The following is a 56,256-nucleotide window of genomic DNA, read 5'->3' on the forward strand; positions in this document are numbered from 1 at the left end:
TCTACGTACGGGCATGACCCTTTTCCTGATCGCAATGAGTTCATTGAATGGTGCTGATTGTAGTGGTCAACTAAATCCGATCACTCAGTTGTCAGCGACGGAACCACCTTAGAGACGCTGGCTCAAGCGCACAAACCAGCGGATCCTGATGCAACTGCAGGCAACTGAGCAAGGCAAAGGCTTCTTTAGGACGTGTACTCGTTCCGCAATACGATCCTGTTTTTTACTTCGTCCGGCTTGGTATTGCCCGACATCACCCCATAACTATCCCTGTCTCCATGAACCGCAAGGACAGACCATGACCAACCCAACCGAAACCGCCATCCTTGCCGGCGGCTGCTTCTGGGGCATGCAAGATTTGTTGCGACGCTACCCCGGCGTGCTGCATACGCGAGTCGGCTACACCGGTGGCGAAGTACCGAACGCCACCTACCGCAATCACGGCAACCATGCCGAAGCGATTGAGATCGTGTTTGACCCGGCGGTGATCAGCTACCGGCAGATTCTTGAGTTCTTTTTCCAGATCCATGACCCGAGCACGCCTAACCGGCAGGGCAATGATCTTGGGCCGAGCTATCGTTCGGCGATTTACTACCTGAGCGAACAGCAACGGGATATTGCCGAAGATACCGCGGCTGACGTGGACGCCTCCAAGCTATGGCCGGGGCGTGTGGTGACGCAAATCGAGCCCGCCAGCGAGTTCTGGGAAGCGGAGCCGGAGCATCAGGATTATCTGGAGCGGATACCGAACGGGTATACCTGCCACTTCATCCGGCCGAACTGGAAGTTGCCCAAGCGGGCTTGAACCTGAATCTCACCGGGAAGGCCGCGATAGGGGGGAGCGCAAAAGCTGACCTGTATCTGAGATATACCATCCTGAAACGCGAAAGCCGCGCAATGCGCGGCTTTGAGTATGGTGGGCCCACACGGACTCGAACCGTGGACCAAAGGATTATGAGTCCTCTGCTCTAACCAACTGAGCTATGGGCCCTCAGTAGGCCGCGGATTATAACGGCGGTTTCGCGGCTGTGCTATCCGAAACGTCCGAAAGATTCATAAGAAGAAATCTCTCGCTGAATTCTTCGGGTTGAAGGGGCAGGCTGATGATGTAGCCCTGGATCTGTTCACAGCCCTCTCGGGTCAGGAATTGCTGCTGTTCGCTGTTCTCTACGCCTTCGGCTATCACGGTAAGTTGCATGCTGCGCCCAAGGGCGATGATGGCGCGGACGATGGCGGCGTCGTGGGTGTCTTCGGGCAGGCCGCGAACGAAGGACTGGTCGATCTTGAGGATATCCAGCGGCAGGCGTTTGAGGTAGCTCAGTGAGGAATAGCCGGTGCCGAAGTCGTCGATGGCCAGCTGCACGCCAAGTTTCTTCAGTTTGTGCAGCACTGCCAGCGCCTCTTGGGTCTGGCTCATGATGAAGTGTTCGGTGATTTCCAGTTGCAGGCAGCCTGGCTCCAGGCCATTGTCGGCCAGCAGTTGTTCGATGTGTTCGACAAGGTTCGTCTGGCGCAGTTGCGCGCCTGCCAGGTTGACTGACACTGGGCCGAACGGCTGACAGGTTTTGTGCCATTTGCCCATCTGCTGGCAGGCCTGCTCCAGCACCCATTCGCCGATTTGCAGGATCATGCCGTTTTCTTCGGCCAACGGTATGAAGTGTTCGGGCGGCACGTCGCCGAAGGTTGGGTGGTTCCAGCGGATCAGCGCTTCTGCGCCTATCAGCGTGTGGGTCAGAAGGCTGATTTTGGGCTGGTAGGCCAGGGACAGCTGATTGCGGTCCAGCGCTCTCCTCAATTCCTGCTCAAGGGCGATACGTTCGCTGGCCTGTATGGTGAGGTCGCTGGTATAGCTTTCGACCCGGTTGCGGCCCTTGGCCTTGGAGCGGTACATCGCGGCGTCGGCGTTTTTGACCAGCGTTGCTACGTCGGTCCCGTCAGTCGGGAAAACGCAGCTACCGATGCTCGGGCTGATGTAGAGCTCATGTTCGCCAGCTTCAAAAGGGGTGTTGAAGCAGGCTAGCAGTTTGTTGGCAATGGCTTGTGCGTCGCTGGGCTGCAGCAGACCAGGCAACAGAACGATGAACTCGTCACCACCAAGGCGCGCGACGGTGTCGACATCGCGCAGGGTCTCCTTGAGCCGGTGTGCGATGCCCTTGAGCAGCAGATCGCCGACCGGGTGGCCCAGGCTGTCGTTGATGTGTTTGAAGCGGTCCAGATCGAGGAACAGTACTGCGCCAAGGCTGCCGGATTCTTCGCTGTGCAGTAATGCTGATTGAAGGCGGCTCTCGAACAGGGTTCGGTTGGGCAGGCCGGTGAGCGGGTCGTGGTGGGCTTGGTAGTCGAGGCGCGCCTGGGCGTGCTTGAGGCTGGAGATGTCAGCGAATACGGCGACGAAGTGGGTGGTGAGGTTGGCTTTGTTGCGCACTGCATTGATCGTCAGCCAGCTTGGGTAGAGCTCGCCGCTCTTGCGCCGGTTGCTGATCTCGCCCTGCCAGTGGCCCTCGGCTGCAAGTTGATGCCACATTGAGGCGTAGAACGCGCTGTCATGCTGGCCTGAGGCGAGCAGGCGAGGTGTCTGGCCGATGGCTTCGCTCTCGCTGTAGCCGGTAATCTCAGTGAAGGCACGGTTGACGGCATTGATGCGCTGGTTGGTGTCGGTAATGAGCACGCCCTCGGCGGTGCTCTCGAACACCGTTGCAGCGAGGTGCAGTTTTTCCTGCATTTGCCTGCTTTCGGTTATATCCCGTGCAATCGTCAGCAGGCAGTCGTCGCCTGCGATGACGAGTGGGTGCGAGGACAGTTCGCACAGTTTGATACTGCCATCAACATTACGAAGCCGGGCCCTGAAGTCCCGTACGGAGCCGTGCCGATTCAGCTGCTCAATGAGCCTGTAGCGGTCGCCCAGATCCACCCAGATGCCGAGGTCGAATGTCGAGTGCTCAAGGCAGTACGCTTCGCTATACCCCGTGATGCGGCAGAAACCTCCATTCACCTCCAAAAGCATCCCGTCCTGCTGGCGGGTGATAGCCAGCCCGTCAGGCGAGGCATGAAAAGCCTTGGCGAATTTTTCTTCGGAAAGTTGAAGTTGCTGCTGGGCCTGCTTGCGCTGGGTGATGTCACGCACTATGACCAGCACAGCTGGCGTCGAGCTCTGGTCGAAAGGCTGGGCGGACATAAGCCCGGAAAAGGTTTCGCCGTTCTTGCGCCGAAAGGGTATCTCCAGATTGTGGATGTTACCTGTCTGCAGTTGCTGCAAAACTTTTGGGCCTATACCTGGCACTGCCCACAGGTCTAGTTCGGTGGGCGTTTTTCCGATCACTTCGTCAAGGGCGAGGCCGGTCCGTTCAACGAATGCCGCATTGGCATCCATGATATGCCCGTCGGCAAGGCTTGCGATGATCATGGCATCCGGGCACTGAGCGAAGACCGAGGCGAATTTTCCCTCGGACAGGCACGACGCTTCCCGGTCATTGGTGTCGATTATTACTTCACGCATATGCGGCTTACGTCCGTGTCTGACTATCGCTGATATTGTTGTAGCGTGAGTTTGTAACAATCACTGGCCAAGGCTGGACTGAGAGCGCTTGTGTCCTGTGTGATACATAGTTGTAGGTCAATTCGTCAGGGCCTGCAATTAGACCGACGTCTGACATCTGTTTGATTTGATCAATTGACGACTGGACCTGCAAATCTGGATTTCTTTTTCCCGGAAACGCAAAACCCCCGGCAGGCCGGGGGTTTTGTTTGACTCAAAGATGCGATTACTCGTCGAGGAACGAGCGCAGATGCTCGCTTCTTGTCGGATGACGCAGCTTGCGCAGTGCTTTGGCTTCTATCTGACGAATCCGCTCGCGGGTAACGTCAAACTGCTTACCGACCTCTTCAAGCGTGTGATCGGTATTCATGTCGATGCCGAAACGCATACGCAGAACCTTGGCTTCACGGGCGGTAAGGCCCGACAGCACTTCGCGTGTCGCTTCTTTCAGGCTTTCAACAGTGGCGACATCGATTGGCGACTGCATGGTCGAGTCTTCGATGAAGTCACCCAGATGCGAATCTTCGTCGTCGCCGATCGGGGTTTCCATGGAGATCGGCTCTTTCGCGATCTTCAATACCTTGCGGATTTTGTCCTCAGGCATTTCCATGCGTTCACCCAGCTCTTCCGGAGTCGGTTCGCGACCCATCTCCTGCAACATCTGTCGGGAAATACGGTTGAGCTTGTTGATCGTCTCGATCATGTGCACCGGAATACGGATGGTGCGGGCCTGGTCGGCAATCGAGCGAGTGATCGCCTGACGAATCCACCAGGTGGCATAGGTCGAGAACTTGTAGCCACGACGGTATTCGAACTTGTCCACAGCCTTCATCAAGCCGATGTTGCCTTCCTGGATCAGATCGAGGAATTGCAGGCCACGGTTGGTGTACTTCTTGGCGATGGAGATAACCAGACGCAAGTTCGCTTCAACCATCTCTTTCTTCGCGCGGCGGGCCTTGGCCTCACCGATCGACATGCGACGGTTGATGTCCTTGATCTCGGCTATTTTCAGGCCGGTCTCTTCTTCCAGTGCCGACAGCTTCTGCTGGCAACGCTGGATGTCAGGCTGCAGACGACCAATGGCTTCGGCGTATTTGCTCTTGCCCTTGGCCAGTGCGTCAGTCCAGCTTTCGTCAACTTCGTTGCCCGGGAACTGGCGAAGGAAGTCGGCGCGCGGCATACGTGCATCACGTACACACAGCTGCATGATGGCGCGTTCCTGGGCACGAAGACGCTCGAGGGCACCGCGTACACGTTCTACCAGACCTTCAAACTGTTTCGGGACCAGTTTGATCGGCATGAACAGTTCGGCCAGTGCAACCATTTCGGCAATGGCGTGCTTGTCGTCGCGACCGAATTTCTTCAGCGCCTTGCGGGTGATTTCCATTTGATCGGAAACCGCACCGAAGCGCTGCTGGGCGATGACCGGATCAGGACCGCTCTCGACTTCGTCTTCTTCGTCGCTGGCGTCTGCCGACTCTTCCTCGTCGTCATCGGCACCTTCGGCCTTGACGGCTTTGGGGTCGACAGGCGGCGGGACTTCGGCAGGCGGCGCAATGCCGTCGTCCGGGTCGATGTAGCCGCTCAGAACATCGGAGAGGCGACCGCCTTCACTGGTGACACGTGTGTATTCGGAAAGAATATGGTCAACCGTGCCAGGGAAGTGCGCAATTGCGCCCATCACTTCACGGATGCCTTCTTCGATACGTTTGGCGATTTCGATTTCGCCTTCACGGGTCAGAAGTTCAACGGTGCCCATTTCACGCATGTACATACGAACGGGATCGGTGGTACGACCGATGTCGGTCTCGACCGCTGCCAACGCTGCAGCCGCTTCTTCTGCGGCTGCCTCGTCGGTATCGGCGTCGGCCAGCATCAAGGCGTCCGCATCCGGAGCACTCTCGTGTACCGGGATCCCCATGTCGTTGATCATGCGGATGATGTCTTCCACCTGCTCGGGATCTGAAATATCCTCGGGCAAGTGATCGTTGACCTCTGCGTAAGTCAGATACTTCTGCTCACGACCCAGGGTGATCAACTCTTTGATACGAGATTGCTGTTGCGCTTTTCCGGACATAACACCCTATCCACTGAAGGTCTTGGCGGGCAAAAAACAAGCCGAGGATTATACCCGAGCTATGACCTCACGCGCCAGTTGAGGTCGGGGTTTGTGCGGGAACATTGCGATTTAGCAGTTCCCTAAGCTGAATTTTCTCTTCTGCGCTCAACTCGGTTTGACGAGCCTTGCTGATCAGATGTTCCAGACTGCGCTCGCGTTGGCGAGCGGATAAGCTAGTTATAGTGTCGAAAAACTGTTGTTCAAGGTTGTCGGCCTCAATCAGCCATTCCTTTTCTGCCAGGGCGCGTAGCAAACGGCCCTGTTCAGTCCCGTGCCATCGCGCTATCAACTGTAACGACCGCAGGTTCGGATTCTTTTGCCTGGCTTCGATAAGGGCGACCAGCAGTTGCGCGTTAGATTGGTCTTCTGCAGCGAAATGGCTGGCATTTTCGACCTTTTCGGCCAGTTCAGGGTGGTGCAGCAATGTTCTCAGTGCGGCCTGCATGGGCGGCTCGACAGCGGTCGGTACGCGCGGCGTTCGAGGTTCGAAGTCCTGGCGCTTGCCTTTTTTGCCCCAGGATTTGTTGTCCCATTTTTTTTGATTCTGACCGCCGGTTTTCTTTGGCGTCCATTCCTGCTGTGGCTCATAACCGCCTTGAGGCTGGTAATCGGCAAAGTCAGGCATGGCGTCGTAATCGACGTAGGGGTCGTAGCTCGGCGGTGCATCCGCCGGCGCGCTCTGTACCAGTTGACTGACGGCCTCGCCGGTAAGCCCGGTAATTTCGGTCAGGCGTTGGCGCATCAGAATGCGCAGGTTCGCCCCAGGCACTTTATCGATGAGTGGCGCCGCGAGGGTGGCCATGTGTGCCTTGCCTTCCAGCGAGCGCGGGTCAGACTCTTTGGTCAGTTGCTCGAAAAAATAATCGGCAAGCGGCTGCGCGTGCTGATTGATGCGTGCCTTGAACGCGTCGGTGCCTTCGGAGCGCACCAGCGTGTCCGGGTCTTCGCCTTCGGGAAGAAACAGAAAGCGCGCCCGCCGTCCGTCCTGCAGGTTCGACAGGGTCGCTTCCAGCGCACGCCATGCAGCGTTGCGTCCGGCCTGATCGCCGTCGAAGCAGAACAGCACGTTGGGCACGACCCGGAACAGGCGTTTCAAATGCTCTTCGCTGGTCGCGGTACCCAGCGTGGCCACGGCATTGCGCAAACCTTGCTGGGCCAGGGCGATGACGTCCATGTAGCCTTCAACGACGATGATTTCATCAAGGTTGCGATTGAATTTGCGGGCTTCGAACAGCCCGTACAGCTCCTGGCCCTTGTGGAAAACCGGTGTTTCCGGCGAGTTCAGGTATTTGGGCTTGTCATCGCCCAGTACGCGACCGCCAAAGGCAATGACGCGTCCGCGTGAATCACGGATTGGAAACATCACCCGGTCACGGAAGCGATCATAGCGTTTCCCGGTTTCAGCATTTTCGATCAGCAGGCCGGCATCGATCATCACCTTTTGCTGCAATGAGTCGCTGCTCAGGTGCTTGTACAGGTTGTCCCAGCCGGGAGGGGCGAAGCCCAGGCCAAAGTCCCTGGCGATTTCACCGGACAGCCCGCGGCCTTTGAGGTAATCCACTGCTGCCTTGCGCGATGGATGGCTTTTCAAGGCCTGGCGATAGAACTCGGCGGCTGCGGTCAGCAGCGGGTAGAGCGGGGAATCGGTTGGCTGGCGGGGCTTCTGGCCTTTTACGCCCTGTTCGCGAGGCACTTCCATACCGGCGGCCTTGGCGAGGTCCTCAACAGCCTGGGGGAAATCCAGATTGTCGTGGTCCATAATGAAGCCAAGCGCGTTGCCGCCAGCGCCGCAACCGAAGCAGTAATAGAACTGTTTGTCCGGGCTGACGCTGAAAGAGGGTGTTTTCTCTTTGTGGAAAGGGCAACAGGCGGTGTAATTCTTCCCGGCTTTCTTGAGCTGCACGCGCGAACTGACTACATCGACAATGTCGGTGCGGTTCAGAAGGTCGTCGATAAAGCTCTGGGGAATCAGCCCGGCCATGGCGTTCTCATCATTCAAGCGTGGTGCAAAAGTATCGGGAGACTCTACGAGCGTTCCGTCAGCCTGTCAGCCGTCTTTTTTGAAGACGTGAGCAATCAACGGGCACGTCTTTGCATCCGATGGGCGGTGTAGGTCTGAAAGGAAATAAACTTGAGCCTGCGGACAGGTCAGAAGGCTTCACGCTGGGTGTCCACCTGAGTGTGACAAAACCCGGATACATAAGCCTGGGTGCACGGAAGACGCTGCCTTGGCTGAGCTTCTTGCGAAGTCATCAAGGCATACTCGTCTTGTCATCGGCCGTCTGCTGCCCGAGTGGGCATGACCAATGTAGCCTGTGAACAGGCTGGACGTGCTTGATTGAATGTCTGAGTCGCATCGGCGGCCTGAACGAGATCAATCAATCTAGCTAACGCGCAATCCAGTTAACGCAAAAAAAGCGAAGCTGGAACTGCCGACAGCCCGGCTGGTTGGCCGGGCAAGGCAGAAGCTTGCGACGAAGGTCTGTAAATTAATACAGACGAACGGCGCGGCGCTGTTCGCGCTGGACTTTCTTGGCGTGGCGTTTGACAGCAGCTGCTGCCTTGCGCTTACGCTCCGAAGTCGGCTTCTCGTAAAATTCGCGGCTACGAACTTCAGCCAGAACACCGGCTTTTTCGCAGGAGCGCTTGAAACGACGCAGAGCTACGTCGAAGGGTTCGTTCTCTTTAACTTTGACGGCTGGCATCCAGAGCTACCTTCATTCATTACCGGGGTCAACGCTTAGTGCAAACACTGCACAAAAGTACGTCGGTTTTTAAGGGTTGCGGATGTTAACCCCTCATCGAGAGGAATGCAAAGCCTCTGATCGAAAACCGCTGGTCGGCACCTCGGTCGACGACTATTATGCGCGCCTTCAAATCTGCCCCCTACAAGGCGCAACCCCATGCTAGTACTGGGATTAGAAACCTCCTGCGACGAAACCGGTGTCGCGTTGTACGACAGCGAACGCGGTTTGCTCGCGGACGCATTATTCAGCCAGATCGACCTGCATCGTGCCTACGGCGGTGTGGTGCCGGAGCTGGCTTCGCGCGATCACGTCAAGCGCATGCTGCCGCTGATTCGCCAGACACTGGCGCAGGCTGACTGTGTGGCCACTGACATCGACGCCATTGCCTACACGGCCGGACCGGGTCTGGTGGGTGCATTGCTGGTCGGTGCCTCATGCGCTCAGGCGCTGGCATTCGCCTGGGATATCCCGGCGTTGGGCGTTCACCACATGGAAGGCCATCTGTTGGCCCCGATGCTGGAAGAAAACCCGCCACAGTTCCCGTTCGTCGCGTTGCTGGTGTCCGGTGGTCATACGCAATTGGTACGCGTCGATGGTATCGGTCAGTACGAACTGCTGGGCGAGACGCTGGATGATGCAGCAGGCGAGGCGTTCGACAAGACCGCCAAGATGATGGGCATGCAGTATCCAGGCGGCCCGGAGATTTCCAAGGCTGCGATGCAGGGCGTGGCGGGGCGTTTTGTCTTTCCCAGGCCAATGACCGATCGTCCCGGGCTGGAATTCAGTTTCAGCGGTTTGAAAACTTCTGCGCTCAATACCTGGCAGCAATGTCAGGGCGCTGGAGACGACAGCGAGCAAACCCGCTGCGACATCGCTCTGGCGTTCCAGCAGGCGGTAGTGGAGACTTTGACCATCAAGTGCAAGCGTGCGCTCAAACAGACCGGCCTCAAAAGCCTGGTTATTGCGGGCGGCGTCAGTGCCAACAAGGCACTGCGGGCTTCGCTGGAAAGCATGCTCGGCGACCTGCGCGGCAATGTTTACTACGCACGGCCCGAGTTCTGTACCGATAATGGCGCAATGATCGCCTTTGCCGGCTGTCAGCGTTTGCAGGCAGGGCAGAAGGAAGATTTGAGCATCAGCGTGCAGGCGCGTTGGCCCATGGAGCAGTTACCAGGGCTGTGAAGGCGGACGAGGGTGAAATGATTTCAGGTTGCCCTTCAGAAATGTCGTTCGCGCCCGGCGAGCAGGTCGCGTAGATTGCCGCGATGGCGCCAGACGATGAGCAGTGTCAGCACGCTCATCGGTAACAGCGCATGAGGTTCTTGCCATGCCAGTAATGGCAGGGTCAGCGGTGTGGCAATCAGGGCGGCAAGCGAGCTGGTACGCGTCAGGTAGAGCGTCAGCAGCCAGGCCGCTATCGCCAGGGCGGCTGCCGGCGGGTACAGCCCCAGCAGCACGCCGGCGGCTGTTGCGACCCCTTTGCCACCACGGAAGCGAAAGTACACTGGGAACAGGTGGCCCAGCACTGCACAGACGCCGATCCAGCCTTGTTGCGCGATGTTCAGGTTCCAGGCGCTGGCGATCAGGATCGGCAGCAGGCCTTTGCAGAGGTCGCCTAGCAGGGTCAGGATGGCCAGTTTTTTTCCGGCCAGACGCAGCATGTTGGTAGCACCGGCATTGCCCGAGCCACTGGCGCGCGGGTCTGGCCTGCCGCTCAGGCGGCTGAGCAGAATGGCGAAGGACAGCGAGCCAAGCAGGTAGGCGAAGGTGGCCAGTAACCAAAACATGCTAACCATTCCGGGCGAGGATGCCCTGATTCTAACGGCGCATCGCGCCCTTGTCGTGCAGTGGAGAGTAGTGCTTGGACAGAGTTTTCATCGAGGGCCTTGAGGTTGATACGGTCATCGGCGCCTATGACTGGGAGCGCGGCATTCGCCAGTGCCTGCGTCTGGACCTCAGCTTCGCCTGGGACAATCGCCCTGCAGCGGCAGGCGACGACCTGAGCAAGGCCCTCGACTACGCCAGTGTCTCGACGCGTATTCAGGCGTTCGCCGAGCAGGCGCAGTTCCAGCTGGTAGAGACCTTCGCCGAGCGACTGGCTGAAGTGCTGATGAGCGAATTCAATATTCCCTGGCTGCGTCTGAAGCTGACCAAGCCGGGTGCCGTAGCGGCCGCTGCCGGTGTGGGCGTGGAGATCGAGCGCGGATGTCGCTGACGCGGATTTTCCTCGGCCTGGGGAGCAATATCGAGCGCGAGCGTCATCTGCATGCCGGGCTGGATGCGCTGGATGGCTTTTTGACTGACCTCAGTTGCTCGCCGGTTTTTGAAAGCCATGCGGTGGGCATCAAGAGCGGGCCATTCTTCAATCTGGTGGTGTCGGCGCTGACCGACCTGCCGTTGATGGAGCTGGATCGCCGCCTGAAACTCATCGAAGCGGACAATGGCCGTTATGCCCCGGATCGCAAAGGGTTGCCGCTGGATATCGATGTGCTGTTGTATGGTGAGCAGGTCGGCAATTTCGACGGTTTGATTTTGCCGAGAGCGGAGATTCTGAAGAATGCGTTCGTGCTGTGCCCATTGGCATTGATTGCCCCTGAACGCCTGCATCCGGGTGTGGGTATTGCCTTCAGCAAGCTTTGGGCTGACGCGCAGATCGATCAGCAGCTCTGGCCGGTAGCGTTTGAGTGGCGCGGCGTGGGTCTTACGCCTGAGAGTCTGCTGCGTAGCTGAGTGGGTTCGTGATTCTCGGGTGCTGAAGATCGGACGCAGAGCGTCCAGGGCTGCGCTCCCACGCTGGAGCGTGGGAGCGATAATAGTCAGTTAGAGTCAGGCGACATGCTCCGCCTTGTAGATTTTCAGCGCCTTGAGGCGTTCGTTCTTTAGCGCGTCGCCCAGCTCCTTGCCCTTGAAGCCCTTCTCCAGCAGCGGCTGTACTGACACCGTTCGAGCGGTCTGTGCTGCACCGCGCAGGTAATCAGCCTGTGGATAACTGCGTTGTTCGAAGCCGTGACGTCCTCGAGCGTCCATCTCGCACGCCGCAATGAACTCTTCAAAACGCTGCGGGCGGCGGTAGACGTCGAAACTTTGCAGCATCTCCAGCAAGGTCGAGGGTTTCAGTTCCAGCGCCCGATGGCCGTGGGTGTGGTATTGGCCGACCAGCAGTGCCAGTTCCTGGCATTCCCTGGGCACCCGAAAACGCTCGTTGACCGCTTTAATCAGGCGTAGGCCGGTATGTTCATGGGCAATGTGCCTGGGCCATTCGGCTTCCGGCGTCAGCCCCTTGCCCAGATCGTGCAGCAGACAGGCCCAGCGTACGGTCAGCGGGTGTTTGTGAATCGCAGATTGCTCAAGCACGCTGAGGACATGTACGCCGGTGTCTATTTCCGGGTGATGTGCAGCGGGCTGCGGTACACCAAACAGCGCTTCGACCTCGGGCATCAGTTCCTTGAGTGCGCCGCAATCGTGCAGTACCTGGATGAACACCTGAGGCTGTTCCTCCATCAGGGCGCGTGAGATTTCTTTCCAGCTTCGTTCGGCGGTCAGCGCCTTGAGTTCGCCGGATTCACTGAGCTGGCGCATCAGCCCCAAGGTCTCGGGTGCGATGGTGAAACCGTAACTTGCGTAGCGCGCTGCGAACCGGGCCACACGCAGGACCCTGAGTGGATCTTCGGCGAACGCGGGGGAAACGTGGCGCAATACTCGCGCTTCAAGGTCTTTCTGGCCGTTATATGGATCGGTCAGGTTACCGTCCTTGTCTTCGGCCATGGCATTGATCGTCAGGTCGCGCCGAATCAAGTCCTGCTCAAGCGTTACCTCGGGGCTTGCATGAAAAACAAAGCCTCCATAGCCCACGCCGCTTTTGCGCTCGGTGCGCGCCAGCGCGTATTCCTCGTTGGTCAGCGGGTGCAGAAACACCGGGAAGTCTGTGCCGACCGGGCGATAGCCCTTGACCAGCATGTCCTCAGTGCTCGCGCCGACCACGACCCAATCGATATCAGTGACAGGTTGACCCAGGAGGCGGTCGCGTACAGCACCGCCCACTTTATAAATCTGCATAAAAAGCCTCCGTAAGCGCGACAGGATAAACCTTGTGCCGTGCTTGCGGAGGCTAAAGCTGCATGAGCAGCCGTTTAAGCAGCCTTTTCCCTAGCGCCTAAAGGTGAACGACCGCCATATCAAGCCGGGGATACTCACTGTCGGCATGCTCGCCTTTTGGAGGTACGTGATGAGTCTTGACCACCTGATCGCCCTGCAGGGTTTCCAGATGGATATCAAAGCCCCACAGCCGGTGCAGGTGCTTGAGCACCTCGTCTGTCGAATCGCCCAGCGGTTTTCGATTGTGCTGTTGGTGGCGCAGGGTCAGCGAGCGGTCGCCTCGGCGGTCGATGCTGTAGATCTGCACGTTGGGCTCCCGGTTGCCCAGGTTGTATTGCGCAGCGAGGATCTCGCGAATAGTCCGATAACCGTTTTCATCATGGATAGCCGGCACCAGCAGGTCTTCCTGCTGGTCGTCGTCCATGATGCTGAACAGCTTGAGGTCGCGAATCACCTTGGGTGACAGGTACTGCAGGATGAAACTTTCATCCTTGAAGCTGCTCATCGCAAACTTGATCGCGGTTAACCAGTCGGTCCCGGCGATTTCCGGAAACCACTGTCGGTCTTCATCCGTTGGGTGCTCGCACATCCTTCTGATGTCCTGATACATCGCAAACCCGAGGGTGTAAGGGTTGATGCCGCTGTAGTAGGGGCTATCGAAACCGGGCTGATAGACAACGCTGGTATGCGATTGCAGGAATTCCATCATGAAGCCGTCGGTGACCAGGCCTTCGTCGTACAGGTCGTTCATCAGCGTGTAATGCCAGAACGTTGCCCAGCCTTCGTTCATCACCTGGGTCTGGCGCTGTGGATAAAAGTACTGCGCGATCTTGCGCACGATACGCACCACTTCGCGCTGCCAGGGCTCCAGCAGCGGTGCGTGTTTCTCGATGAAATAGAGGATGTTTTCCTGCGGCTCGGCAGGAAAGCGTGCGTTGTCCTCCTTGCTGCCTTTTTCGGCGTTCTTCGGAATAGTGCGCCAAAGATCGTTGATCTGCCGCTGAAGATGTTCTTCCCGATCCTTCTGACGCCGCCGTTCCTCTTCGGCGGAAATCGGATACGGACGCTTGTAGCGGTCCACGCCGTAGTTCATCAGCGCGTGGCACGAGTCGAGCAAATCTTCCACGGCGTCGATGCCATGCCGTTCCTCGCATTGCATGATGTACTGCTTTGCGAACACCAGATAATCAATGATCGAGCTGGCATCGGTCCAGGTGCGGAACAGGTAATTGCCCTTGAAGAAGCTGTTGTGGCCATAGCAGGCGTGCGCAACGACTAGCGCCTGCATGCAGATGGTGTTTTCTTCCATCAGGTAGGCAATGCAAGGGTCCGAGTTGATCACTATCTCGTATGCCAGCCCCATCTGGCCACGCGAATAGGATTTTTCAGTGCTGAGGAAGTGCTTGCCGTATGACCAGTGATGGTAGCCCAAGGGCATGCCCACCGATGCATAGGCATCCATCATCTGTTCGGCAGTAATCACCTCAATCTGGTTGGGATAGGTGTCCAGAGCATACCGCTCGGCAATTCTGCCGATCTCACGGTCGTAGGCCCGGATCAGTTCAAATGTCCACTCTGACCCCGTGGAAAGGGGTTGACGCTTCTGCTCTCTGGCGGTCATGACACTAACCTTCGCTGGAAGAGTTCGCGGAATACCGGATAGATATCACCGGCAGAGACTAGCTGCTGCTGGGCGAACGTGTCGGCGTAGTCTTCACCGATACGCTCGTATTCGTACCACAAGGCCTGGTGCTCACGCGGCGTGATTTCCACGTACGTGTAGTACTGCACGAAGGGCATGATCTGTTTGGTCAGGATTTCCCGGCAAATGGGCGAATCGTCGTTCCAGTTGTCTCCGTCCGAAGCCTGTGCTGCGTAAATATTCCAGTCGCTGCTTGGGTAGCGTTCGGCCATGATCTCCTGCATCAGTTTCAATGCGCTGGAAACGATGGTGCCGCCGGTTTCCCGAGAATAGAAAAACTCTTCTTCGTCTACTTCACGGGCGCTGGTGTGGTGGCGAATGAACACAACGTCGATCTTGTCGTAATTACGCTTGAGAAACAGGTACAGCAGTATGAAGAAGCGTTTGGCGATGTCTTTGGTCGCCTGAGTCATGGAGCCGGAGACGTCCATCAGACAAAACATGACCGCTTTGGAGCTTGGGTTGGGTTGTTTGACCAGCAGGTTGTACTTGAGGTCGAACGTGTCGAGGTACGGTACGCGACGAATACGTGCTTTCAGTCGATCGATTTCTACTTCCAGTTCCTGAATATCGCCGAAGTTGTCGGGCTCTTCGCGCTTCATACGCTCAAGCTCGACAGTTGCCTCTTTGAGTTTTGCCCGGCTGCTGCCGGACAGCGCAATGCGTCGCGCATGCGCCGAGCGCAGGGTGCGGATGATGTTGATGCGTGAAGGGTTGCCTTCGTTGCTGATCCCTGCGCGCACGGTCTTGAAGGTATCGGTACCGGTCAGGTTGCGCTTGACCAGGTTCGGCAGCTCCAGGTCTTCGAACATGAACTCGAGAAACTCTTCCTGAGTAATCTGAAACGAGAACTCATCCATGCCTTCGCCGGAGTTGCCTGCCTTGCCAGGCCCTTTGCCGCCACCGCCGCCTTGAGGGCGGGCAATGTGCTCGCCGGTGGTGAACTCCTTGTTGCCTGGATGAACAACGGTCTGTTTGCCGCCACGACCGTGATGCAACACCGGCTCGTCAATATCGCGTCCGGGAATACTGATCTGCTCGCCGTGTTCCATGTCAGTAATGGAGCGCCGGCTGACCGCTTCCTCCACTGCCTTTTTAATGTGGTCACGGTAACGCCGCAGAAATCGCTGACGGTTTACCGTGCTCTTGTTCTTGCCGTTGAGACGTCGGTCGATCACATAGCTCATAGGCTCCTCCGGGGAGCTTCAAGTTGTAAGCTTCAAGCTGCAAGCGAGCGCGCCATCGATCCCGGAGCCGGGCCTCGATCGCTTTTCGCCTGCAGCTGATAGCTTGAAGCTTGCAGCTGCTTTATTGCGATTTCCGCACGCGCAGATACCATTCGGACAGCAGACGTACCTGCTTGTCCGTGTAGCCCCTCTCGACCATTCGTGTGACGAAGTCGTTGTGCTTCTGCTGATCCTCCTTGCTGGCCTTGGCATTGAAGCTGATGACGGGCAGGAGGTCCTCGGTGTTGGAGAACATTTTCTTCTCGATCACCACGCGCAGCTTCTCGTAGCTGAGCCAGGTCGGGTTCTTGCCGTTGTTGTTGGCGCGGGCACGCAGCACGAAGTTGACGATTTCGTTGCGGAAATCTTTCGGGTTGCTGATGCCGGCCGGTTTTTCGATCTTTTCCAGTTCCTCGTTCAAGGCTACGCGGTTGAGAATCTCGCCGGTTTCCGGGTCGCGGTATTCCTGATCCTGAATCCAGAAGTCTGCATACAGCACGTAGCGGTCGAAAATGTTCTGACCGTACTCGCTGTAGGATTCCAGGTACGCCGTCTGGATCTCCTTGCCGATGAACTCGATGTAGCGGGGTGCCAGGTATTCCTTGATGAAGCGCAGGTAGCGTTCACGCGTCTCTGCCGGGAATTGCTCCTGTTCGATTTGCTGTTCCAGTACGTACAGCAGGTGCACCGGGTTGGCAGCAATTTCGTGTGGATCGAAATTGAAGACTTTGGACAGAATCTTGAACGCGAAGCGGGTAGAGAGACCGTTCATGCCTTCATCGACGCCCGCACTGTCGCGGTATTCCTGGATCGACTTGGCTTTGGGGTCGGTATCTTTCAGGTTTTCGCCGTCATACACGCGCATCTTGGAGTAGATGTTGGAGTTGTCAGGCTCTTTGAGGCGCGACAGCGTGGTGAACTGCGCGAGCATCTTCAAGGTGTCAGGCGCGCAATGCGCTTTGGACAGCGAGCTGTTGAACAGCAGCTTGTCGTAAATCTTGATCTCGTCGCTGACACGCAGGCAGTACGGCACCTTCACGATGTAGATACGGTCGATGAAGGCTTCGTTGTTCTTGTTGTTGCGGAAGCTGTGCCATTCCGATTCGTTGGAGTGCGCCAGCAGAATCCCTGTGAACGGGATGGCTCCCAGCCCCTCGGTGCTGTTGTAGTTACCTTCCTGGGTCGCGGTCAGTAACGGGTGAAGGACCTTGATCGGTGCCTTGAACATCTCGACGAATTCCATCAGGCCCTGGTTGGCCCGGCACAGTGCGCCCGAGTAGCTGTAGGCGTCGGCGTCGTTCTGTGGGAATTCTTCCAGTTTACGGATATCGACCTTGCCGACCAGCGCGGAAATATCCTGATTGTTTTCGTCGCCGGGCTCGGTTTTCGCTACGGCGATCTGGTTGAGAATCGAAGGATAGAGCTTCACAACCTTGAACTGGCTGATGTCGCCACCGAACTCGGCCAGGCGTTTGGTCGCCCACGGCGACATGATGGTGCTCAGGTAGCGTCGCGGAATTCCGAAGTCTTCTTCCAGAATCGCGCCGTCCTCAGTGGCGTTGAACAGGCCCAGAGGCGACTCGAAGACTGGCGAGCCCTTGATGGCGTAGAACGGGACTCTTTCGATCAGTTGCTTGAGCTTTTCAGCCAGGGACGATTTACCACCGCCCACCGGGCCGAGCAGGTAAAGGATTTGCTTCTTCTCTTCCAGGCCTTGGGCGGCATGGCGGAAATACGAAACGATCTGGTCGATGCATTCTTCCATTCCGTGGAAGTCGGCAAAGGCAGGATAGCGGCGTATCACCTTGTTGGAGAATATTCGCGAGAGCCTGGAGTTGGTGGAGGTATCCACCAGTTCGGGTTCGCCAATGGCCAGCAGAAGACGTTCTGCTGCAGAGGCGTAGGCGCTGCGATCCTGTTTGCAGAGCTCCAGATACTCCTGTAGCGAGAGCTCTTCTTGCCGTGTGCTTTCGAAGCGTTGTTGGAAGTGGCTGAATATACTCATGACGTCACCTCGCTCGATACGTGGAGCCGGCGGCGGATCGTCAGTCGATGCTGGCAGCAACCACAATGCGGCTGCTGTTTCCCCCCAGAACACCCTAAAAGTAACTACCGATGACCCACGCGCCGGTGTACCGGCTCTCCCCTGAATACGGATGGCCTAGGCTAAGGATAGTTCGGATTCGGAAAGATAAAGAAGGGATGCGCGAGAAGACGGGGTGACCGTTCGTCAGATGGCTCGCGAGCCCGCGTAGAACGCGGGATCAGCTGTCATAAAAATATTTTCTATCAGCCTTGCACGGTTTCTTGCGGGTAAGTGGCGCGCCACAGCTCGAAACCACCGTCAACGCTGTACACATCGGAGAAACCTTGGCCGACCAGATAAGCTGCAGCGCTCTGGCTGGAGTTGCCGTGGTAGCAGACAACGACCAGCGGCTTGTCCAGATCGGCCTTGGCGATGAAGTCGGCAATCGAGTGATTGTCCAGATGCACGGAGTCAGGAATGTGATTGCTTTGAAAAGTCTGCGCATCACGAACATCGACCAGCACGGCGCCTTGCTCGCGCAGCGCCTGTGCCTGTTCAGGTGGGATACGTTTGAATTCGGTCATTGCCTGGGCTCCTGAGCCTGGGGGTTAGTGGCGGTGCCGGCCTGTGCGCTTGTAACAAGCCCGTTGGCGGCGTGGCCGACAGCATCGCAATTGCATTGGTGACGTTCAAGGGTATCAACGTTAAGCAATGTCATCGAACCGCCCCAGACACATCCGCTGTCGAGGGCAAAGACGCCCGGCTCGTTGCAACGACCCTCAAGCGCCGCCCAGTGGCCAAAAATGATTTTCAGCTCACGGGTCTTGCGTTTCTGGTGGCTGAACCAGGGCGCATAGCCAGGTATCGCGGTTTCAACGCCTTCCTTGCTCTTCAGGTCGAGCTTGCCGTCGCTGGTGCAGAAGCGCATACGGGTGAAGTAGTTGGTAATCACCCGCAAGCGCGTGACGCCTTGCAGGTCGTTGTCCCACTTGGCCGGCTCGTTGCCGTACATGCCGTCGAGAAAAGCGCCATACAGCTGGTCGTCCTGAAGTGCATGCTCGACTTCGGCTGCGTGCTTCAAGGCCTTTTTCAGCGACCACTGCGGCGCGATACCCGCATGCACCATGGCTACGTTGCGTTCTGCATCGTAGTGCATCAGCTTTTGCCGACGCACCCAGCCGAGCAATTCGTCACGGTCCGGCGCTTCAAGGATTTCGCGCAGCGTATCGCCTTTTTTGAGCAGTTCGTGTTTACGGGCGACGGCAAGCAGGTGCAGGTCATGATTGCCCAGCACGCACACCAGCGATTCACGGAGGCCGTACAGGTAGCGAAGTGTTTCCAGCGATTGCGGACCACGGTTGACCAGGTCGCCCACCAGCCAAAGCCGATCATGCTCGGGGTTGAAGTGGACGTGCTCAAGCAGGCATTGCAGAGGTTCAAGGCAACCTTGCAGGTCACCAACGGCGTACACCGCCATCAGTGCAGCGAACCCGGGACGGCCAGACGAAAGGGCTCTATGACCGCCTCAAAGCGTTTACCGTCTTCAGCCAGCATCTGATAAGAGCCCTGCATGTTGCCCACTCGGGTGGTCATTACCGTACCGCTGCTGTAGGTATGGCTTTGGCCGACCTTGATCAACGGTTGCTGACCGACCACGCCCTCGCCGCGCACTTCTTCGACATGGCCGTCGCCGTCGGTGATGACCCAGTGACGCGACAGCAGCCTGGCAGGCAATTCACCGTTATTGTGCACGGTGATGGTGTAGGCGAAAGCGAAGCGGTTCTGCTCGGGTTGCGACTGTTCCGAGAGAAAGCGTGTGACGACGCTGACGTCGACCTTGTAACGAGAATCGGGCATGCAATAGGCCTTGAAATCCATAACGAAAAAAGGGCGTGTGCGGCAGGTAGATCAGTCTAGGACAAGTAAGCGGAAAATGACGACTGAGCCTGCCGTTTACTTGTCCCCAGGGTTCACTCTGTCACAGCTTTTTCGCTGAGAGTGTCCGCCAGACGAACGAATGCAGCCAGGTCGAGCTGCTCGGGGCGCAAGCTGCCGTCTACTCCGGAAGCGGTGATCTCATCGCTGGTCAACAGCAGCTTGAGCGTGTTGCGCAAGGTCTTGCGACGCTGGTTGAACGCTTCACGCACGATGCGCTCCAGCACGCGGTGATCCTTGGCAGGGTGCGGCAATGTTTCGTAAGGGACGAGGCGCACAATGGCCGAGTCCACTTTCGGCGGCGGGTTGAACGCCCCTGGTCCGACGTTGAACAGATGTTCCACGCGGCAATGGTACTGGACCATTATCGACAGGCGACCCCAGTCTCCGCCGCCGGGACCTGCAGCCATGCGCTCGACCACTTCCTTCTGCAACATGAAGTGCATATCGCGGATCAGGCTGGCGTTCTGCAATAGATGAAAAATCAACGGCGTCGAGATGTTGTACGGCAGGTTACCCACCACACGCAGGCTGCGCTGTTCTGCGCCCAGGCTGTTGAAGTCGAACTTCAGTGCATCACCCTGATGCAGGTTGAAATTCGGCTTGTTGCCGAACTGGCTGGTAAGGATCGGGATCAGGTCCTTGTCCAGCTCGACCACATCCAGCCGTGCGCCGCTGTTGAGCAGTCCTTCGGTGAGTGCGCCCTGGCCCGGTCCGATTTCCAGCAGCCGGTCTTCAGGTTTGGCACGGATGGCGCGCAGGATTTTGTCGATAACGCCTGCGTCGTGCAGGAAGTTCTGCCCGAAACGCTTGCGCGCCCGGTGTTGGTATTGCTCGGTCATGAATGGGTCTCGGCCATCTGGTAGGCGGTTTGCAGTGCAACGTGCAGGCTGCCGGTATCAATGTTCGCGCTGCCAGCCAGATCCAGCGCCGTGCCGTGATCGACAGAAGTGCGGATGATTGGCAGGCCGAGCGTCACATTGACTGCTGCGCCGAAACCTTTGTATTTCAGCACGGGCAAGCCTTGGTCGTGGTACATCGCCAGCACTGCGTCGCAGTGCTCCAGATATTTGGGGGTAAACAGAGTGTCGGCAGGCAGTGGGCCGCGTAAGTCCAGGCCCTCGCTGCGCAGGCGCTCCAGAGTCGGTTCGATGATGTCGATTTCCTCACGGCCCAGATGCCCGCTTTCGCCGGCATGAGGGTTGAGGCCGCAGACCAGAATACGCGGGTGGGCAATGCCGAACTTGTTCACCAGATCGGCATACAGGATGCGTGTCACGCGCTCCAGTCGGTCTGAGGTTATGGCATCAGCCACTTCGCGCAACGGCAGGTGCGTGGTCACCAGTGCCACGCGCAGGTCGCCGGTCGCCAGCATCATCACCACCTGTTCGGTGTGGGTCAGTTCGGCAAGAAATTCGGTGTGTCCGGAAAAAGCGATACCGCCGTCGTTGATGACGCCTTTGTGCACCGGGGCAGTAATCATCCCGCTGAACAGCCCGTCGAGACAGCCTTGGCCAGCGCGAGTCAGTGTTTGCAGCACGAACGCTGCGTTGGCCTTGTTCAGCACACCGGTTTCTACCGCAGCTGCCAGGGGTGTATCCCAGACGTACAGGCTGCCGGCAGGCGCAGGCAGGTCGGGAAGCGAATCAGGGGTGACATCAAGCAGACTGACCGCCACACCCAGTTGCGCGGCCCGCTCAAGGAGCAGGTCACGGCTGGTGATGGCGATCAGAGGGTATGGCTGAGGCTGCGTGGCGAGCAGCAGGCAAAGGTCAGGACCAATGCCGGCCGGCTCGCCGGGTGTCAGGGCGAAACGCTTGGGTTTCACTGTGCAGCCTGGGTCGCGCCAGGGAGTTTGATTTCAACGTAGGCTTCGTCACGGATCTGACGCAGCCAGGTTTGCAGCTCTTCGTCGTACTTGCGGTTACGCAGTACGTTCAACGCCTGCTGTTCACGAGCCTGATCGGTAGCGTCCGTAGAGCGGCGACCGAGGACTTCCAGAACGTGCCAGCCGTAAGCGGTCTTGAACGGTTTGGACAATTCGCCTTGTTGCGTTTCGCTCATGACCTGGCGGAACTCCGGAACCAGAGAGTTTGGATCAACCCAGTTCAGATCGCCGCCATTGAGTGCCGAACCCGGATCTTCCGAAAAGCTTTTCGCCAGTTCGGCGAAGTCTTCGCCATTCTGGATGCGGTCGTAGATTTTTTCGGCAAGACGCTTGGTCTCTTCTTCGTTACGGATTTCGCTTGGTTTGATCAGGATATGACGCACATGCACTTCATCACGCATTTGTGCCTGCCCCTGGCCGCCACGTTTTTCCAGTAACTTGAGAATAATGAAACCGCCCGGCGTGCGCGCTGGAGGCGTCACGTCGCCGACAGGCATCGCGCTGAGCATGTCACCGAACGGCGGTGGCAGTTGCGCAGCTTTGCGCCAGCCCATGTCGCCGCCTTCCAGTGCATTTTCGCTGGAGGAGGTGGTGGCTGCGAGTCGGGTGAAGTCAGCACCTTTCTTCAGCTGGTCATAAATGCCCTTGGCTTTGACCGCAGCGGCCTGGATTGCATCCGAAGAGGCGCTGTCAGGCGTTGCGATCAGAATGTTGGCCAGGTGGAACTCTTCAGACAACTGAGCCTTGCCCTGATCGGAGGCGAGGAAGTTTTTCACTTCCTGCTGGGATACCTGGATACGTTCGGCCACCCGGCGCTGACGCACACGGCTGATGATCATTTCCCGGCGCACCTGCTCGCGTGCATCGTTATAGGACAAGCCGTCATGAGCCAGTGCGGCGCGGAACTGCTCCACGCTCATGTTGTTGCGCTGGGCAATGGTGCCAATGGCCTGATTCAGCTCGTCATCGGAGACACGAATACCTGACCGTTCGCCCATCTGCAGCTGCAGGTTTTCCAGAATCAGACGATCCAGAACCTGCGATTGCAGAGCTTCCGCAGGAGGTACGCCAGAGCCGCGCTTGGCAATGGTTTGCTGAACCTCACGTACACGCTGGTCCATCTGGCTTTTCATGATCACGTCGTTGTCGACGATGGCCACGACACTGTCCAGAGGTTGAACCGCTGCATGCACTGCACCGCTCAGGAGTAGCGCGCCCAGCATTAGCGGGCGCAGACAATCAGAAAGCTTGGTCTTCACGTTCACGATAACCTTGGATGCCTTTGTCGAGGAAGCTGTCTACCTTGGCGCCAGTTACACCGCCGAGCCCCTTCAACACGATTTGTAGGAATATGCCGCGGTCGCCTTTCTCGTTCTGAGGCGCTGCCTGGCTGAACTCGTCGTAATCGACCCAGTAGCGGTTGACCAGACGCATTTTCCAGCAGCAGTTGTCGTACTCGAACCCGCCGAAAGCTTCGATGGTGCGCGCACGGTTGTAGTCATACTGCCAGCGGCTGATCAGGCTCCACTGCGGCACGATTGGCCAGATGACCGAGAAATCGTGCTGCTGGATCTTGTAGTAGTCCTTCACGTAGTTGGCATCGCCCGGACGTCCGTAGTCGCCACCGCCCACGATCCAGCGGCCAGTGCTTTCGTCGTAACGAATCTGGTCGTTGCGATAGCGATAGCCGAGGTTGACGATCTTGTTCGGGTTGTCTTCAGGCTGGTAATGGAACATTGCGCTGCCCGAACGGGTGCTCTTGCTGTCCGGATCCCAGTTGAAATCGGAGTTGAAGCGCCAGTCGCGGTTGAAGCGGTATTCGTATTCCAGCGCATAAGGCGAAACGTTGGCGCGCGCATCATCACGATCGGCAAACACCACGCCAGGCAATTGCACCTTGCGATCTTCGAAATACAGTGCCTGACCGATGCTGAAGCGTTGACGTTCAAAGCCGTTGCTTTCAATCCAGCGGTTGGTGATACCCAGCGACAGCTTGTTCTCGTCGCCGATGCGGTCGGAACCAGTGAAGCGGTTGTCACGGAATAGCGAGGCATAATTGAATGTGCTTTCGCTGGTGTCGAATACCGGGATGTCGGTCTGGTCTTTCTCGGGTACATAGAGATAGAACAGGCGCGGTTCCAGGGTTTGACGGTAATCCTTGCCGAACCAGTTGGTATTTCGGTCGAAGTACAGGCCGCTGTCGACGCTGAAGATCGGCACGCTGCGGCTTTGACTGCTGCTGTATTCCTCGCCAGCCAGAAGCGAGCTTTTGCCCTGACTGTCCAGGTCCAATGCGTACTGGGTGTAGACGTACTTGAGTTTCGGTGTCAGGAAACCATAGGTCCAGTTCATTGGCAGGCTGACGGACGGCGCCAGATTCAGGCGGTCACCGTTTGCCCGGGCAAGGCCGGAGATGTTGTTGTCCAGGCGTGTCTCTGAATTGCCATCTTCATCGATGAACGCGCCGCTGCGCAGATCACGTTCGAAGCGGACGGCTTCTGTCTGATAATCGAACTTCAGACCGCCCGGGTTGTAAGGCAACGTACCGTTGAGCGTCAACTGCGGGAGGCGGTTGTAAGGCGTAACGTTCGCAACCGTAGCCAGCTTGTAAGCCTGGGCGTTGAGCACTGCCGAGTAGCTGTCGCCACGGTAGGTCAGGGAGCCCTGCTGGTTGAGGAAGTCCGTCCTTTTAACGCCGATCTGATCGGTTTCCAGATCCTGGAAGTAATACGGGTCGCTGATGTCGGTGTAATCGACCTGAGTAAGCCAGCGCGTATCAAGCCCGCCCTTGTGCTGCCAGTTGATCATCCAGCGAGTCTTGTCGTAGTCCGACTGCAGCTTGCGGTCGTCGTTCTCGTCGTTCAGGTACGCGCCGCCAAACTGGCCTTCGCTGCCTTTGGTCAGGTAGCGGAACTCGCCTTCCATCAGCAGGCCGCGGTCGGCCATGTAACGCGGGTACAACGTGGCGTCGTAGTTCGGTGCCAGGTTGAAGTAGTACGGAGTAACGAGTGTGAAACCGTTATCGCCGCCTGCCGCAATGGTCGGCGGCAAGAAGCCGGACTGACGACGGTCGTCGATCGGGAAGTAGATATACGGCGTGTACAGAACCGGTATGTCCTTGACCCGCAGGGTAACGTTGGTCGCTGTACCGAAGCCGGTGGCCGGGTTCAACGTGATGTTGTTGCCTTTGAGCGTCCAGGCGTTGCTGTTCGGCTCGCACGAGGTGTAGGTGCCGTCCTTGAGCCGGATGATCGCGTTCTCTGCACGCTTGGCGTACAGGGCGTTACCGCGAATGTTCGACTTGTGCAGGACGTACTCGGCATTGTCGACACGGGCTTCGCCGGTATCGAGTTGCAACTCGGCCTTGTCACCGACGATCAGCGCGCCGTTGTCTCGCAGACGGACATCGCCGTTCAGCTCGCCACGGTTCTCGGCCTGATGGAGTGCGGCTTCTTGAGCCTGTACCTGCATGCTGCCCTGGCGCAACACGACATCACCTGCCAGCGTCGCGACCTGCGCTTCCTGTTCGTAACGCGAAGCCTTTGCACCTACGAACATAGGCGCGTCTTTCATCGGCGTCTTGTCGTCCATGCCTGGGCGTATCGGCTCGACGTAGGCACCCGAGCAATACGGGCCGGTTTCGGCCAGTTGTGCTGCGGTCAGCTTTTCGCGAGGAACCCAATCAAGGTGGCTGTAGTCAGCACTACGCGACCGCAGACCTTTGCCCTTGGCTTCGGTAACCAGTTGCGTACCTGCAACCTGCTCACCCGAAGAGGTGCTTTGCGAGGTGACTGTGCCGTTGGAACTGACCGACGTCGTGTCATGCACGGGGCGCGGAGGCAGATCCACTGCGGCAGCATTGGATTTCGGCGCACAGTTCCAGGCACCCGAAGCAGAGACTGAGCAGTCATACTGTTCCGCGGCGACCACGAACTGAGTGGCCAGAGGTTGCATCGCCAGCAGACTGCCGGTTACGAGCAACGGAAATTTTTTACGAAACGCGGGGGATTTCAATGCCATCTTATTAGTCCGGGCTTCCTGCGCGCCATCTGCCCGCGGGGGGGCCGCACGCCTCTCGATGGGCTGAAAAAGATTCCGGATAATAAAGCATGACCCGCTTGACGGCTAGCGCCGTCGGAGACCCTTGTAATGTCAGATCAAGATATACGCCTGCAATCCCTGAAAGTTTGGCTCGATGAGCAGTTGCCAGCGCTGTTTGCGGCACAAAATTGGGGCGCTGTACCCCCGGCCACATTGACTGCGGCCAGTAGTGACGCAAGTTTTCGCCGTTATTTTCGCTGGGAGGGCGCTGGCCGAACTTTTATTGTGATGGACGCGCCACCACCGCAGGAAAACTGCAAACCGTTTGTGGATATCGCTCATTTACTGAAAAAGTCGGGCATTAATGTTCCAGAAATTTATGCCGAAGACATGACGCAAGGCTTTTTGCTGCTCAATGATCTTGGCCGCCAGACCTATCTTGATGTGATTGACGCTGACAATGCCGATGCCTTGTTCGCCGATGCAATCCAGGCGCTGCTGGCCTATCAGCAACTGCCGATGGACGCGTCGCTGCCCAGCTACGACGTCGCGTTGCTGCGTCGTGAGCTGGAGCTTTTCCCCGAGTGGTACGTCAAGCGCCACCTGGGTGTCGAGATGGACGAGGCGCAACTGACCGATTGGCAGCAGGCCAGCGAGTTGTTGATCAACAGCGCTCTGGCGCAGCCCAAAGTGCTGGTGCATCGCGACTACATGCCGCGAAACCTGATGATCAGCGAGCCCAATCCAGGCGTGCTGGATTTTCAGGACGCTGTCTACGGCCCGGTCACCTATGACGTGACCTGCCTGTTCAAGGACGCGTTCCTGAGCTGGCCACAAGAACGCGTCAGCGACTGGCTCAGGACCTACTGGGATCAGGCTCGCGCCGTCGGTATCCCGGTGCAGGAAGATTTTGCAGCCTTCGAGCGCGCTAGTGATCTGATGGGTGTTCAGCGCCATCTGAAGGTGATCGGTATTTTTGCCCGCATCTGCCACCGCGATGGAAAACCGCGCTATCTGCAAGACGTTCCGCGCTTTTTCGCTTATATAGAGGCAGTTTTGTCGCGTCGCCCCGAGCTGGCTCAGCTCGGGCAGTTGCTCACCAGTCTGCAGCAACCTGTAGAGAGCGCTGTCTGATACGGCAGAGACGGCCTGAAAAACGGCCATTTTTTGAAAGAAACCTGATTGTGTTGAAGAGGACTGCATGAAAGCGATGATTCTCGCCGCCGGTAAAGGCGAGCGAATGCGCCCGTTGACCCTGCACACGCCCAAACCGTTGGTGCGTGCCGGGGGGATGCCGTTAATCGAGTACCACCTTAACGCCTTGCGCGCAGCCGGGTTTCACCAGTTGGTCATCAACCATGCCTGGTTGGGGCAGCAGATCGAGGATTATCTGGGCGACGGTCAGCGTTTCGACCTGAGCATCCGTTATTCCCCCGAAGGCCAGCCGCTGGAGACAGGGGGCGGGATTCATCGGGCCTTGCCACTGCTGGGCGTTGAGCCGTTTTTGGTGATCAACGGGGACATCTGGACGGACTATGACTTCAGCGCATTGCGCGTGCCGCTTCCCGGCCTCGCGCATCTGGTACTGGTCGATAACCCGGCACATCATCCCGCTGGCGATTTCTCGTTGGTCGACGGTCAGGTGCGCGATGACGATTCGGCAGGCCAGCGGCTGACCTACAGCGGTATCGCCATCCTGCATCCACAGTTGTTTGCCAACTGCGAGCCCGGTGCGTTCAAACTCGCGCCGTTGTTGCGTGAGGCCATGCATCAAGGCCTGGTAACGGGTGAGCACCACAGAGGGCGTTGGGTCGATGTCGGTACTCACGAGCGTCTGGCAGAAGTCGAGCAGTTGCTCGAGGAGACTCGCTGAATGCTTTGGTTTGGCACATTGATCGGCGCGGGTGTTGGCTATGCAATTGCCAGCATCCCGGGTGCGATGCTGGGTGCTTTATTGGGGCAGGCGCTGGATCGTCGCCTGAAGCTACAGAGCTGGGCGCACCTGCGTGAGCGTCTGGGCGGGCGCGCGGCGATACCCGCGGATGGCCTGCTGTTTGTATTGCTGGGCCGTCTGGCCAAGAGTGACGGACGTGTCCTGGCCAGTCATATCCATCAGGCCCGTACTGAAATGCGCCGTCTGAACCTGAACGAAGCGGATCAGTTGCGCGCCATCAACGCCTTCAAGCGTGGTCGTGATGGTGCCGACGGCCTGCGCAGTTATTTGCGCGGCCTGCACGGGCAGCCGGACACCGCCGAGGAGTTGTTGCGTGCCTGCTGGCGCATGGCCTGGGCGGATGGCAAGGCTTCCCGGATCGAGCGTGAGCTGATCGGGGTATGGGGCATGTGGCTGGGTTGGACAGGGCCACAAGTCGAGGCGCTGGCTGCCGATCACGACCCTATGAAGCGTTCGCCGGTCAGCAGCGGGGATGACTACAAAAGTGCGATGACGCTTCTGGGAATAAAACCGGATACCGACCCGTCGAGCATCAAGCGCGCCTACCGCCGGCTGCTCAGTCGGCATCACCCTGACAAGGTTGCCGGTTCGGGTGCCAACCCTCAGCAAGTGCGGGTGGCGACCGACAAGACCAGCCAGTTGCATAACGCCTATCGGGTGGTGAAGGCCCGACGCGGGTTCAACTGAGCCTGCTCGTGCGTCGGGCGCTCGGCGTGAAGCTTATTTTTCTTCCTTGGCGTCTATCCAGCCACGAACCCTGCGGAACAGTTGTTCTTGCTCGGTATCTTCATTGCCTACGATATTGATCAGACCTATCTGCGCAAAACCGGGGCCTTTGGCGCGTTTGCTGGCCTGCAGACGTGCTTTGGCGGCTTGGTCCGGCGAGTTTTTGTAGATGAAGTCGGCGGTCTTTATTTTCAGCTGAGGCACCATGTCCAGCAGCGAAGGCGCAGCATTGACCGGCTCGCGCGCGGCAAGCATCACCAGCTTCTGCACGGCAGGCGATGTGCGTTCATTGAGGAATCTGGCTGCCCAATACGCGCCGCTGCTATGGCCGATCAATACGATGCTGCGGGCCTTGTTCTGCTGCGCAAAGCTGATCGCGCTTTCGATTCGCGCGAAGATGCGCTCGGCCTGAGCCTTGTTGAGTTCCTCGTCGGCAGCTGCCTTTGCGGTTGCGGCAGCAGCCAGCGCCTCTGCTTCAACGGCCGGGTCCTGCGCTTTCGCGGTGGCGTCCTTGGGTGATTCCTTGGGTTTTGCAGCGTTCGCGTCGGTCGGGGCTGCGTCGGGCTCGCGGGGCACCAGGCTGTTGTCCATCGCATCCGGCAGGGTGATGCTCAGGCTTGACCAGCCGACATCCGGAAACTTGCGTCGCAGCGGGCCGACGGCATCCGGCCAGTCCGGTGACTCGGCGTCGCCAGGCACAATGATCACCGCGCCTTGGGGCTCGTCACTGTTCGCGGGCTTCCAGAGGGCGAGAAAGCTTTCGCCACCCGCCTGAAGCTGCTGCTGATCCTCGCGAGGCAATTGACGCTCCAGCGCTATCGCGTCTTCCTGCGAGCGGCTGAGCAGCGGTGCCCGCTCTACCGACGCTTCGGCAGCAGCGTCCTTGGAAGGGGCCGGGTCGGCTGCGAGTACAGGCAGTGCGCAAGGCAGGACCAATGACAGAAACAATGCAGGAAACGTTGCGCGAAAGGTGTAGGACATCGGATATTCCAAGCCAGAAACTATCCCGGCAGCCTAATGGGTTGATCGGCTTTTGTCAGGCCTGAGCCTGCGCGGCATATGGCCGTCATACGAACACACGAGAGCGACACATTGATGATTGGTCTTCTGCGCACCGGCTTTATCGGCTGCCTGGCTTTGCTCTTGATGGTTCAGATGGCCAGTACGCAGGCTGACGAGCCACAAATGCCTGCACCTGCGCAGTTGAGTTCAGTACAGCGTAGCTGGCTCGGCCAGCACGGTCCGCTGCGGGTGGGGCTGGTATTGCGTGCGCCTTATGCTCAGTTCGATCAGCGCTTGCAGCAGTTGTCCGGAGCCAATGTCGACCTGATGAATGCGCTGGCCTCGACGCTACCGGTCGAGTTGCTGTGGCGAAACTTTCCTGATCAGGCGGCGCTTGAGAAGGCCCTGGCCAATGGCGAAATCGATGTTGCGCCTGGCTTGATGCAGACCCCGGCAGGCCTGCGTCTGTGGTTGTTTTCCGATCCGTATCTGCGTGTTTCGCAACTGTTGATCGGCGAACGTGATGGCAGCACTACCGTGGACCTCGAGAAACTCGACAGCCTTTCGCGGGTTGCGGTACGCATGCCAGGCCCTGCCGCCGATTACCTGCGCAGCAATTTTCCGCACCTGAACCTGCAAGGCGTGCCGCTGGAGCGTCAGGCGCTGCAATTGCTGCTCAGTCAGCAGGCACGCTATGCCGTGGTGGACGAAGCGCAGCTCAGCCGCCTGCTCCGCGAGCCGGAATTTGCCGGGCTGGCGGTAGTGGGGGATATCGGGCTGCCGCAATTGTTGCGCGTGGCTTCGCGCCGTGACATGCCGGAGCTGGCCGCCATCGTCAGCGAAGCGTTGCGCGCGATTCCTGCCAAAGAGCTGGAGCAACTGCACGCGCGCTGGATGCCACTTACCCCATCGCATTTCATCGAGTCGACCAAACTCTGGAAAAACCTGTGCATTCTGCTGCTGGTGATGCTGCTGGCCTGTTTTGCGATCGTGGTCTGGCAGCGTCGCCAGCAGCAGGCGCAGGAGCAGGAGTTGCTGTGTGCGCGAGAAGAACTCGCCCGTCGCGTCGAGGGTGAGGAGGCGCTGCGTCTGGCGCAATTCTCCATCGACCAGAGCACCGTCGGTATCCTTTGGGTTAACTGGGACAGTCGTGTGCGTTACGCCAACCGGGCGGCGGAATCCATGCTCGGCTACGCGCCGGGCCAGGTGGTTGAGCGCCCGCTGATTGATTTCGAGCCCGGTCTGCATATGGACCGCTGGCTCAATCTGTGGAAGAACGCGCGCTCCCTTGAAGACAGCCCGCAGGTGTTCGAGACCCATTGTCTGCGTGCTGATGGCAGCCTTTTGCCTACCGATGTCTCGTTGAGCTTCCTGCGCTTTCGTGAGGCGGAATACCTGGTGGTGTTTCTCAGTGATGTCAGCGAACGACGCCGCGCGCATGATCAGCTACGTGAATTGTCGGCGCACCTGGAAAGCGTGCGTGAAGAAGAGAAGGCGCGTATTGCCCGCGAGGTGCATGACGAGCTGGGGCAGATGCTGACGGTGCTGAAGCTGGAAACGTCGATGTGCGAGCTGGCCTATGGTGATCTGGATCCTGGCCTTGGTGAGCGACTGGACAGCATGAAGCGCCTTATCGCTCAATTGTTTCAACTGGTGCGTGATGTTGCCACGGCATTGCGGCCACCTATTCTCGACGCTGGCATTGCGTCGGCCATCGAGTGGCAGGCACGCCGTTTCGAGGCGCGCACGCAAATCCCTTGTCTGGTTCAGGTGCCTGAGAATCTCCCCGCACTCAGCGATGCGAGGGCCACAGGCATGTTCCGGATTCTTCAGGAAGCCCTGACCAATGTAATGCGCCATGCACAGGCGGACACGGTAGAGATCAGCCTGACGTTGCAGGATGGCATGATGTGCATGAGTATCGCCGATGACGGGCAGGGGTTTGTCACCGAGTCGGGCAGGGTAGTTTCATTCGGTCTGGTCGGCATGCGCGAGCGGGTGCTGATGCTCGGCGGCAGACTGGAACTGGACAGCGAGGCCGGTGAGGGCACAACCTTGCGCGCCTACATCCCGTTGGACCCCGTCGCACAGGAGCGAAGCCAGTGATTCGTGTTTTGGTAGCCGAAGACCACACCATCGTGCGTGAAGGGATCAAGCAGTTGATTGGTCTGGCCAGAGACCTGCAAGTGGTCGGTGAGGCCAGCAACGGCGAGCAGTTGCTCGAAACCTTGCGTCATGTGACTTGCGAAGTGGTTTTGCTGGATATTTCCATGCCCGGCGTCAACGGTCTTGAGGCGATTCCGAGGATTCGCGCACTGGCCAGTCCGCCCGCCATTCTTGTGCTGTCGATGCACAATGAAGCGCAGATGGCGGCACGTGCGCTGAAAGTCGGCGCCGCAGGTTATGCCACCAAGGACAGCGACCCGGCGCTGCTGCTGACGGCAATTCGTCGGGTGGCGGCAGGCGGGCGCTATATCGACCCGGACCTGGCCGACCGCATGGTCTTTGAAGTGGGCCTGACCGATAGCCGACCTTTGCACTCATTGTTGTCGGAGCGCGAGTTCTCGGTATTCGAGCGTCTGGCCCACGGTGCCAACGTCAACGACATCGCTCAGCAACTGGCACTGAGCAGCAAGACCATCAGCACCCACAAGGCGCGGCTGATGCAGAAAATGAAACTCAACTCACTGGCCGATCTCGTCAAATATGCGATGGAGCACAAACTGCTCTGAGTCTGAAAACGACACTCCCGTTGAGTGTCGGGTCGGTGCTCTACTCACAACTATCGTGCGACGCTTCGCGTCGGCATGCCGTTCCGGACGCTCCGCGTCCTCTTTTGTGACGCAGAGCGTCACGCACTGCATTCCCACGCTGGAGCGTGCGGAACGACCAGGCTGGCCGACATGCCCAATCGCGCCATCTCTGTAGGGCAATCCCTACAACTGACCTTCCAGACTGCTTAGGCGAATCTCTCCCGGCTGCCGATTTGCGGGGCATTCAGGCTGCTCTAGGCTTGAGCCCACGCAGACAAAACAAAGGTGTGGGTAATGAGCGACGTCGATACAAGCGCTGGAGCAAATGATGTTCTGGTCAGCTTTCGTGGTGTGCAGAAGAGCTACGACGGCGAAGCACTGATCGTCAAAGACCTCAACCTGGACATTCGCAAAGGTGAGTTCCTGACCCTGCTCGGGCCTTCCGGCTCCGGCAAGACCACCAGCCTGATGATGCTGGCCGGTTTCGAAACCCCGACTGCCGGTGAAATCCTCCTCGGTGGGCGCGCCATCAACAATGTGCCGCCGCATAAACGCGACATCGGCATGGTGTTTCAGAACTACGCATTGTTTCCACACATGACCGTGGCCGAGAACCTGGCGTTCCCGCTGTCGGTGCGTGGGATGAGCAAGACCGATGTCGGCGAGAAAGTTAAAAAGGCGCTGGGCATGGTCCAGCTGGACACCTTTGCGCATCGCTACCCGGCGCAGTTGTCCGGTGGCCAGCAGCAGCGTGTGGCGCTGGCGCGTGCGCTGGTGTTCGAACCGCAGCTGGTGTTGATGGACGAACCGCTCGGCGCGCTCGACAAGCAGCTGCGCGAGCACATGCAGATGGAGATCAAACACCTGCACCAGCGTCTGGGTGTGACCGTGGTCTACGTGACCCACGATCAGGGTGAAGCCCTGACCATGTCCGACCGGGTCGCCGTCTTCCATCAGGGCGAGATCCAGCAAATCGCACCGCCACGTAGCCTGTACGAAGAGCCGAAGAACACCTTTGTGGCCAATTTCATTGGCGAAAACAATCGGCTGAACGGACGTCTGGTCAGTCAGGATGGCGACCGTTGTGTGGTTGAGCTTGAGCGCGGCGAGAAAGTGCATGCGCTGGCGATCAACGTCGGCCAGCCTGGTGGCCCGGTGACCCTGTCGATCCGCCCTGAGCGCATCAACCTCAATGGTCGCAGCGAGAATTGTGCAAACCGTTTTTCCGGCCGCGTGGCTGAGTTCATCTACCTGGGCGACCACGTTCGCGTGCGCCTGGAGGTAGCAGGCAAGAACGACTTCTTCGTCAAACAGCCGATTGCTGAACTGGACCCGACGCTCAGCGTGGGCGATGTCGTGCCGATCGGCTGGCAAGTCGAGCACGTCCGCGCGCTCGACCCCTTGCAGCAAGTGCATTGATCTACCGATAAAAGCAATAACAGAGGCGACCTGATCGCCCATCCCAATCGCTTACCAACACTGCTCGTGGAGAAAAGAACCTATGTTGAAGTCTTTGAAGTTCACCGCCATCACGTTGGGCCTCATGTGCGCCGCGCAGGCCATGGCAGCCACCGACCTGACCGTCATCTCCTTCGGCGGTGCCAACAAGGCCGCTCAGGAAAAGGCGTTTTACGCGCCGTGGGAAAAGGCCGGCAACGGCAAGATCATCGCCGGTGAGTACAACGGGGAAATGGCCAAGGTCAAAACCATGGTCGACACCAAAAGCGTTTCCTGGGACCTGGTAGAAGTCGAATCGCCGGAACTGGCCCGTGGTTGCGATGAGGACATGTTTGAAGAGCTGGACCCGAAACAGCTGGGCAATGCCGCTGACTTCGTGCCAGGCGCCATCACCACCTGCGGTGCCGGTTTCTTCGTCTGGTCCACCGTGCTGGCCTACAACGCCGACAAGGTCGCCACTGCTCCAAACGGCTGGGCCGATTTCTGGGACACCAAGAAATTCCCGGGCAAGCGCGGCCTGCGTAAGGGCGCCAAGTACACCCTGGAATTCGCCCTGATGGCCGACGGCGTTGCGCCGAAAGATGTCTATAAAGTGCTGGCCAGCAAAGACGGCCAGGACCGCGCGTTCAAGAAGCTCGATGAACTCAAGCCAAACATTCAGTGGTGGGAAGCAGGCGCACAGCCGCCGCAGTACCTCGCTTCCGGTGACGTGGTGATGAGCTCGGCCTACAACGGCCGGATCGCCGCTGTGCAGAAGGAAAGCAACCTCAAGGTCGTATGGACCGGCGGCGTATATGACTTCGATGCCTGGGCCATTCCGAAGGGCTCGAAAAACGCAGAGGCAGCGAAGAAATTCATCGCCTACATGCTGAGCCCCGAGCAGCAGAAGACCTACTCGCAGAATATCGCCTACGGCCCGGCCAACACCCAGGCGGTCAAGCTGCTGGACAAGGAAACCCTGCAGAACATGCCGACCACGCCTGAGAACATCAAGGATCAGGTACAGATGAACGTGGCGTTCTGGACCGATAACGGCGAATCCCTCGAGCAGCGTTTCACTGCCTGGGCTGCCAAGTAATCAGGCTGCATCACGTCAGATCCGGGCGCTCCCTGCTGTAGGGAGCGTCCTCTCGTTGAAAGATTCCGGAGTTCGCTATGGCCATCGCCGTGCCCTTGACTGAAGGCGCCAGCCCTAACTTGAAGCAACGTCTCGCTCGCGCCGAGCGGGTCAACCGCTGGAAGGCTCAGGCATTGATCGCTCCGCTGGTGATTTTCCTGCTGTTAGTGTTTTTGGTGCCGATTGCTGCGCTGCTCTACAAGAGTGTCGGCAACCCTGAAGTCGTCGCCGCATTGCCGACCACTGTGGTCGAAGTGCAGAAATGGGATGGTAAAGGGCTGCCGCCCGAGTCGGTCTACAAGGCGTTGAGCCTGGACCTGGCCGAAACACGCAAGAATTCCACACTGGGCGATTTGTCCAAGCGTCTGAACATGGAGCTGGCCGGTTATCGCAGCCTGCTGAGCAAGACCGCTCGCGCGTTGCCGTTCAAGACTGAACCCGCCTCCTACAAAGAAGCGCTCGAAGCGCTGGACGAGCGCTGGGGTGACCCGGCCTATTGGCAGGCGGTACGCCGCAACACCAGCAGCATCACCCCGTATTACCTGCTGGCGGCGGTAGACCACCGTATCGACGACCTTGGGGAAGTCGCGCCTGCAACGCCGGATCAGGCGATCTATCTGGATATCTTCGCCCGCACCTTCTGGATGGGCCTGGTGATTACCGCGATCTGCCTGGTGCTGGCTTATCCGCTGGCTTACCTGTTGGCCAGCCTGCCTGCGCGGCAGAGCAACCTGCTGATGATTCTGGTGCTGTTGCCGTTCTGGACCTCGATTCTGGTGCGGGTGGCTGCCTGGATTGTGTTGCTGCAGTCGAGCGGTCTGATCAACAGCGCGTTGCTGGCGATGGGCATCATTGACAAGCCGCTGGAACTGGTCTTCAACCGGGTGGGCGTATACATTTCGATGGTGCACATCATGCTGCCGTTCATGATCCTGCCGATCTACAGCGTGATGAAAAACATATCCCCGACTTACATGCGTGCCGCCATTTCGCTTGGCTGCCATCCGTTCACCAGTTTCTGGCGCGTGTACTTCCCGCAGACCTACGCCGGGATCGGTGCAGGCTGTCTGTTGGTGTTCATTCTGTCGATCGGCTACTACATCACCCCGGCCTTGCTGGGCAGCCCCAACGACCAGATGGTCAGCTACTTCGTCGCCTTCTATACCAACACCAGCATCAACTGGGGCATGGCCACCGCGCTCGGCGGGTTACTGCTGTTGGCGACCATCGTGCTGTACCTGATTTATAGCTGGCTGGTCGGCGCCAGCCGCCTGCGTCTGAGCTGAGGAGTGTCACCATGTTGAACCCCTACACATCGCCGATCGAACGCATCTGGTATTACGCCTTGCGCATCATCTGTGCGCTGGTGCTGCTCTTTCTCGTGTTACCGGTGCTGGTCATCGTGCCGTTGTCGTTCAATTCAGGCAGCTTTCTGGTCTATCCGCTGCAAGGGTTCTCGTTGCAGTGGTATCAGGACTTCTTCAACTCCGCCGAGTGGATGCGCGCACTGAAGAACAGCATGATCGTAGCCCCGGCCGCTACGTTGTTGGCCATGGGCTTCGGCACGCTGGCGGCGATCGGCCTGACCCGTGGCAACTTTCCCGGCAAGGCGCTGGTCATGGCGCTGGTGATTTCGCCGATGGTGGTGCCGGTGGTGATTGTCGGTGTCGCCAGTTACCTGTTCTTCGCGCCGCTGGGCCTTGGCAACAGCTACACCTCGCTGATTCTGGTGCACGCTGTATTGGGCGTGCCGTTCGTGATCATTACCGTATCGGCCACCTTGCAGGGCTTCAACCACAACCTGGTACGCGCTGCCGCCAGCCTGGGCGCATCGCCGCTGACTGCATTCCGTCGCGTGACCCTGCCATTGATTGCGCCGGGGGTGATTTCCGGTGCGCTGTTCGCCTTCGCGACCTCGTTCGACGAAGTGGTGGTGACGCTGTTTCTCGCCGGACCGGAGCAGGCGACCTTGCCTCGGCAGATGTTCAGCGGCATTCGCGAAAACCTCAGCCCTACCATCGCTGCCGCCGCGACCTTGCTGATCGGCTTCTCCGTAGTGTTGCTGCTGGTGCTGGAATGGTTACGCGGGCGCAGTGAAAAACTCCGAACGGCTCAATAACCGGGCGCGGCAAGTTTCAAGCTGCCAGCCAAGTCGAATCCATTGGCGTGCAGCTTGAGACTTACCGCTCGAGGCGAAGCTTGGCGTACAATCCGCGCACCGTGATTCTGCTCAAACAGGTGCGTCATGCAGCCCTTCGTTATTGCCCCATCGATTCTTTCCGCTGACTTCGCCCGTCTGGGCGAGGAAGTCGACAACGTGCTGTCCAGCGGCGCCGACTTTGTCCACTTCGACGTGATGGACAATCACTACGTCCCGAACCTGACCATTGGTCCGATGGTGTGCAGCGCGTTGCGCAAATATGGCGTTACTGCACCGATCGATGTGCATTTGATGGTCAGCCCGGTGGATCGCATCATCGGGGATTTCATCGAGGCCGGTGCCACCTACATCACTTTTCATCCGGAAGCGACTCAGCACATCGACCGTTCGTTGCAACTGATCCGTGAAGGCGGTTGCAAGGCAGGTCTGGTGTTCAACCCGGCCACGCCGTTGAACCTTCTGGAATACGTGATGGACAAGGTCGATATGATCCTGCTCATGAGCGTCAACCCGGGTTTCGGTGGGCAGAAGTTCATTCCCGGTACGCTTAACAAGCTGCGCGAGGCTCGCGCCTTGATCGATGCCTCCGGGCGCGATATCCGTCTGGAAATCGACGGTGGCGTAAACGTCAACAACATCCGTGAAATCGCAGCGGCAGGTGCTGATACCTTCGTTGCCGGTTCAGCCATTTTCAACGCACCGGACTACCGGGAAGTGATCGAGAAAATGCGTGCAGAACTGGCAGCATCCCGCGCATGAGCGGCTTTGAGCAGCTGTTTGCAGGCAAGTTGCCCAAGCTGATCATGTTCGACCTGGACGGGACCCTGGTGGATTCGGTCCCTGATCTGGCAGTGGCGGTGGATACCATGCTGGCTGAACTTGGTCGGCCAATAGCCGGGCTTGAGTCAGTCCGCGCCTGGGTAGGCAATGGTGCACCGGTGCTGGTACGCCGCGCACTGGCCAACCACCTCGACCACAGTGGTGTCGATGATGCTCTGGCTGAGCAGGGCCTGGAGATATTCATGCGCGCCTACGCCCAGAAGCACGAGTTCACCGTGGTCTACCCCGGCGTGCGTGAAACCCTGAAATGGCTGCAGAAGATGGGCGTCGAAATGGCCCTCATCACTAACAAGCCGGAGCGCTTCGTCGCGCCGCTGCTGGATGAGATGAAACTGGGGCGTTTCTTTCGCTGGATCATCGGTGGCGACACCATGCCGCAAAAAAAGCCTGACCCTGCCGCACTGTTTTTCGTAATGAAAATGGCCGGTGTACCGGCCTCGCAAGCGCTGTTCGTGGGTGATTCACGCAGTGATGTACTGGCTGCCAAAGCGGCCGGTGTGGCCTGTGTCGCGCTGAGCTATGGCTACAACCATGGGCGGCCGATTGCCGAGGAAAACCCGGCAATGGTCATCGATGATCTGCGCAAGCTGATTCCCGGTTGCCTGGATATGGACGCTGAGATACTGTTGCCCGACATCAAACGTCCCTCCCCAAGAGAATCCATCGTGGTGGTCACTCGCAAACTCTGGATGAAAGTCATCAAGGCCCTGGCCCGCTGGCGTTGGCGCGCCTGACCTGATCCTGGCCGGCCTGCCGGCACGTTTGCCTACCTGACCGTTTTGTCCTCAAACCACGAGGTTGCTCATGGACCGTGAAGAATTCCTGCGTTTGGCCGCTGAAGGCTACAACCGCATCCCGCTTGCCCGCGAAACCCTGGCCGACTTCGACACGCCGTTGTCGATCTACCTCAAGCTTGCCGATCAGCCCAACTCCTACTTGCTGGAGTCGGTTCAGGGCGGCGAGAAGTGGGGGCGTTATTCGATCATCGGCCTGCCATGCCGCACCGTGATGCGCGTTCATGGCCATCACGTCAGCGTGACCCACGATGGCGTCGAGATCGAAAGCCTGGATGTCGAAGACCCGCTGGACTTCGTCGAGACCTTCAAGGCGCGCTACAACGTACCGACCATTGCAGGGCTGCCACGCTTCAACGGCGGGCTGGTGGGCTACTTTGGCTACGACTGTGTGCGCTATGTCGAGAAGCGTCTGGCCAACTGCCCGAATCCTGACCCGCTGGGTGTGCCGGATATCCTGTTGATGGTGTCAGACGCGGTCGTGGTGTTCGACAACCTGGCGGGCAAGATGCACGCCATCGTGCTGGTCGATCCAGCGCAACAGGATGCCTACGCACGTGGCGTTGCGCAGCTTGATGAACTGATGCACAAGCTGCGTCAGCCGATCACTCCGCGTCGCGGTCTGGACCTGGACCGGCCTCCGGCTGCCGACCCGGTGTTTCGTTCCAGCTTTACTCAGGGCGATTACGAGGCAGCGGTCGACACAATCAAACAGTATATCCTCGCGGGCGACGTCATGCAGGTTGTGCCGTCGCAACGCATGTCCATCGATTTCAAGGCCGCGCCCATCGATCTGTATCGGGCGTTACGCTGCTTCAACCCGACGCCTTACATGTACTTCTTCAACTTCGGCGACTTCCACGTCGTCGGCAGTTCACCGGAAGTGCTGGTGCGGGTCGAGGACAACCTGATCACCGTGCGTCCAATCGCCGGTACTCGCCCTCGCGGTGCCACCGAAGAGGCCGATCTTGCGCTGGAAGAAGACCTGCTGTCCGATCACAAGGAAATCGCCGAACACCTGATGCTCATCGATCTTGGCCGCAACGATACCGGTCGGGTGTCCGAGATTGGCACGGTCAAACTGACCGAGAAGATGGTTATCGAGCGTTATTCCAACGTGATGCACATTGTGTCCAACGTCACCGGTCAACTGAAAAGCGGGCTGACGGCAATGGATGCACTGCGGGCGATTCTGCCGGCTGGCACCTTGTCCGGTGCGCCGAAAATTCGTGCCATGGAAATCATTGACGAGCTGGAGCCGGTCAAGCGCGGCGTCTATGGCGGCGCAGTCGGTTACCTGGCCTGGAACGGCAACATGGACACGGCGATTGCGATTCGGACTGCGGTGATCAAGGACGGTGAGCTGCATGTGCAGGCCGGTGGCGGCATCGTTGCCGACTCGGTTCCGGCACTGGAATGGGAAGAAACCCTGAACAAGCGCCGCGCCATGTTCCGCGCCGTTGCCCTGGCGTCGCAGCCTGCCGAGGGTTGAGCTGGCTTGATGCTCTGCGTCTCAAAGCAGACGTAGAGCATCGCACGATAGTCAGATTATCGTTCCTCACGCTCCAGCGTGGGAATGCCTTGGGTGACGCTCCGCGTCACAGATTTGCGCCGCGCCGAAGTCCTCAGGACAGGACGCAGAGCGTCCAGAACGGCATGCGACGCGGAGCGTCGCACGATAGCTGAGATTATCGTTGGATCATCGTTCCTCACGCTCCAGCGTGGGAATGCCGTGGGTGACGCTCCGCGTCACAGATTTGCGTCGCGCCGCAGTTCTCAGGAGAGGACGCGGAGCGTCCAGAACGGCATGCGACGCGGAGCATGGGCACGATAGTCAGATTATCGTGCCTCACGCTCCCTCCTGCGGCCTGTCTAGAAACTCATACTCAACGCAACATTCACCCCTTGCTGGGTCACGTCGTCGTTCTTGCGCCAGTTGTAGTTGCCGCGCAGTGTCAGGTCTTGAGTCAGCTTTTGACTGACGCCCAGCGTTGCCCGATTCAGGTCGTGTTGCGGTGTGTAACCTTCCAGCGTGAAACCCACTGACTGGACGCTGTTGAGCGCCATGGTCACGTCCTGCTGATCGGTCTCGAACTCCCTTTCATGGGCAACTTCTCCCCATACCTGCGTGCTCGGTGTCACCTGGAACTTGCCCTGCACACCAACGCCTGCACGCCGCGACTTGCGGGTCTGATCACTGAAGGTCAGTGCCGTAGAGCGATCACCTTTTTCCGAGTAGCCATCGACGTCGATATGCGCGTAGTCGGCACTGACAAAAGGCGACAGATGCCAGCGGCTGGCAGCCCCCGCGATGTCGAAGCCGACTCGCCCGCTGGCCGCCCACATTTTGCCGTCGGTATCGCCTTTCTCCTGACCCTCGCTGACCCCCAGCGCGAACTTGCGCTCGGCATTTTCGTAATCAAGCTTGCCGCCCGAAACCGCCAGATCACCCCACCAATGGTTGGCCTGATACTGCAGAAACGCGGTGGCGATGTAGCTGTTGAGCTTGTAGTCCGAGTCCTTGGGGCCCGCCTCAAGATTCTGGCGATACGCCCCGGCAACAACGCCGGTACGCCAGTTTTCGGCAAATCGGTAGCTGCCGCCGATCGTCAGGTTGTAGCCTCTTCCATCAGCATCGGCTGAGCTGTCCTGCGCGTCGAAGTCCATTTTCTGACCGCCCGCGGCGATGATGCTCTGCCACTGGCCGACGCCTTGCCAGTTGCCCCAGTCGCTCAGCCACTGCGCGCGAATCTCGTCCTGATGCATCCGCAGCGTGCCATTGGCCATCTCCGGCAACAGGGTTATTTCCCATGGGGCAGAGAGCAGCGAATAGGCGTAGTCGGCCAGCAGTCGTTGTCCGGCTTCCGTCGGGTGGACGCGGTCGTTGAAAAATACCCGGCTCGGATTCGGCGTCGCGCTGGACCTGCCGTTGGCTGCGCTTTCTGTGCAGCTATTGCCACTGAAGCAGGTACTGACCAGATTCTCGTTAGGGTCGAACCCGAAGCGTGCCGGTTCAGCGAGGACTTCATTGATCAGCAACGGAACATTCAGCGGAATGATCTGGGCATTGATCTGTGCCAGTCGGCTGACCAGTTGCTGATTGAAGCCCGCGCTGAGTGCGGAGGTGGCCGAAGCCAGTGGCGAACCGCTCAAGGCTGGCGTTTTACCGATATCCGGCAGCAACCAGACCATGATGTAGCGCGCACCGGCCTGTTGCAGGGCTTGCGCGCTGTCAGCCAGTTGATTGGCGGCTTGCACGGCGCTGCTGGCACTCACCACACGACCCTGCAGGAAGTCGTTGCCGCCTCCGGTCAGATAATAAAGGGCATTGGGGTCGGCACGAAAACCGTTGGCGGGCAGGTAGCCGGTCCGGCTGCGCAGCAGTGTGCCGGTGTTCGGGTCGACTACGGTGGATTGCGAGTTGATCGATTCAAGAATCTGGTCGGTCCGATAGCCGCCGACTGCCCAGTTATTGCCATCGGGTGCTCCCAGCGCAGCATTGACCGGCGACGTGGAGGCCGCCAGATCTCCTGCGGGAACACCGAGCATTCTGCCAATCAGTGTCGATGAGTTCAGATTGAACACTTCGCCGCTGCCGTCCTGGTACGTGGGGCCGACACGATTGGTGAACCTTAACGTGGAGCCCCTGGGCCCGGCGGTATCCGGAAACTGCCCGGCATCGGCCAGACTGTCACCGAACACCACCATGGTCGAATAGGGCGCGGCAGCAGCGGTGCCGCAGGCCAGCGATAACAGGCAGGCTGCGAAGGGCCAGCGCCTCGATGTCTTGGTCATGAAAAGATCCTGATTGTTTTTGTTTTGTACCGGAAACGTAGCAAGATTTTTCATGGCTGCAAAGTTTGATGAACGTAATCGTTCATCTACGGTGCTTTTTTGAACTCAGGCGGCCCTGTTGGTCACGATCGCGCTCAGGTAGTTGGCAAGATCGTGCAGATAGACGAAGGGGTGGCCCTGACGACTGCCGCCTGTACGGCTGACCTTCAAGTCTATGCGCCCTGCGTTGATCTTGCGCAGCAGGTTTCTGTCATTCGACAGATGCGAAAAATAACGCTCTCTGACGGCGCTCAGCGAAGGGCACGGCGTGGCGAATTCTTTGCGAAGTTGATCCAGTATTTCGTTCATTCCATGACTCCCTGTGGTTTGTATGTGAGTACCCGCGAGATGGGGTGCAAACAAACAATACGATATGTAGTGCATCGTTACAATACAGTTTGTATTTTAAATACGTTCTGTATCATTTTCTTCACAGGGAATCGATGTACCAGGACACGTTGGCGGTACCATTTTCCGGGTTGCGGGTCACGCTGATGCCCTCGGTTTCGCTGATCAGATCCACGATGCGCTCCCAGTGGGCAACGGACTCGCCTGGCTCTCTGATCAGGAGCACCTGATGCTCGATCTGAGCCTTGTCGCTGGCAATAGCGTCCTGAATACGTTGTGCCAGGGCCAGGTAAGCATCGTGTTGCGAATGGTCGAGGGACGGATTAAGCATGCGTGAACTCCTTTTTACTGTATGTGCATACAGTAATTGAGGGGTGTTTCCTACGCAAGCTGCAAATGTTTCCTACATCATCGATTGTCCGGGGGGGAAACGGCGCACATAAAAAAGCCCCGGATATCGGGGCTTGGGCGAGGCGTTGGGGTGTCACAGGCGCATTGTCATCTGTCTGATGACGCCAATCAGCTTGCATTCTTCTGTCACTGCAAGGATGGGGTAGGCGGGGTTAAGTGGCTTGAGAAAATAGCGCCCGGCGTCTTCGACCAGTTTTTTGAACGTGGCTTCATTGCTTTCCGGCAGCTTGGCGATGACCAGCTTCCCGGCAGTGGGTTCGATTCCGGTATCGACCAGAATCAGCATGCCCTCTGGAATGCTCTGGCCTGCGGGCGCAGTCATCGAGTCGCCTCGCACTACCAGCCAGAAGGCACGGCCCTTGGCTTTGTAGTCGCTGATCTCGAAGGTGTCCGAATAGCCGGCAGGATAGGGCTCGACGGCTTCACTCCAGCCACCGGCCTCAACCCAGCTGATGACCGGATAGCGATAGAAACGCGATGGCTGCACCGTGGGCTCCACATTGTGCATGCCGGGCTGCTCGCTCGACGGAATCGAGGTCGTCAGGATCGGCAGGCCCAGCTCACCCAGCAATCGATTGATGACCTCGATCTTCGGCTCACGCTTGCCATTCAGCCAATGCCCCACCGCGCCGGGCGTCACGCCCATCCGCTCAGCCATCTCTTCCTGGCTGATCTGCTGGGTTTCCATGACCTGTCTTGCGACTTCATACCATTTTCTGTTCATGCGTCGAATCATACAGGCTGTAGGGTGTTGAGCAATATACATAATGTAATGCTTCGTTGTGTCGTAAAAATACAAAATGTATTGTAAGGCCTTGGCTGTGTCTGGCGGAAGAAGCCGGGCGCAGTTTTCAGAAAGGTCCTACAGGAGAGACACGATGATCGAAAAAGTGGAAGCGGTGATGCAGCACTGGGGCGAGCAACGCATGCGTATAGGTCTTGGTGGCGGGCTGAGCAGTCCGATGGCCGGGATCATGGAGTGGGGCGCTTACATTCCACGTCGCACGCCCGGCTCGCGCGCGCTGGTGGGGAATGGCAGCGGCCTGGACTATATAAGCAGCGAAGTCGAGGCGGCCGTTGCGCAGCTATCGCGCAGCCCGGCAAAGAGCCGCGGGCCTGAACTGGCCCAACTGGCGACATTGCGCTACGTCGAGTCATTGCCGGTGCGCGAGCAGATGCGTCTGGTGGGCATTAATGAAGGCGCAGACCGCACCTATCGCAACTGGATCAACAAGCTTCATCAGCAAGTGCTGGAGATTCTCGCTGAGCGCAGCGCTTCCAGAAGCAACAACGCCGTCGCCGACAAGGCTGCACGGGGCTGAATGAAGACACGGTTTCACGCCGTTTATCCGGGTCGATTGCACAGCTGTGGCCGAACTCGTGTTGAACTCCGGTCAAACTCGACCCACCCCGAAACTGCCCCTTCCCAGCCTTTCCGGAGGGGGGTAAAAAGGTCCCACGATATGCGATTTGCGCCTCAGGGCAGCAAACAGCCACAACCGGTCATTCGCGACCCAAACAAAACCCCGCTTCGGCGGGGTTTTTCATTGGGCCAGGCATACGGAGGCCAATGTACATATTGAAAGACTTTCGATGCGGGCAGTGCTGGAAACTGCTGGCTCGCATGGGTGACCATACTGAGCTCCAGATCAAGTCTTCCCGATGCGGAGCGCTGAGTCGTGTGAAGGCCGCGAGCCATGAGTCATCACCTTTGAGGCTACACAAAAAAGCGGAATCCTCCGCGAACATCAACTAATAAAAGGTAAAACCAATGCCCATTGAGCTTCCTCCGACGTACATCACCCCCTATCCTGAAATTAGCCCGGGCGGTAATGGTACCTACCGTGGTCAAGACCTTAGTGCTGGTCAAAGCTTTCCGCGGGGTATGCAGAATCCTGTAGCGACTGTGCTGCTTCTTCAGGGTGATTTGTATTGCAGCCCCAACTGCCTTGCCACGTTTCAGGATCAAGCGATGCGAGACAGCTTCGGGATTCAATCCAGGGTTGCTTTAAAGACCCTAGCAGCGGCCGATCAGCGTGAGGCTGAAGGGCGCGACCTTCGAACGGCTTACAACGAAATCGCGACTGACATAGGTAGAACTCAGCAGATCAACGAACATATCATCAAGTATCCGCCAGCCAACCATGTGTTGTCTGGGGGCCTTATGACACCATTTCATGCACTGGCTCATGGCATGTTTGGTTTGGGCGCACCCCTTATGTTCCCTATTCAGAATGTTGGGCTTAACGTCGATATCCGTGGTATCCCTGATGTTATGAATGCTATCCAGAGCGCACGCCCAGTTGGCACCAGTTCGCTCGATGTCAACTTCGCCTATGATGTCGAAGGATTCCAACGCGTCTTGGCTAACGCTGGGGGAACATTACACTCAGGCTGGTGGGAACTATTGATAAAAGCTCGAGTGGAGCATGGACATTCTCGGGCGAGATTCGCGCCTTCAATGATGTCTACGATGCCAATCCGTCCAATCATCGGAGATGGCTGGGTGAAAATCTTACTTCGGTGTTGAGTGCCGTTCCGTTTACTTCGTACTCGATCGAAATTCCCGGTTCGTTGCCGGTTACGGTTAGTGGCAACTAGGCCAAAGGCATGACAGGTAGTGCTTAAGCAGTGGCGTAGCCAGCGTTGACTGATCTGTAAAAAGACAGGCAGGCGTGAACTGTTTTTCTAGTCGTTCGGACCTCTTTTCATAGGGATTGACAATGGCTGCGTTACGCAGGAATTTTGTTTTTTTATCATTTCCACTCGCTCTAGGTGTTTTAGGCTTATCAATTAGTGGGAGCAGTGAAAATCCGCTACAGCCTTCTGATACCTATGGGCTGCCACCGGTGGCTATTTACTTCGTTGCGCTTGTTGGATTTGGAGCCCTATCTTTTCTCCTGGCTGTGGCCGGAAGATTATTAGAGTGGTTCACCTCCAGTGTCAGCAGAATGGGGAGGGTGATTCGATTCGCTCTTTTCGCACCTCTGCTTCTCTCGACCTGTCTCGCCACGTTGGTAAGCGCCGGTTACGCTTTGGATTCACTGAGTGGAGTCTTTGCCTGCTTGTTATCACTGATATCGACCCTCGGTGCTTATTCCTTGTTTTCAAAAAAGAAAAATTTGGGCTAGCGTCTGATTTCAGGTGCTCTTTTCTCGAGCTCAAGTTCCTGCTTTACGTGCAGTTGAACATTGATTTGACACGCACGGCTATCCTAGGCCTCGGCATCTGCCGGGGCTTTTTCGTATCTGGAGTACCAATGGACCCAACCGACCTAGGCCCAGGCACAGCTACCTGGCTGGGCGGCACGGGCACAATTCTGCTTGGCGGCTTCTTATGGCTGCGCAAGTTTCTTTCCAGAGATGCAACAGACCGGGCGATGGATAACGCGGACATCGGTACGGTGCGCCGCCTCAATGAGCTGCTCGACTCCGAGCGCCAGGCGCGCAAGGAAGCCGAAGCGCGGTCTGATCAGTTTGCCAAAGAGCGCAACGAACTCGCCGCTGCGGTTGGCCGAATGGAAGGCAAGATCGAAGCGCTTACCAGCCACATCGTTCAACTGACCGACAAGGTCACCACGCAGAGTGCCGAAATTGCCCGGCTCCGTTCCAAGCTCGGAGGTGCCAATGATGCACAGATGCGCAATTGATTTCATCGCTCGCCACTGGTGGCGGCGGCTGGAGATCTGGCTGATCGCCGTGTTGTTGATTGCCGGATGCCTGATGCTCGGTTTTCAGGCCGGGCAATGGTCGGCCAGCGCCGAGCATACCCGGCAGTTGGCGGAGGTTCGTGACGCCTATGACGCTGCCTTGGGCAAACGCGATCGTCGTCTGGACAGGCTGGCCGAAACCACAACGCAAGCTGCAGACAAGGTCGAGACGGCCGCGTCTATCGCCAGTCAGGCTGCGCATGCGGCCAACCGCGCCGCAGACAAGGCGGATGAGGCGCTGGGCAAAGCGAACCAGTAGGCATTCCTCAGGCCGGATCAACCTTCACCACACGCGGAACCCCTTATGAAGATAACCCCGATAGTTGCCCATTTGCAGGCGACCTGCCCCAGCTTTGCCGGACGAATCAGTGCCGGTATCGACTGGGCTGCCGTCGCCCTCGGCGATCAGCTCGCCCACCCGTCGGCTTACGTGATTGCCACGGGCGATCAGTCCACTGGCAACGATTTGCAGAACGTCATTCGCCAGAACATCACCGACACGATTGATGTCGTGGTGGTGCTCGACGGCGGTGATAAGCGCGGTCAGGAAGCCAGTGAGCAACTGCACGCCCTGCGCGCTGAACTGTGGCGGGCGTTGGTGGGCTGGAACCCGGATCGCGATTACGACGAGATGCAATACACAGGCGGTGCGCTGGTGCAGATAAGCGGCGACCGGGTGACGTATCGCTTCGGGTTTGCAGCGCAGTTTCAACTGGGCCGCAACACCTCCGATCAGCCCGCCGAAACCTGGCATGAAGCGTATCTGGATGGTTTGCCCGGCTTTACCGGCGCCACCCTCGAGATGGACTGCGTTGACCCCGCAGATCCGAATCTGAAAACCCCCGGCCCTGATGGCCGTATCGAAGCGAAATTCACAGCAGAGGTAACCCCATGACTCAACGCATCACTGTAGTACCGGCCGAGGGCCGCACTGTGCCGGATCCGGAGGCGGGCGATTTGCTGCCTGTCGAAGGGCGGCAGGTGACCTTCAACGCCTGGTGGCAGCGTCGTCAGAACGACGGCGACATCACCCTTCAAACCGAGCAATCCACCACCACCCAACAAGCCTTCACGGCTTAACCAAGAGGAAGCCAAACAATGGCTATCAGCTTTAACAACATTCCATCCGATGTTCGCGTGCCGCTGTTTTATGCGGAGATGGACAACTCGGCTGCCAACAGTGCGTCGGCCAGCATGCGCCGACTGATCGTTGCACAGGTCAACGACGATGTTTCCGGCCCCGAACTGGGTTCACTGGTGCTGGTGCCCAGTGTAGCGATGGCGAAAAACATTGGCGGCCAGGGCTCGATGCTGGCGGCCATGTATGAAACCTGGCGTAAGGCGGACCCCACCGGCGAAGTCTGGTGCCTGCCGCTGCTCAATACCGAAGGCGTCAAAGCCAGCGCGAAAGTCACCCTCACCGGCGCGGCGACCGAAGCCGGTCTGCTGAATCTGTATGTCGGCGGCGTGCGAGTGCAAGCCACTGTCGTCAGCGGCGCAACCGCTGCCCAGGCGGCCACTGCACTGTCGGTGAAGATCAATGCCACGCCTGATCTGCCGATCACCGCAGCTGTTGAAGCGGGTGTGCTGAGCCTTTCCTGCAAATGGAGCGGGGCAAGCGGCAATGACATCCAGCTGGAATTTAACCGTCTGGGTAAAACCAATGGCGAAGTCATTCCTGCCGGTTTGACGGCCGCAGTGACGGCCATGACTGGCGGCGTGGGTACGCCTGATCAGCTCAAGGCACTGGCTGCGCTGGGCGACGAGCCGTTCGAGTTCCTGTGCATGCCGTGGACCGACACCGCCACGCTGGATGCCTGGAAAGCGGCGATGGATGACAGCACCGGTCGCTGGAGTTGGGCTCGTCAGTTGTACGGTCACGTCTACAGTGCCAAGCGCGGCACGGTCGGTACGCTGGTGGCTGCAGGTCAACTGCGCAACGATCAGCACATCACCCTTCAGGGTGTCGAAAACGGTGTTCCGCAACCGGTCTGGCTGCAAGCCGCTGCACTGGCGGCGCGCACGGCGGTGTTCATCTCTGCCGACGCCAGCCGTCCGACCCAGAGCGGCACCATGCCCGGTATCGATCCGGCGCCGGCCAGTCAGCGTTTCGCTTTGACCGAGCGTGAGTCGCTGCTGCGTTACGGCATCGCCACTGCGTACTACGAAGGCGGTTACGTGCGCATCCAGCGTTCGATCACCACCTATCAGAAGAACGCTTACGGCCAGGCCGACAACTCGTACCTGGACAGCGAAACCATGCACCAGTCGGCGTTCATCATCCGTCGTCTGCAAGGCATCATCACCAGCAAGTACGGTCGCCACAAGCTGGCCAACGATGGCACGCGCTTCGGTGCCGGCCAGCCGATCATCACGCCGAGCACCATCCGTGGCGAGTTGATTGCGCAGTACGCACGTCTTGAAGAAGAAGGTCATGTGGAGAACGCCGAAACGTTCGCCCAGCACCTGATCGTCGAGCGTGACGGCAATGACCCAAGCCGCGTGAACGTCATGTTCCCGCCTGATTACATCAACGGCCTGCGCGTGTTCGCGCTGCTCAACCAGTTCCGCTTGCAGTACGACGAAGCGGCATAAGCCTAACCAACCCTTTCAAGCCCGCCTCGTGCGGGTTTTTTCATTCTGGAGATAAACAACATGGGTCAGAAAGTTGCGGGTACCTGCTACATCAAAGTGGATGGCACCCAATTGACCATCAGCGGCGGCGGCGAAGCGCCTCTGATGAACATCAAGCGCGATACCGTCGTACCGGGCTACTACAAGGAAGTCGACAAGGCCGCCTGGCTGAAATTCGCCGCCGTGCATACCGCAGATCTGCCGCTCAAGCTGCTCACTACCGGTGTGGATATGACCATCACCTGTGAGTTCAAGAACGGCAAGACTTACGTCCTGTCAGGCGCTTACCTGGTCGACGAGCCAAGCAGCAAGGCTGACGACGGCACCATCGAACTGAAATTCGATGGCAATCAGGGGAGCTGGCAATGAGTGAAGTCATCGACCTGGCCAGCCCCATCGAAGCGCATGGCGAAACCCTTTCGCAACTGACCTTCCGGCGCCCTACGGCGCAGGAAGCGCGGGCCATCAAGGCCCTGCCGTACAGGATCGACAAGAACGAGGAAGTTTCTCTCGACCTGGACGTGGCAGCGAAGTACATCGCCGTCTGCGCCGGCATCCCGCCCTCGTCGGTCAATCAGATGGATCTGTGCGACATCAACACGCTGAGCTGGAAGGTTGCGAGTTTTTTCATGGCAGCGGCATCAGCAACCTTGAAGGACTGATCGCCGTCGTTTACGACCTCGCGTACTTCTGGAAGACCGATCCCGAACTGATGATGTCCAGGGAGCTGGACGTCATCACCGAATCGATCTTGCAGGCGCAACGCATCAACCAGATCCTGCAGGGGGAGTGATGGCAGACACTATCAGAACGCTGATTACCGGCGTCGACCAGCTGTCTCCAACGCTGGCAACTATCCGCAACAACGTCAAAGGCCTCGAGACCAGTCTGGGGGCCATAGAACTTGGCAAGGCAATCAAGGACAACGCTTTGGCGGAGCCCTTGATTGCCGGGGTAAAGGCAGCGATCGGTTTCGAGACCAGCATGGCCGGCGTGAAACGCTCGGTAAGCTTTGAAACACCGCAGCAGTTCCAGCAGATGAGTTCCGACATTCTGGACCTCAGTGAACGACTGCCGGAAAGCGCCAACGGCATCGCGGCGATTGTCTCCGCAGGTGCCAAGGCCAATGTACCGCGCGAAGAGCTGACCGGATTTGCCAGCGATGCCATGAAAATGGGCGTCGCATTCGATCAGACGGCAGCCGAGTCGGGCGACATGATGGCCTCGTGGCGCTCATCGTTCCAGATGACCCAGCCGCAGGTCGCGGCGCTGTCCGAGAAGATCAACGTGCTCGGCGGCAACAACCTGGAAAAGAAAATCGCCACCATGGTCACTGCAATGGGCCCGCTCGGGCCGGTTGCGGGGATGGCCTCCGGGCAACTGGCGGCAATGGGCGCGACTCTGGCCAGCGTCGACGTACCAGCCGATGTGGCCGCAAGCGGCATGAAGCGTTTCATGCAGTCGTTGACCGAAGGTGGCGCGGCGAAAGCCGGGGCGTTCGAGGCGTTGCAACTCGATGTCAATCAGCTGACCCAAGGCATGCAGAGCGACCCGTCAGGGACCATTGAAAAGGTCCTGACGGCGGTCTCCAGTGTTGACCCCGGCAAGCAGTCGGATGTCATCACGCAACTGTTCGGCGCGGAATCGCTGGGTGCTATCACGCCGCTGCTGGCCAACCTGGATGTGCTCAGGTCCAACCTGGCCAAGGTCGGCGAGGGCGTGCAGAACAGCGGCACTATCGAGAAGGAATTCGCCGACAACTCGCAGACCACGGCCACGGCCATCAAAGAGATGACCAACCGTGTCGATCGTCTGGGCATCAATATCGGCAGTATGTTTCTGCCGGCGATGAACGAAGCAATGGCCGTGATCGGGCCGATGATTTCTCAGGTCGCCGCACTGGCGGCCGAACACCCTGGCGTGATCAAGGGTGTGGTGGGCGCTGCGATTGCGTTCGGCGTCTTGCAAGTCGCGGTGATGACCGCAACGACCGCCATGCGTGTGCTGAGCGTGGTAATGGGCATGTCACCGTTGGGCCTGATCGTGCGCGGCCTCGCGCTGGCGGCAGGTTTTCTGATCGCCAACTGGTCGACCGTCGCACCTTATTTTCAAGCTGTCTGGGAAGCGATTCGTGGGCCGGCCATGGCGCTTTGGGACGTACTAAAGGCGGTGTTCGCCTGGACGCCGCTGGGCATGATCGCAGCCAACTGGCAGCCGCTGTCCGAGTTCTTTGCTGCGCTTTGGGGCGTTATCAAGGCGCTGGCAACCCCGTTTTTCGACTTCCTGCAGACGCTGTTCGCTTGGACGCCGTTGGGCATGGTCGTGGCCAATTGGCAGCCAATCTCCGAATACTTCGCCGGGTTGTGGGAAAGCATCAAGACCGCTGCGCAGCCGTTTACCGACGTGCTGGCAACGATGTTCAGTTTTTCGCCGCTGGGCATGGTTATCGAGAAATGGCAGCCGATCAAAACCTGGTTCGCGGATTTGTGGGCGGACATCAAACCGTTCATCGACCCGATCATGAGCTGGTTTGGTGGCGACACTGATAAGTCCGTTCTGCAGCGGGCGACGGAGAAGGTCAATCAATTCGCTGAAGAACAGAGGATACGCAACGCAGGGCCTGGCGGCGGGAGCGGTGCGTTTCTGGCGGCCGGTGCCGTCGACAACGTTCGCATGAGTCAGCAGATGCTCAATCAGGCCACTGGCGTGCCGTCGACCAGCCAATTGCTCGGCGTACCCACCCCGCTGGCCCCCGGCAGCCTGTTGTTGCAGCAGGGCGCAGGCGGGGCCGGTCCGCGACTTGAAGGCGAGCTCAACATTCGCTTTGAAAACGCGCCGCCGGGCATGCGTGCCGGGCAAGTGCAAACCAACCAGCCGGGTTTGACGATATCGCCAAACGTCGGTTATCGAACCCTCGGCGCAGGAGCCGGATCATGAGTACATGGCGTGACAGCCTGCTGCCAGCGTCTTTCCGGGGCGTCGGTTTTTTCATTGAAAAAGCCGTCGTCCCGGCAGGCCGCAAGGGGCAGTTGCATGAGTTTCCACAGCGCGACGAGCCTTATTTCGAGTCGCTGGGCAAACAGTCGAAAGTTCATACGCTGACGGGGTTCATTGTCGGTCCCGACTGTTTCGAACAGCGAGACAAACTGCTACAGGCACTGGAGCAGGAAGGGGCTGGCGAGCTGGTACATCCCTGGCTGGGTCGCGTGCAGGTTCAGGTCGGCGAGTGCGGCGTCACACACAACCTGAACGAAGGCGGGCTTGTCCGGCTGGACCTGAAGTTCTATCCGGCCAACCCGCTCAAGTTTCCGGTGTCCACGCTCAACACCCGGCGGCAGTTATTGGGCGCGTCCGAGAGCCTGCTGGACTCGGCGCTCAGGCGCTACCGTTCGGTGATGGCCACGGTGGACTCGGTGCGTATCAATATTCAGGCGCTACGCAGCACCCTGTCGGGTGTGTTCGCGACCATTCAGCGGCAGTTTACACCGTTCATGGCGATCTATTCGGATGTCACCGCGCTGGTGCATTCGCTGGTCAACGCGCCGTTGACGGTCAGCACGCTGTTTACCACGTTTTTTGCCAGTTTCGATGGCGACAGTCGTCGAGCCAGAAGAGCGAACGGCACCAGCGGTATTGGCGGGGCGAGTACCGGAACGAATGTGGGGTCAGGTTCCGGTGGCTCGACAGGGGGCGGCTCAGGCAGTGGTTCCACGAGTGGCAGTAACGGCACCGCTGCGAGCAGCACGGCAGCAAGGTCCGGCAGCAATGGCGGCGTGTCCTCAGTTGAAACGGTCGATTACCGCTTCGTGATTTCCGAGGCCACACAACAGGCAGAGGCGGTGTCCGGTATCAATATGGTCAGCCAGGGCAGCGGTCTTGATACCAGTGTGACGGCTCAGGCCACTGCCAACCTGGTACAGGATGCGCTGTTGGTCAAGGTGGCGAGAATCGTCGCGAGCATGCCGATTGCGACGACGGTCACGCCGCTCAATGTGGTGCCCTCGCTTGATCAGCAGGTGACGCAAGCGCTGCAACGTGTGGATGTGCCGGTTGCCGATGACGTGATCGAACTGCGCGACACGCTGAGTTCGGCCATCTGGGAAGCGTCGTTGAAAGCCGACCCCGAACACTACCTGGCGCTGAACACTTTGCGTCAGGCCCTGGTCCGGCATCTCAATGCGGTGGCTGCGTCTGGGGTACGTCTGGTGGACATGAAGGTGTCCGAACCGCTGCCTGCGCTGGTGCTGGCCTATCGCCGATTCGGCGACGCCAGTCGGGCGCTGGAAATTGTGCAGCGCAACCGCCTTGCGCATCCTGGTTTCGTGCCGCCCGGCACGCTGAAGATCGCTCGGGAGTAACCCATGATCGACCCTAACGCTGTCACCTTGACGGTAGACAAGCACGACTATGCCGGTTGGAAATCGGTGGAAATATCTGCCGGGATCGAGCGTCAGGCCCGCAGCTTTGAGGTGAGTATTACCTGGCAGTGGCCGGGCACTGAAGTCGCGCATCCGATCACCCCCGGTGCCGCCTGCGAAGTGCGTATCGGCGGCGAGCTGATCCTGACCGGCTGGGTGTTTGCCGCGCCGGTCAGCTACGACGGCACGCAGGTCACACTGACGATTTCCGGTCGCTCGAAAACCGCCGACCTCATTGACTGCTCGGCTATCAACAGGCCGAGCCAGTGGAAAGGTGTTGGGGTGCTGAAGATTGTCGAGGCATTGGCTGCTCCCTACAAGTTGACGGTAATCAGCGAAATACCGGAAACCTCGAAAATGGCAGATCACACCATCGAGCCTGCCGAAAGCGTGTTCAAGTCCATTGACCGACTGTTGACACTGTTCCGGATTTTTTCCACCGATGACGAGTACGGCAATGTTGTGCTGGCCAGGCCGGGGAGTCGAGGGCAGAGCGCCGACGCGCTTGAGCTCGGCAAGAATGTACTCAGCGCCAGCATCGCCCGGGATTTTTCCGGACTCTTTTCCGAATACCGGGTGATTGGTCAGCAGACCGGTAATGACAAGACATTCGGCAAAGAGGCGTCAGAGGTGTCAGCCGACGTCATCGACCTCAGGCATGACGACCCGGAGCATGAAAAACGTCTGCGTGTGCTGATCGTGCATGAGGACGCCCCGATTACTCCCGCGCTTGCCCTGAGTCGCGCCAATTGGGAGCGTGGTCAGCGTGCGGGCAAGGCACTGCTCACCACGTACAAGGTGCAGGGCTGGCGGCAGTCCAACGGCGCGCTTTGGCGGCACAACACCATGGTGCGGGTGATTGATCCGGTCATCGGTTTTAGCAGCAGGAACATGCTGATTTCAGCCGTGACCTATTCCCTGACCGATAAGGGCACGATCACCACACTGGTGGTCGGTCCGCCTGAAGGTTTCCAGGCCGAGCCTGGTGACCCCAACAAGCGCAGCAAGGTGCAGGTCAATCAGGACGCTTACTCCTGGCTGCTGCCCATCGACGAGGAAACAACCTCATGAGCTTACTCAATCGCATGCTGGTGCGCGGCACGGTGGTGCTCGCCAGGGCCAGCAGCAAAATGCAGGCGCTGCAAATGCGCCTCACCGCCGGAGAGGTCAAGGACGACATGGAACACTTCGAACCCTACGGCTTCACCAGCAATCCGCTGGCTGGCGCCGAGGGCATTGCCGCCTTTATTGGTGGCGACCGGTCGCACGGTCTGTTGCTGGTGGTGGCTGATCGTCGTTATCGCCTCAAGGGCCTGGAGTCGGGCGAAGTGGCCATCTACACCGACGAGGGCGACAAGATTCACCTCAAGCGCGGCAAGGTCATCGACATTGAAACCGACACCTTGAACATCAAGGCAGCGGTAGCGGTGAACTTCGACACCCCGCAGATCACCCAGACCGGAAAGATCGTGTCCCAGGGCGACCAGCTTGCCGCGGGCATCAGTCAAGTCAGCCATCTGCATGGCGGTGTTCAGGCAGGTAACGGCCAGAGCGGACCGCCCGCTGGAGGTGCCGGATGATTATTGAAGGCTCTCTGCAGGCGTCCTTACTGCGTTCGGTGGTCATCAGCCTGTTCACCTGGCGTCGCGCCGAAGCGGACGATCCGTTCGACGATGCCGAACGTTTTGGCTGGTGGGGCGATACCTACCCGGTGCAGGCCAACGACCGTGTCGGCTCCAGGCTATGGCTGCTGCGCAGGGTCCGCCTTACTGCGCAGACCCAGCGCGACGCCGAGTTCTATGCGCGCGAAGCGCTTGCCTGGCTGATCGAAGACGGTCAGGTCAGCAACATCAACATCCTTACCGAACAGGTTCAGAGCAATCGCCTGAACCTGGGCGTCGAGCTGGTCGTTTCGGACGGTCAGATCGTGCGCTTCAACCCTTCTGAACTGTGGCAGGTGATTTATGCCGTTTGAAACACCTACGTTACCGGCGCTGATCAACCGAACCCAGGTCGACCTCGCCGACGAAGCGCTGCGTCAGTCCGATGCTCGGGTACTGTCCCGCGCGCACAGCGGTGCGGCCTATGGACTGTACGGCTATCAGGACTGGATTGCCGACCAGATTCTGCCGGACACAGCCGATGAGGAGACCCTTGAGCGGCAAGCCATCCTGCGTCTGAGGCAGCCACGCAAGGTTGCCCAGGCCGCCACTGGCGACGTGCGCTTTAGCGCCGCTGCCGGCGCGGTGCTGGATGTCGACACGGTTCTGCAATTCAGTGACGGGCGCTTCTATCGAGTGACAAAAGGCGTCACCACAGTTGCAGGCAACAACACAACCACGGTCGAAGCCGTGGATGCAGGCGTGCTTGGTAACGCCGATGCCGGTCTGGCGATGACCGCTGTGCAACCGGTCGAAGGCATCGACAGTACGTTCACTGTCATCGGCGATGGGCTTTCCGGCGGCATCGCGCAGGAAAGTATCGAGTCGTTGCGTGCTCGTGTGGTGCGCTCCTACCGGATCATCCCGCATGGCGGCAATCAGGATGATTACGTGACCTGGGCGCTGGAAGTGCCGGGCGTGACGCGCGCCTGGTGTGTGCGCCGGTTCATGGGGCCGGGGACGGTGGCGGTGTTCTTCATGCGTGACGACCAGGCCGATCCCATTCCTGACGCCGAGCAGCTGGCTGCGGTCGCTGCGTATATCGAGCCGCTGCGTCCGGTCACCGCAGACGTGTATGTGCTGGCGCCGGTGCAGAAACCGGTGGTCTACACCATCCGGCTC

The 56,256-nt window shown here is 58.7% G+C and carries 54 protein-coding genes, 1 tRNA gene and 1 pseudogene (1 of these 56 cut by a window edge); 34 read left to right on the plus strand and 22 right to left on the minus strand.

Annotation, left to right across the window (positions count from 1 at the left end):
* Nucleotides 1–298: 298 nt before the first annotated feature.
* Entirely contained in the window at nucleotides 299–805 is a 507-nt protein-coding gene (gene msrA / locus RGM3321_RS09200) for a peptide-methionine (S)-S-oxide reductase MsrA (protein WP_099266135.1), read from the plus strand.
* A 109-nt stretch (nucleotides 806–914) separates the two neighbouring features.
* Here msrA and RGM3321_RS09205 read toward each other — a convergent pair.
* The 5 genes from RGM3321_RS09205 to rpsU all read right to left on the minus strand — a co-directional run bounded on the left by RGM3321_RS09205 (nucleotide 915) and on the right by rpsU (nucleotide 8,359).
* A tRNA-Ile gene (locus tag RGM3321_RS09205) sits at nucleotides 915–991 on the minus strand.
* 15 nt (nucleotides 992–1,006) lie between these two features.
* Nucleotides 1,007–3,496 carry a bifunctional diguanylate cyclase/phosphodiesterase gene (locus RGM3321_RS09210; protein WP_244392766.1) on the minus strand — a complete coding sequence of 830 codons (2,490 nt, stop codon included), beginning with the start codon at nucleotides 3,494–3,496 and terminating at the stop codon, nucleotides 1,007–1,009.
* 265 nt (nucleotides 3,497–3,761) lie between these two features.
* On the minus strand, nucleotides 3,762–5,612 hold the full coding sequence (gene rpoD, locus RGM3321_RS09215; RefSeq protein WP_003411788.1) for an RNA polymerase sigma factor RpoD: 1,851 nt from the start codon (nucleotides 5,610–5,612) through the stop codon (nucleotides 3,762–3,764).
* A 67-nt stretch (nucleotides 5,613–5,679) separates the two neighbouring features.
* Entirely contained in the window at nucleotides 5,680–7,635 is a 1,956-nt protein-coding gene (dnaG, locus tag RGM3321_RS09220) for a DNA primase (RefSeq protein WP_244392767.1), read from the minus strand.
* Between the two features lie 508 nt (nucleotides 7,636–8,143).
* Nucleotides 8,144–8,359, minus strand: coding sequence for a 30S ribosomal protein S21 (gene rpsU, locus RGM3321_RS09225; protein ID WP_002551877.1), 216 nt, complete (start codon nucleotides 8,357–8,359; stop codon nucleotides 8,144–8,146).
* Between the two features lie 198 nt (nucleotides 8,360–8,557).
* Here rpsU and tsaD point away from each other — a divergent pair, with 198 nt between their 5' ends.
* Entirely contained in the window at nucleotides 8,558–9,583 is a 1,026-nt protein-coding gene (tsaD, locus tag RGM3321_RS09230) for a tRNA (adenosine(37)-N6)-threonylcarbamoyltransferase complex transferase subunit TsaD (protein WP_230016965.1), read from the plus strand.
* Between the two features lie 35 nt (nucleotides 9,584–9,618).
* Here the strand turns inward: tsaD and plsY are convergent, their stop codons facing one another.
* Nucleotides 9,619–10,188 carry a glycerol-3-phosphate 1-O-acyltransferase PlsY gene (gene plsY, locus RGM3321_RS09235; protein ID WP_004660108.1) on the minus strand — a complete coding sequence of 190 codons (570 nt, stop codon included), beginning with the start codon at nucleotides 10,186–10,188 and terminating at the stop codon, nucleotides 9,619–9,621.
* Nucleotides 10,189–10,262: 74 nt separating this feature from the next.
* Between plsY and folB the strand changes: the two genes are divergently transcribed.
* Both folB and folK read left to right on the plus strand, forming a co-directional pair.
* Nucleotides 10,263–10,616: a dihydroneopterin aldolase gene (gene folB, locus RGM3321_RS09240; protein ID WP_002551880.1), complete on the plus strand. Its 354-nt coding sequence runs from the start codon at nucleotides 10,263–10,265 to the stop codon at nucleotides 10,614–10,616.
* Nucleotides 10,607–11,131: a 2-amino-4-hydroxy-6-hydroxymethyldihydropteridine diphosphokinase gene (folK, locus tag RGM3321_RS09245; protein WP_244392768.1), complete on the plus strand. Its 525-nt coding sequence runs from the start codon at nucleotides 10,607–10,609 to the stop codon at nucleotides 11,129–11,131. Before folB ends, folK begins: the two co-directional genes overlap by 10 nt.
* Nucleotides 11,132–11,227: 96 nt before the next feature.
* Here folK and RGM3321_RS09250 read toward each other — a convergent pair whose 3' ends face one another.
* The 11 genes from RGM3321_RS09250 to RGM3321_RS09300 all read right to left on the minus strand — a co-directional run bounded on the left by RGM3321_RS09250 (nucleotide 11,228) and on the right by RGM3321_RS09300 (nucleotide 25,293).
* Nucleotides 11,228–12,457, minus strand: coding sequence for a multifunctional CCA addition/repair protein (locus RGM3321_RS09250; protein ID WP_244392769.1), 1,230 nt, complete (start codon nucleotides 12,455–12,457; stop codon nucleotides 11,228–11,230).
* A gap of 97 nt (nucleotides 12,458–12,554) precedes the next feature.
* Nucleotides 12,555–14,117: a SpoVR family protein gene (locus RGM3321_RS09255; RefSeq protein ID WP_244392770.1), complete on the minus strand. Its 1,563-nt coding sequence runs from the start codon at nucleotides 14,115–14,117 to the stop codon at nucleotides 12,555–12,557.
* Nucleotides 14,114–15,385 (minus strand): YeaH/YhbH family protein, encoded by a 1,272-nt coding sequence (locus RGM3321_RS09260; protein ID WP_002551884.1) that lies wholly within the window; start codon nucleotides 15,383–15,385, stop codon nucleotides 14,114–14,116. The genes RGM3321_RS09255 and RGM3321_RS09260 overlap by 4 nt, the downstream gene beginning before the upstream one ends.
* A gap of 121 nt (nucleotides 15,386–15,506) precedes the next feature.
* On the minus strand, nucleotides 15,507–17,429 hold the full coding sequence (locus RGM3321_RS09265; protein ID WP_002551885.1) for a PrkA family serine protein kinase: 1,923 nt from the start codon (nucleotides 17,427–17,429) through the stop codon (nucleotides 15,507–15,509).
* A gap of 284 nt (nucleotides 17,430–17,713) precedes the next feature.
* Nucleotides 17,714–18,034 carry a thiosulfate sulfurtransferase GlpE gene (gene glpE / locus RGM3321_RS09270; protein WP_244392771.1) on the minus strand — a complete coding sequence of 107 codons (321 nt, stop codon included), beginning with the start codon at nucleotides 18,032–18,034 and terminating at the stop codon, nucleotides 17,714–17,716.
* A complete protein-coding gene (locus RGM3321_RS09275) occupies nucleotides 18,031–18,927 on the minus strand; it encodes a symmetrical bis(5'-nucleosyl)-tetraphosphatase (protein WP_244392772.1) in 897 nt (298 codons plus the stop codon). The genes glpE and RGM3321_RS09275 overlap by 4 nt, the downstream gene beginning before the upstream one ends.
* Entirely contained in the window at nucleotides 18,927–19,307 is a 381-nt protein-coding gene (apaG, locus tag RGM3321_RS09280; RefSeq protein WP_122270925.1) for a Co2+/Mg2+ efflux protein ApaG, read from the minus strand. Before apaG ends, RGM3321_RS09275 begins: the two co-directional genes overlap by 1 nt.
* A 113-nt stretch (nucleotides 19,308–19,420) precedes the next feature.
* Nucleotides 19,421–20,227, minus strand: a complete 807-nt coding sequence (gene rsmA, locus RGM3321_RS09285) for a 16S rRNA (adenine(1518)-N(6)/adenine(1519)-N(6))-dimethyltransferase RsmA (protein WP_244392773.1) — start codon at nucleotides 20,225–20,227, stop codon at nucleotides 19,421–19,423.
* Nucleotides 20,224–21,213, minus strand: a complete 990-nt coding sequence (gene pdxA, locus RGM3321_RS09290) for a 4-hydroxythreonine-4-phosphate dehydrogenase PdxA (RefSeq protein WP_244392774.1) — start codon at nucleotides 21,211–21,213, stop codon at nucleotides 20,224–20,226. Before pdxA ends, rsmA begins: the two co-directional genes overlap by 4 nt.
* Nucleotides 21,210–22,532, minus strand: coding sequence for a peptidylprolyl isomerase (locus RGM3321_RS09295; RefSeq protein ID WP_244392775.1), 1,323 nt, complete (start codon nucleotides 22,530–22,532; stop codon nucleotides 21,210–21,212). Before RGM3321_RS09295 ends, pdxA begins: the two co-directional genes overlap by 4 nt.
* The gene (locus tag RGM3321_RS09300) at nucleotides 22,513–25,293 is read right to left on the minus strand and encodes an LPS-assembly protein LptD (RefSeq protein ID WP_244392776.1); all 2,781 of its coding nucleotides are present in this window, start codon (nucleotides 25,291–25,293) and stop codon (nucleotides 22,513–22,515) included. Before RGM3321_RS09300 ends, RGM3321_RS09295 begins: the two co-directional genes overlap by 20 nt.
* 129 nt (nucleotides 25,294–25,422) lie before the next feature.
* Between RGM3321_RS09300 and RGM3321_RS09305 the strand changes: the two genes are divergently transcribed.
* The 3 genes from RGM3321_RS09305 (at nucleotide 25,423) to RGM3321_RS09315 (ending at nucleotide 27,955) form a co-directional block, all read left to right on the plus strand.
* Nucleotides 25,423–26,448 (plus strand): phosphotransferase, encoded by a 1,026-nt coding sequence (locus RGM3321_RS09305; RefSeq protein WP_244392777.1) that lies wholly within the window; start codon nucleotides 25,423–25,425, stop codon nucleotides 26,446–26,448.
* Between the two features lie 67 nt (nucleotides 26,449–26,515).
* Nucleotides 26,516–27,187, plus strand: a complete 672-nt coding sequence (murU, locus tag RGM3321_RS09310) for an N-acetylmuramate alpha-1-phosphate uridylyltransferase MurU (RefSeq protein WP_244392778.1) — start codon at nucleotides 26,516–26,518, stop codon at nucleotides 27,185–27,187.
* Nucleotides 27,188–27,955, plus strand: coding sequence for a TerB family tellurite resistance protein (locus tag RGM3321_RS09315; RefSeq protein ID WP_244392779.1), 768 nt, complete (start codon nucleotides 27,188–27,190; stop codon nucleotides 27,953–27,955).
* A 33-nt stretch (nucleotides 27,956–27,988) separates the two neighbouring features.
* Here the strand turns inward: RGM3321_RS09315 and RGM3321_RS09320 are convergent, their stop codons facing one another.
* Nucleotides 27,989–28,975, minus strand: a complete 987-nt coding sequence (locus RGM3321_RS09320) for an alpha/beta hydrolase family protein (protein WP_244392780.1) — start codon at nucleotides 28,973–28,975, stop codon at nucleotides 27,989–27,991.
* 78 nt (nucleotides 28,976–29,053) lie between these two features.
* Between RGM3321_RS09320 and RGM3321_RS09325 the strand changes: the two genes are divergently transcribed.
* The 9 genes from RGM3321_RS09325 (at nucleotide 29,054) to trpE (ending at nucleotide 39,611) form a co-directional block, all read left to right on the plus strand.
* Nucleotides 29,054–31,102, plus strand: coding sequence for a transporter substrate-binding domain-containing protein (locus RGM3321_RS09325; RefSeq protein WP_244392781.1), 2,049 nt, complete (start codon nucleotides 29,054–29,056; stop codon nucleotides 31,100–31,102).
* Complete coding sequence (locus RGM3321_RS09330; protein ID WP_244392782.1) at nucleotides 31,099–31,728, plus strand: response regulator transcription factor; 630 nt, start codon at nucleotides 31,099–31,101, stop codon at nucleotides 31,726–31,728. The genes RGM3321_RS09325 and RGM3321_RS09330 overlap by 4 nt, the downstream gene beginning before the upstream one ends.
* Nucleotides 31,729–32,043: 315 nt before the next feature.
* Complete coding sequence (locus RGM3321_RS09335; protein ID WP_005733265.1) at nucleotides 32,044–33,168, plus strand: ABC transporter ATP-binding protein; 1,125 nt, start codon at nucleotides 32,044–32,046, stop codon at nucleotides 33,166–33,168.
* 82 nt (nucleotides 33,169–33,250) lie between these two features.
* Nucleotides 33,251–34,285 (plus strand): ABC transporter substrate-binding protein, encoded by a 1,035-nt coding sequence (locus RGM3321_RS09340; RefSeq protein ID WP_057403165.1) that lies wholly within the window; start codon nucleotides 33,251–33,253, stop codon nucleotides 34,283–34,285.
* 77 nt (nucleotides 34,286–34,362) lie between these two features.
* Entirely contained in the window at nucleotides 34,363–35,610 is a 1,248-nt protein-coding gene (locus tag RGM3321_RS09345) for an ABC transporter permease (protein ID WP_244392783.1), read from the plus strand.
* Between the two features lie 11 nt (nucleotides 35,611–35,621).
* On the plus strand, nucleotides 35,622–36,443 hold the full coding sequence (locus RGM3321_RS09350; protein ID WP_016982689.1) for an ABC transporter permease: 822 nt from the start codon (nucleotides 35,622–35,624) through the stop codon (nucleotides 36,441–36,443).
* A 126-nt stretch (nucleotides 36,444–36,569) separates the two neighbouring features.
* On the plus strand, nucleotides 36,570–37,244 hold the full coding sequence (rpe, locus tag RGM3321_RS09355; protein WP_005733270.1) for a ribulose-phosphate 3-epimerase: 675 nt from the start codon (nucleotides 36,570–36,572) through the stop codon (nucleotides 37,242–37,244).
* Nucleotides 37,241–38,059, plus strand: a complete 819-nt coding sequence (locus tag RGM3321_RS09360; protein ID WP_244392784.1) for a phosphoglycolate phosphatase — start codon at nucleotides 37,241–37,243, stop codon at nucleotides 38,057–38,059. Before rpe ends, RGM3321_RS09360 begins: the two co-directional genes overlap by 4 nt.
* Before the next feature lie 70 nt (nucleotides 38,060–38,129).
* On the plus strand, nucleotides 38,130–39,611 hold the full coding sequence (trpE, locus tag RGM3321_RS09365) for an anthranilate synthase component I (RefSeq protein ID WP_244392785.1): 1,482 nt from the start codon (nucleotides 38,130–38,132) through the stop codon (nucleotides 39,609–39,611).
* A gap of 380 nt (nucleotides 39,612–39,991) precedes the next feature.
* On the opposite strand, the gene estP is transcribed toward trpE, so the two are convergent.
* From estP to RGM3321_RS09385, 4 genes are all read right to left on the minus strand, one after another.
* Nucleotides 39,992–41,914, minus strand: coding sequence for an esterase EstP (gene estP / locus RGM3321_RS09370; protein ID WP_244392786.1), 1,923 nt, complete (start codon nucleotides 41,912–41,914; stop codon nucleotides 39,992–39,994).
* Nucleotides 41,915–42,019: 105 nt separating this feature from the next.
* Nucleotides 42,020–42,262, minus strand: coding sequence for a pyocin activator PrtN family protein (locus RGM3321_RS09375; protein WP_003316268.1), 243 nt, complete (start codon nucleotides 42,260–42,262; stop codon nucleotides 42,020–42,022).
* Nucleotides 42,263–42,383: 121 nt separating this feature from the next.
* A complete protein-coding gene (locus RGM3321_RS09380; RefSeq protein WP_244392787.1) occupies nucleotides 42,384–42,632 on the minus strand; it encodes a DUF1654 domain-containing protein in 249 nt (82 codons plus the stop codon).
* A gap of 153 nt (nucleotides 42,633–42,785) precedes the next feature.
* Nucleotides 42,786–43,400, minus strand: coding sequence for a LexA family transcriptional regulator (locus RGM3321_RS09385; protein ID WP_244392847.1), 615 nt, complete (start codon nucleotides 43,398–43,400; stop codon nucleotides 42,786–42,788).
* Between the two features lie 190 nt (nucleotides 43,401–43,590).
* Between RGM3321_RS09385 and RGM3321_RS09390 the strand changes: the two genes are divergently transcribed.
* From RGM3321_RS09390 to RGM3321_RS09470, 18 genes and pseudogenes are all read left to right on the plus strand, one after another.
* Nucleotides 43,591–44,034, plus strand: coding sequence for a hypothetical protein (locus tag RGM3321_RS09390; protein WP_244392788.1), 444 nt, complete (start codon nucleotides 43,591–43,593; stop codon nucleotides 44,032–44,034).
* Nucleotides 44,035–44,282: 248 nt separating this feature from the next.
* Nucleotides 44,283–44,468: a Com family DNA-binding transcriptional regulator gene (locus RGM3321_RS09395; RefSeq protein ID WP_244392789.1), complete on the plus strand. Its 186-nt coding sequence runs from the start codon at nucleotides 44,283–44,285 to the stop codon at nucleotides 44,466–44,468.
* 438 nt (nucleotides 44,469–44,906) lie between these two features.
* A pseudogene (locus RGM3321_RS28370) lies at nucleotides 44,907–44,996 on the plus strand (bacteriocin); the annotation flags it as partial.
* A 113-nt stretch (nucleotides 44,997–45,109) separates the two neighbouring features.
* A complete protein-coding gene (locus RGM3321_RS28375) occupies nucleotides 45,110–45,313 on the plus strand; it encodes a lipid II-degrading bacteriocin (protein ID WP_347880969.1) in 204 nt (67 codons plus the stop codon).
* Between the two features lie 122 nt (nucleotides 45,314–45,435).
* Nucleotides 45,436–45,843, plus strand: a complete 408-nt coding sequence (locus RGM3321_RS09405) for a hypothetical protein (protein ID WP_244392790.1) — start codon at nucleotides 45,436–45,438, stop codon at nucleotides 45,841–45,843.
* A gap of 128 nt (nucleotides 45,844–45,971) precedes the next feature.
* Nucleotides 45,972–46,361 (plus strand): hypothetical protein, encoded by a 390-nt coding sequence (locus tag RGM3321_RS09410; protein ID WP_005614154.1) that lies wholly within the window; start codon nucleotides 45,972–45,974, stop codon nucleotides 46,359–46,361.
* Nucleotides 46,342–46,680 (plus strand): hypothetical protein, encoded by a 339-nt coding sequence (locus RGM3321_RS09415; RefSeq protein WP_005768026.1) that lies wholly within the window; start codon nucleotides 46,342–46,344, stop codon nucleotides 46,678–46,680. The genes RGM3321_RS09410 and RGM3321_RS09415 overlap by 20 nt, the downstream gene beginning before the upstream one ends.
* A gap of 45 nt (nucleotides 46,681–46,725) precedes the next feature.
* A complete protein-coding gene (locus RGM3321_RS09420; protein ID WP_244392791.1) occupies nucleotides 46,726–47,316 on the plus strand; it encodes a hypothetical protein in 591 nt (196 codons plus the stop codon).
* Nucleotides 47,313–47,501, plus strand: a complete 189-nt coding sequence (locus RGM3321_RS09425; RefSeq protein WP_057455684.1) for a DUF2635 domain-containing protein — start codon at nucleotides 47,313–47,315, stop codon at nucleotides 47,499–47,501. Before RGM3321_RS09420 ends, RGM3321_RS09425 begins: the two co-directional genes overlap by 4 nt.
* Before the next feature lie 18 nt (nucleotides 47,502–47,519).
* Complete coding sequence (locus RGM3321_RS09430) at nucleotides 47,520–49,016, plus strand: phage tail sheath subtilisin-like domain-containing protein (protein ID WP_244392792.1); 1,497 nt, start codon at nucleotides 47,520–47,522, stop codon at nucleotides 49,014–49,016.
* A gap of 60 nt (nucleotides 49,017–49,076) precedes the next feature.
* Nucleotides 49,077–49,424: a phage tail tube protein gene (locus RGM3321_RS09435; RefSeq protein WP_244392794.1), complete on the plus strand. Its 348-nt coding sequence runs from the start codon at nucleotides 49,077–49,079 to the stop codon at nucleotides 49,422–49,424.
* Nucleotides 49,421–49,717, plus strand: a complete 297-nt coding sequence (locus tag RGM3321_RS09440; RefSeq protein WP_002551918.1) for a phage tail assembly protein — start codon at nucleotides 49,421–49,423, stop codon at nucleotides 49,715–49,717. Before RGM3321_RS09435 ends, RGM3321_RS09440 begins: the two co-directional genes overlap by 4 nt.
* Nucleotides 49,718–49,847: 130 nt before the next feature.
* Entirely contained in the window at nucleotides 49,848–51,992 is a 2,145-nt protein-coding gene (locus tag RGM3321_RS09445; RefSeq protein WP_244392796.1) for a phage tail tape measure protein, read from the plus strand.
* Nucleotides 51,989–53,413 carry a DNA circularization N-terminal domain-containing protein gene (locus tag RGM3321_RS09450; protein WP_244392799.1) on the plus strand — a complete coding sequence of 475 codons (1,425 nt, stop codon included), beginning with the start codon at nucleotides 51,989–51,991 and terminating at the stop codon, nucleotides 53,411–53,413. The genes RGM3321_RS09445 and RGM3321_RS09450 overlap by 4 nt, the downstream gene beginning before the upstream one ends.
* A 3-nt stretch (nucleotides 53,414–53,416) precedes the next feature.
* Complete coding sequence (locus RGM3321_RS09455; protein WP_244392801.1) at nucleotides 53,417–54,544, plus strand: phage baseplate assembly protein; 1,128 nt, start codon at nucleotides 53,417–53,419, stop codon at nucleotides 54,542–54,544.
* Nucleotides 54,541–55,053, plus strand: a complete 513-nt coding sequence (locus tag RGM3321_RS09460; RefSeq protein WP_244392803.1) for a phage baseplate assembly protein — start codon at nucleotides 54,541–54,543, stop codon at nucleotides 55,051–55,053. Before RGM3321_RS09455 ends, RGM3321_RS09460 begins: the two co-directional genes overlap by 4 nt.
* Entirely contained in the window at nucleotides 55,050–55,448 is a 399-nt protein-coding gene (locus RGM3321_RS09465) for a phage GP46 family protein (RefSeq protein WP_244392805.1), read from the plus strand. The genes RGM3321_RS09460 and RGM3321_RS09465 overlap by 4 nt, the downstream gene beginning before the upstream one ends.
* A protein-coding gene (locus RGM3321_RS09470) for a baseplate J/gp47 family protein (RefSeq protein WP_244392807.1) crosses the window boundary here: on the plus strand, nucleotides 55,438–56,256 show its 5' portion. The gene runs 222 nt beyond the window's last position; the window shows 819 of its 1,041 coding nt (coding positions 1–819); its start codon is at nucleotides 55,438–55,440; the stop codon falls past the right edge of the window. The genes RGM3321_RS09465 and RGM3321_RS09470 overlap by 11 nt, the downstream gene beginning before the upstream one ends.

This window comes from Pseudomonas sp. RGM 3321 (genome assembly GCF_022836805.1).
Lineage (GTDB): Bacteria > Pseudomonadota > Gammaproteobacteria > Pseudomonadales > Pseudomonadaceae > Aquipseudomonas.

Bases quoted from the DNA above. Each gene is read 5' to 3' on its own strand.
- RGM3321_RS09255 (WP_244392770.1), bottom strand. From the start codon at position 14,117: ATGACCGCCAGAGAGCAGAAGCGTCAACCCCTTTCCACGGGGTCAGAG.
- RGM3321_RS09210 (WP_244392766.1), bottom strand. From the start codon at position 3,496: ATGCGTGAAGTAATAATCGACACCAATGACCGGGAAGCGTCGTGCCTG.
- RGM3321_RS09350 (WP_016982689.1), top strand. From the start codon at position 35,622: ATGTTGAACCCCTACACATCGCCGATCGAACGCATCTGGTATTACGCC.
- rpe (WP_005733270.1), top strand. From the start codon at position 36,570: ATGCAGCCCTTCGTTATTGCCCCATCGATTCTTTCCGCTGACTTCGCC.
- RGM3321_RS09465 (WP_244392805.1), top strand. From the start codon at position 55,050: ATGATTATTGAAGGCTCTCTGCAGGCGTCCTTACTGCGTTCGGTGGTC.
- RGM3321_RS09320 (WP_244392780.1), bottom strand. From the start codon at position 28,975: ATGTCCTACACCTTTCGCGCAACGTTTCCTGCATTGTTTCTGTCATTG.
- tsaD (WP_230016965.1), top strand. From the start codon at position 8,558: ATGCTAGTACTGGGATTAGAAACCTCCTGCGACGAAACCGGTGTCGCG.
- RGM3321_RS09250 (WP_244392769.1), bottom strand. From the start codon at position 12,457: ATGCAGATTTATAAAGTGGGCGGTGCTGTACGCGACCGCCTCCTGGGT.
- RGM3321_RS09430 (WP_244392792.1), top strand. From the start codon at position 47,520: ATGGCTATCAGCTTTAACAACATTCCATCCGATGTTCGCGTGCCGCTG.
- folK (WP_244392768.1), top strand. From the start codon at position 10,607: ATGTCGCTGACGCGGATTTTCCTCGGCCTGGGGAGCAATATCGAGCGC.
- RGM3321_RS09420 (WP_244392791.1), top strand. From the start codon at position 46,726: ATGAAGATAACCCCGATAGTTGCCCATTTGCAGGCGACCTGCCCCAGC.
- RGM3321_RS09325 (WP_244392781.1), top strand. From the start codon at position 29,054: ATGGCCGTCATACGAACACACGAGAGCGACACATTGATGATTGGTCTT.
- RGM3321_RS09345 (WP_244392783.1), top strand. From the start codon at position 34,363: ATGGCCATCGCCGTGCCCTTGACTGAAGGCGCCAGCCCTAACTTGAAG.
- rpoD (WP_003411788.1), bottom strand. From the start codon at position 5,612: ATGTCCGGAAAAGCGCAACAGCAATCTCGTATCAAAGAGTTGATCACC.
- RGM3321_RS09445 (WP_244392796.1), top strand. From the start codon at position 49,848: ATGGCAGACACTATCAGAACGCTGATTACCGGCGTCGACCAGCTGTCT.
- RGM3321_RS09435 (WP_244392794.1), top strand. From the start codon at position 49,077: ATGGGTCAGAAAGTTGCGGGTACCTGCTACATCAAAGTGGATGGCACC.
- msrA (WP_099266135.1), top strand. From the start codon at position 299: ATGACCAACCCAACCGAAACCGCCATCCTTGCCGGCGGCTGCTTCTGG.
- RGM3321_RS09265 (WP_002551885.1), bottom strand. From the start codon at position 17,429: ATGAGTATATTCAGCCACTTCCAACAACGCTTCGAAAGCACACGGCAA.
- RGM3321_RS09275 (WP_244392772.1), bottom strand. From the start codon at position 18,927: ATGGCGGTGTACGCCGTTGGTGACCTGCAAGGTTGCCTTGAACCTCTG.
- RGM3321_RS09375 (WP_003316268.1), bottom strand. From the start codon at position 42,262: ATGAACGAAATACTGGATCAACTTCGCAAAGAATTCGCCACGCCGTGC.
- rpsU (WP_002551877.1), bottom strand. From the start codon at position 8,359: ATGCCAGCCGTCAAAGTTAAAGAGAACGAACCCTTCGACGTAGCTCTG.
- RGM3321_RS09300 (WP_244392776.1), bottom strand. From the start codon at position 25,293: ATGGCATTGAAATCCCCCGCGTTTCGTAAAAAATTTCCGTTGCTCGTA.
- RGM3321_RS09335 (WP_005733265.1), top strand. From the start codon at position 32,044: ATGAGCGACGTCGATACAAGCGCTGGAGCAAATGATGTTCTGGTCAGC.
- RGM3321_RS09395 (WP_244392789.1), top strand. From the start codon at position 44,283: ATGTACATATTGAAAGACTTTCGATGCGGGCAGTGCTGGAAACTGCTG.
- RGM3321_RS09460 (WP_244392803.1), top strand. From the start codon at position 54,541: ATGAGCTTACTCAATCGCATGCTGGTGCGCGGCACGGTGGTGCTCGCC.
- rsmA (WP_244392773.1), bottom strand. From the start codon at position 20,227: ATGACCGAGCAATACCAACACCGGGCGCGCAAGCGTTTCGGGCAGAAC.
- estP (WP_244392786.1), bottom strand. From the start codon at position 41,914: ATGACCAAGACATCGAGGCGCTGGCCCTTCGCAGCCTGCCTGTTATCG.
- RGM3321_RS09260 (WP_002551884.1), bottom strand. From the start codon at position 15,385: ATGAGCTATGTGATCGACCGACGTCTCAACGGCAAGAACAAGAGCACG.
- RGM3321_RS09385 (WP_244392847.1), bottom strand. From the start codon at position 43,400: ATGGAAACCCAGCAGATCAGCCAGGAAGAGATGGCTGAGCGGATGGGC.
- dnaG (WP_244392767.1), bottom strand. From the start codon at position 7,635: ATGGCCGGGCTGATTCCCCAGAGCTTTATCGACGACCTTCTGAACCGC.
- RGM3321_RS09440 (WP_002551918.1), top strand. From the start codon at position 49,421: ATGAGTGAAGTCATCGACCTGGCCAGCCCCATCGAAGCGCATGGCGAA.
- RGM3321_RS09410 (WP_005614154.1), top strand. From the start codon at position 45,972: ATGGACCCAACCGACCTAGGCCCAGGCACAGCTACCTGGCTGGGCGGC.
- apaG (WP_122270925.1), bottom strand. From the start codon at position 19,307: ATGCCCGATTCTCGTTACAAGGTCGACGTCAGCGTCGTCACACGCTTT.
- murU (WP_244392778.1), top strand. From the start codon at position 26,516: ATGAAAGCGATGATTCTCGCCGCCGGTAAAGGCGAGCGAATGCGCCCG.
- trpE (WP_244392785.1), top strand. From the start codon at position 38,130: ATGGACCGTGAAGAATTCCTGCGTTTGGCCGCTGAAGGCTACAACCGC.
- RGM3321_RS09360 (WP_244392784.1), top strand. From the start codon at position 37,241: ATGAGCGGCTTTGAGCAGCTGTTTGCAGGCAAGTTGCCCAAGCTGATC.
- RGM3321_RS09415 (WP_005768026.1), top strand. From the start codon at position 46,342: ATGCACAGATGCGCAATTGATTTCATCGCTCGCCACTGGTGGCGGCGG.
- RGM3321_RS09380 (WP_244392787.1), bottom strand. From the start codon at position 42,632: ATGCTTAATCCGTCCCTCGACCATTCGCAACACGATGCTTACCTGGCC.
- RGM3321_RS09405 (WP_244392790.1), top strand. From the start codon at position 45,436: ATGGCTGCGTTACGCAGGAATTTTGTTTTTTTATCATTTCCACTCGCT.
- RGM3321_RS09390 (WP_244392788.1), top strand. From the start codon at position 43,591: ATGATCGAAAAAGTGGAAGCGGTGATGCAGCACTGGGGCGAGCAACGC.
- RGM3321_RS09340 (WP_057403165.1), top strand. From the start codon at position 33,251: ATGTTGAAGTCTTTGAAGTTCACCGCCATCACGTTGGGCCTCATGTGC.
- RGM3321_RS09305 (WP_244392777.1), top strand. From the start codon at position 25,423: ATGTCAGATCAAGATATACGCCTGCAATCCCTGAAAGTTTGGCTCGAT.
- glpE (WP_244392771.1), bottom strand. From the start codon at position 18,034: ATGACCGAATTCAAACGTATCCCACCTGAACAGGCACAGGCGCTGCGC.
- RGM3321_RS09455 (WP_244392801.1), top strand. From the start codon at position 53,417: ATGATCGACCCTAACGCTGTCACCTTGACGGTAGACAAGCACGACTAT.
- plsY (WP_004660108.1), bottom strand. From the start codon at position 10,188: ATGTTTTGGTTACTGGCCACCTTCGCCTACCTGCTTGGCTCGCTGTCC.
- RGM3321_RS09425 (WP_057455684.1), top strand. From the start codon at position 47,313: ATGACTCAACGCATCACTGTAGTACCGGCCGAGGGCCGCACTGTGCCG.
- RGM3321_RS09450 (WP_244392799.1), top strand. From the start codon at position 51,989: ATGAGTACATGGCGTGACAGCCTGCTGCCAGCGTCTTTCCGGGGCGTC.
- RGM3321_RS09315 (WP_244392779.1), top strand. From the start codon at position 27,188: ATGCTTTGGTTTGGCACATTGATCGGCGCGGGTGTTGGCTATGCAATT.